The sequence below is a fragment of the Azospirillum sp. FG154 genome (assembly GCF_057809575.1).
The window spans coordinates 223,887-279,976 of sequence record NZ_JBMDKF010000004.1; the positions used below are offsets into that span (position 1 = coordinate 223,887).

At 65.3% G+C, this 56,090-nt stretch carries 52 protein-coding genes and 3 pseudogenes (1 of these 55 only partly in view); 26 read left to right on the forward strand and 29 right to left on the reverse strand.

Features of this window, described 5'->3' with window-relative positions; genetic code table 11:
- The 9 genes from ACODS4_RS06970 to ACODS4_RS07010 all read right to left on the reverse strand — a co-directional run.
- Nucleotides 1-1,414: the 5' portion of a chemotaxis protein CheW gene (locus ACODS4_RS06970; protein WP_488862054.1), read on the reverse strand. The gene continues 1,403 nt to the left of window position 1, outside the view; 1,414 of the gene's 2,817 nt are visible here — the first part of the coding sequence; it begins with the start codon at nucleotides 1,412-1,414; the stop codon falls past the left edge of the window.
- Nucleotides 1,411-2,583: a chemotaxis-specific protein-glutamate methyltransferase CheB gene (gene cheB, locus ACODS4_RS06975; RefSeq protein WP_488862056.1), complete on the reverse strand. Its 1,173-nt coding sequence runs from the start codon at nucleotides 2,581-2,583 to the stop codon at nucleotides 1,411-1,413. The genes ACODS4_RS06970 and cheB overlap by 4 nt, the downstream gene beginning before the upstream one ends.
- Entirely contained in the window at nucleotides 2,583-3,536 is a 954-nt protein-coding gene (locus ACODS4_RS06980; protein ID WP_488862058.1) for a chemotaxis protein CheW, read from the reverse strand. The genes cheB and ACODS4_RS06980 overlap by 1 nt, the downstream gene beginning before the upstream one ends.
- Complete coding sequence (locus ACODS4_RS06985) at nucleotides 3,514-4,359, reverse strand: CheR family methyltransferase (protein WP_488862060.1); 846 nt, start codon at nucleotides 4,357-4,359, stop codon at nucleotides 3,514-3,516. Before ACODS4_RS06985 ends, ACODS4_RS06980 begins: the two co-directional genes overlap by 23 nt.
- Nucleotides 4,359-4,802 (reverse strand): response regulator, encoded by a 444-nt coding sequence (locus ACODS4_RS06990; protein ID WP_488862062.1) that lies wholly within the window; start codon nucleotides 4,800-4,802, stop codon nucleotides 4,359-4,361. Before ACODS4_RS06990 ends, ACODS4_RS06985 begins: the two co-directional genes overlap by 1 nt.
- Nucleotides 4,802-6,454 (reverse strand): methyl-accepting chemotaxis protein, encoded by a 1,653-nt coding sequence (locus ACODS4_RS06995; protein ID WP_488862064.1) that lies wholly within the window; start codon nucleotides 6,452-6,454, stop codon nucleotides 4,802-4,804. The genes ACODS4_RS06990 and ACODS4_RS06995 overlap by 1 nt, the downstream gene beginning before the upstream one ends.
- 19 nt (nucleotides 6,455-6,473) lie before the next feature.
- On the reverse strand, nucleotides 6,474-6,863 hold the full coding sequence (locus ACODS4_RS07000; protein WP_119831108.1) for a response regulator: 390 nt from the start codon (nucleotides 6,861-6,863) through the stop codon (nucleotides 6,474-6,476).
- A gap of 157 nt (nucleotides 6,864-7,020) precedes the next feature.
- A complete protein-coding gene (locus tag ACODS4_RS07005) occupies nucleotides 7,021-7,800 on the reverse strand; it encodes an SPOR domain-containing protein (RefSeq protein WP_488862067.1) in 780 nt (259 codons plus the stop codon).
- Entirely contained in the window at nucleotides 7,801-8,454 is a 654-nt protein-coding gene (locus ACODS4_RS07010) for a hypothetical protein (RefSeq protein WP_488862069.1), read from the reverse strand.
- Between the two features lie 201 nt (nucleotides 8,455-8,655).
- Here ACODS4_RS07010 and ACODS4_RS07015 point away from each other — a divergent pair.
- Both ACODS4_RS07015 and ACODS4_RS07020 read left to right on the forward strand, forming a co-directional pair.
- A pseudogene (locus ACODS4_RS07015) lies at nucleotides 8,656-8,700 on the forward strand (hypothetical protein); the annotation flags it as partial.
- A gap of 158 nt (nucleotides 8,701-8,858) precedes the next feature.
- Nucleotides 8,859-9,101: pseudogene (locus ACODS4_RS07020) on the forward strand (ISAs1 family transposase); the annotation flags it as partial.
- A 24-nt stretch (nucleotides 9,102-9,125) separates the two neighbouring features.
- Here ACODS4_RS07020 and ACODS4_RS07025 read toward each other — a convergent pair.
- The 5 genes from ACODS4_RS07025 to ACODS4_RS07045 form a co-directional block, all read right to left on the reverse strand.
- Nucleotides 9,126-10,535, reverse strand: coding sequence for an ABC transporter ATP-binding protein (locus tag ACODS4_RS07025; RefSeq protein ID WP_488862071.1), 1,410 nt, complete (start codon nucleotides 10,533-10,535; stop codon nucleotides 9,126-9,128).
- Nucleotides 10,532-11,368 carry an ABC transporter permease gene (locus tag ACODS4_RS07030; protein WP_488862073.1) on the reverse strand — a complete coding sequence of 279 codons (837 nt, stop codon included), beginning with the start codon at nucleotides 11,366-11,368 and terminating at the stop codon, nucleotides 10,532-10,534. Before ACODS4_RS07030 ends, ACODS4_RS07025 begins: the two co-directional genes overlap by 4 nt.
- Complete coding sequence (locus ACODS4_RS07035) at nucleotides 11,365-12,309, reverse strand: ABC transporter permease (protein WP_488862075.1); 945 nt, start codon at nucleotides 12,307-12,309, stop codon at nucleotides 11,365-11,367. The genes ACODS4_RS07030 and ACODS4_RS07035 overlap by 4 nt, the downstream gene beginning before the upstream one ends.
- Complete coding sequence (locus tag ACODS4_RS07040; protein ID WP_488862077.1) at nucleotides 12,297-13,835, reverse strand: ABC transporter substrate-binding protein; 1,539 nt, start codon at nucleotides 13,833-13,835, stop codon at nucleotides 12,297-12,299. The genes ACODS4_RS07035 and ACODS4_RS07040 overlap by 13 nt, the downstream gene beginning before the upstream one ends.
- Before the next feature lie 231 nt (nucleotides 13,836-14,066).
- On the reverse strand, nucleotides 14,067-14,402 hold the full coding sequence (locus ACODS4_RS07045) for a hypothetical protein (RefSeq protein ID WP_488862079.1): 336 nt from the start codon (nucleotides 14,400-14,402) through the stop codon (nucleotides 14,067-14,069).
- Here ACODS4_RS07045 and ACODS4_RS07050 point away from each other — a divergent pair.
- From ACODS4_RS07050 to ACODS4_RS07070, 5 genes are read left to right on the forward strand one after another with little or no spacing between them, the layout of a single operon-like run.
- Nucleotides 14,385-15,815: an MATE family efflux transporter gene (locus tag ACODS4_RS07050; protein WP_488862081.1), complete on the forward strand. Its 1,431-nt coding sequence runs from the start codon at nucleotides 14,385-14,387 to the stop codon at nucleotides 15,813-15,815. The two genes, ACODS4_RS07045 and ACODS4_RS07050, sit on opposite strands and share 18 nt — an antisense overlap.
- Nucleotide 15,816: 1 nt before the next feature.
- Nucleotides 15,817-16,785, forward strand: a complete 969-nt coding sequence (locus ACODS4_RS07055) for an ABC transporter substrate-binding protein (protein WP_488862083.1) — start codon at nucleotides 15,817-15,819, stop codon at nucleotides 16,783-16,785.
- A 6-nt stretch (nucleotides 16,786-16,791) separates the two neighbouring features.
- Complete coding sequence (locus ACODS4_RS07060) at nucleotides 16,792-17,844, forward strand: FecCD family ABC transporter permease (RefSeq protein ID WP_488862085.1); 1,053 nt, start codon at nucleotides 16,792-16,794, stop codon at nucleotides 17,842-17,844.
- Between the two features lie 2 nt (nucleotides 17,845-17,846).
- On the forward strand, nucleotides 17,847-18,890 hold the full coding sequence (locus ACODS4_RS07065) for a FecCD family ABC transporter permease (RefSeq protein WP_488862088.1): 1,044 nt from the start codon (nucleotides 17,847-17,849) through the stop codon (nucleotides 18,888-18,890).
- Nucleotides 18,891-18,897: 7 nt separating this feature from the next.
- On the forward strand, nucleotides 18,898-19,704 hold the full coding sequence (locus ACODS4_RS07070; protein WP_488862090.1) for an ABC transporter ATP-binding protein: 807 nt from the start codon (nucleotides 18,898-18,900) through the stop codon (nucleotides 19,702-19,704).
- 217 nt (nucleotides 19,705-19,921) lie between these two features.
- Here ACODS4_RS07070 and ACODS4_RS07075 read toward each other — a convergent pair whose 3' ends face one another.
- Nucleotides 19,922-21,370 (reverse strand): APC family permease, encoded by a 1,449-nt coding sequence (locus ACODS4_RS07075; protein ID WP_488862092.1) that lies wholly within the window; start codon nucleotides 21,368-21,370, stop codon nucleotides 19,922-19,924.
- Between the two features lie 125 nt (nucleotides 21,371-21,495).
- Between ACODS4_RS07075 and ACODS4_RS07080 the strand changes: the two genes are divergently transcribed.
- Nucleotides 21,496-22,587 (forward strand): AraC family transcriptional regulator, encoded by a 1,092-nt coding sequence (locus tag ACODS4_RS07080; protein ID WP_488862094.1) that lies wholly within the window; start codon nucleotides 21,496-21,498, stop codon nucleotides 22,585-22,587.
- Between the two features lie 17 nt (nucleotides 22,588-22,604).
- On the opposite strand, the gene ACODS4_RS07085 is transcribed toward ACODS4_RS07080, so the two are convergent.
- From ACODS4_RS07085 to ACODS4_RS07105, 5 genes are all read right to left on the reverse strand, one after another.
- On the reverse strand, nucleotides 22,605-23,915 hold the full coding sequence (locus tag ACODS4_RS07085; protein WP_488862096.1) for a methyl-accepting chemotaxis protein: 1,311 nt from the start codon (nucleotides 23,913-23,915) through the stop codon (nucleotides 22,605-22,607).
- A 163-nt stretch (nucleotides 23,916-24,078) separates the two neighbouring features.
- Entirely contained in the window at nucleotides 24,079-25,587 is a 1,509-nt protein-coding gene (locus tag ACODS4_RS07090) for an aldehyde dehydrogenase family protein (protein WP_488862098.1), read from the reverse strand.
- A gap of 70 nt (nucleotides 25,588-25,657) precedes the next feature.
- On the reverse strand, nucleotides 25,658-26,503 hold the full coding sequence (locus ACODS4_RS07095) for an intradiol ring-cleavage dioxygenase (RefSeq protein WP_488862100.1): 846 nt from the start codon (nucleotides 26,501-26,503) through the stop codon (nucleotides 25,658-25,660).
- Nucleotides 26,504-26,512: 9 nt separating this feature from the next.
- Entirely contained in the window at nucleotides 26,513-27,580 is a 1,068-nt protein-coding gene (locus ACODS4_RS07100) for a maleylacetate reductase (RefSeq protein WP_488862102.1), read from the reverse strand.
- Nucleotide 27,581: 1 nt separating this feature from the next.
- The gene (locus ACODS4_RS07105; RefSeq protein ID WP_488862104.1) at nucleotides 27,582-27,926 is read right to left on the reverse strand and encodes a Dabb family protein; all 345 of its coding nucleotides are present in this window, start codon (nucleotides 27,924-27,926) and stop codon (nucleotides 27,582-27,584) included.
- Nucleotides 27,927-28,150: 224 nt separating this feature from the next.
- Between ACODS4_RS07105 and ACODS4_RS07110 the strand changes: the two genes are divergently transcribed.
- Nucleotides 28,151-29,071: a LysR family transcriptional regulator gene (locus ACODS4_RS07110; RefSeq protein WP_488862106.1), complete on the forward strand. Its 921-nt coding sequence runs from the start codon at nucleotides 28,151-28,153 to the stop codon at nucleotides 29,069-29,071.
- A gap of 129 nt (nucleotides 29,072-29,200) precedes the next feature.
- Here ACODS4_RS07110 and ACODS4_RS07115 read toward each other — a convergent pair whose 3' ends face one another.
- Nucleotides 29,201-29,767 carry a nuclear transport factor 2 family protein gene (locus ACODS4_RS07115; protein ID WP_488862108.1) on the reverse strand — a complete coding sequence of 189 codons (567 nt, stop codon included), beginning with the start codon at nucleotides 29,765-29,767 and terminating at the stop codon, nucleotides 29,201-29,203.
- A gap of 264 nt (nucleotides 29,768-30,031) precedes the next feature.
- Here ACODS4_RS07115 and ACODS4_RS07120 point away from each other — a divergent pair, with 264 nt between their 5' ends.
- From ACODS4_RS07120 to ACODS4_RS07155, 8 genes are read left to right on the forward strand one after another with little or no spacing between them, the layout of a single operon-like run.
- Nucleotides 30,032-31,444 carry an amidase gene (locus tag ACODS4_RS07120; protein WP_488862110.1) on the forward strand — a complete coding sequence of 471 codons (1,413 nt, stop codon included), beginning with the start codon at nucleotides 30,032-30,034 and terminating at the stop codon, nucleotides 31,442-31,444.
- Nucleotides 31,441-32,580: an acyl-CoA dehydrogenase family protein gene (locus ACODS4_RS07125; RefSeq protein ID WP_488862112.1), complete on the forward strand. Its 1,140-nt coding sequence runs from the start codon at nucleotides 31,441-31,443 to the stop codon at nucleotides 32,578-32,580. The genes ACODS4_RS07120 and ACODS4_RS07125 overlap by 4 nt, the downstream gene beginning before the upstream one ends.
- 54 nt (nucleotides 32,581-32,634) lie before the next feature.
- Nucleotides 32,635-33,000 (forward strand): hypothetical protein, encoded by a 366-nt coding sequence (locus ACODS4_RS07130; protein WP_488862114.1) that lies wholly within the window; start codon nucleotides 32,635-32,637, stop codon nucleotides 32,998-33,000.
- Between the two features lie 30 nt (nucleotides 33,001-33,030).
- Nucleotides 33,031-34,293, forward strand: a complete 1,263-nt coding sequence (locus tag ACODS4_RS07135; protein WP_488862116.1) for an aromatic ring-hydroxylating oxygenase subunit alpha — start codon at nucleotides 33,031-33,033, stop codon at nucleotides 34,291-34,293.
- Complete coding sequence (locus ACODS4_RS07140; protein WP_488862118.1) at nucleotides 34,290-34,784, forward strand: aromatic-ring-hydroxylating dioxygenase subunit beta; 495 nt, start codon at nucleotides 34,290-34,292, stop codon at nucleotides 34,782-34,784. Before ACODS4_RS07135 ends, ACODS4_RS07140 begins: the two co-directional genes overlap by 4 nt.
- Nucleotides 34,784-35,545: an SDR family NAD(P)-dependent oxidoreductase gene (locus ACODS4_RS07145; RefSeq protein WP_488862120.1), complete on the forward strand. Its 762-nt coding sequence runs from the start codon at nucleotides 34,784-34,786 to the stop codon at nucleotides 35,543-35,545. The genes ACODS4_RS07140 and ACODS4_RS07145 overlap by 1 nt, the downstream gene beginning before the upstream one ends.
- On the forward strand, nucleotides 35,542-36,513 hold the full coding sequence (locus ACODS4_RS07150; protein WP_488862122.1) for a PDR/VanB family oxidoreductase: 972 nt from the start codon (nucleotides 35,542-35,544) through the stop codon (nucleotides 36,511-36,513). The genes ACODS4_RS07145 and ACODS4_RS07150 overlap by 4 nt, the downstream gene beginning before the upstream one ends.
- 11 nt (nucleotides 36,514-36,524) lie before the next feature.
- On the forward strand, nucleotides 36,525-37,040 hold the full coding sequence (locus ACODS4_RS07155) for a flavin reductase (RefSeq protein WP_488862124.1): 516 nt from the start codon (nucleotides 36,525-36,527) through the stop codon (nucleotides 37,038-37,040).
- Nucleotides 37,041-37,046: 6 nt separating this feature from the next.
- Here the strand turns inward: ACODS4_RS07155 and ACODS4_RS07160 are convergent, their stop codons facing one another.
- Together ACODS4_RS07160 and ACODS4_RS07165 are read right to left on the reverse strand one after the other, a co-directional pair.
- A complete protein-coding gene (locus tag ACODS4_RS07160) occupies nucleotides 37,047-37,433 on the reverse strand; it encodes a MarR family winged helix-turn-helix transcriptional regulator (protein ID WP_488862126.1) in 387 nt (128 codons plus the stop codon).
- Between the two features lie 104 nt (nucleotides 37,434-37,537).
- A complete protein-coding gene (locus ACODS4_RS07165; RefSeq protein WP_488862128.1) occupies nucleotides 37,538-37,714 on the reverse strand; it encodes a hypothetical protein in 177 nt (58 codons plus the stop codon).
- Between the two features lie 305 nt (nucleotides 37,715-38,019).
- Between ACODS4_RS07165 and ACODS4_RS07170 the strand changes: the two genes are divergently transcribed.
- The 5 genes from ACODS4_RS07170 to ACODS4_RS07190 all read left to right on the forward strand — a co-directional run bounded on the left by ACODS4_RS07170 (nucleotide 38,020) and on the right by ACODS4_RS07190 (nucleotide 43,198).
- Entirely contained in the window at nucleotides 38,020-39,393 is a 1,374-nt protein-coding gene (locus ACODS4_RS07170) for an alginate export family protein (RefSeq protein ID WP_488862130.1), read from the forward strand.
- 248 nt (nucleotides 39,394-39,641) lie between these two features.
- Nucleotides 39,642-40,805, forward strand: coding sequence for a muconate/chloromuconate family cycloisomerase (locus ACODS4_RS07175; RefSeq protein WP_488862132.1), 1,164 nt, complete (start codon nucleotides 39,642-39,644; stop codon nucleotides 40,803-40,805).
- A 4-nt stretch (nucleotides 40,806-40,809) separates the two neighbouring features.
- On the forward strand, nucleotides 40,810-41,100 hold the full coding sequence (gene catC / locus ACODS4_RS07180; protein ID WP_488862134.1) for a muconolactone Delta-isomerase: 291 nt from the start codon (nucleotides 40,810-40,812) through the stop codon (nucleotides 41,098-41,100).
- A gap of 49 nt (nucleotides 41,101-41,149) precedes the next feature.
- Nucleotides 41,150-42,082 carry a dioxygenase family protein gene (locus ACODS4_RS07185; protein ID WP_488862136.1) on the forward strand — a complete coding sequence of 311 codons (933 nt, stop codon included), beginning with the start codon at nucleotides 41,150-41,152 and terminating at the stop codon, nucleotides 42,080-42,082.
- A 243-nt stretch (nucleotides 42,083-42,325) separates the two neighbouring features.
- Nucleotides 42,326-43,198, forward strand: a complete 873-nt coding sequence (locus ACODS4_RS07190; protein ID WP_488862138.1) for a LysR family transcriptional regulator — start codon at nucleotides 42,326-42,328, stop codon at nucleotides 43,196-43,198.
- Between the two features lie 408 nt (nucleotides 43,199-43,606).
- Here ACODS4_RS07190 and ACODS4_RS07195 read toward each other — a convergent pair whose 3' ends face one another.
- From ACODS4_RS07195 to qhpR, 4 genes are all read right to left on the reverse strand, one after another.
- On the reverse strand, nucleotides 43,607-44,923 hold the full coding sequence (locus ACODS4_RS07195) for an NAD(P)/FAD-dependent oxidoreductase (protein ID WP_488862140.1): 1,317 nt from the start codon (nucleotides 44,921-44,923) through the stop codon (nucleotides 43,607-43,609).
- Nucleotides 44,924-44,969: 46 nt separating this feature from the next.
- Nucleotides 44,970-45,392 carry a Rid family hydrolase gene (locus tag ACODS4_RS07200; protein WP_488862142.1) on the reverse strand — a complete coding sequence of 141 codons (423 nt, stop codon included), beginning with the start codon at nucleotides 45,390-45,392 and terminating at the stop codon, nucleotides 44,970-44,972.
- Between the two features lie 75 nt (nucleotides 45,393-45,467).
- A complete protein-coding gene (locus ACODS4_RS07205; protein ID WP_488862144.1) occupies nucleotides 45,468-46,607 on the reverse strand; it encodes an ornithine cyclodeaminase family protein in 1,140 nt (379 codons plus the stop codon).
- A 619-nt stretch (nucleotides 46,608-47,226) separates the two neighbouring features.
- Nucleotides 47,227-48,300, reverse strand: coding sequence for an AraC-like transcriptional regulator QhpR (gene qhpR / locus ACODS4_RS07210; RefSeq protein WP_488862146.1), 1,074 nt, complete (start codon nucleotides 48,298-48,300; stop codon nucleotides 47,227-47,229).
- A 155-nt stretch (nucleotides 48,301-48,455) separates the two neighbouring features.
- Here qhpR and ACODS4_RS07215 point away from each other — a divergent pair.
- Both ACODS4_RS07215 and ACODS4_RS07220 read left to right on the forward strand, forming a co-directional pair.
- Nucleotides 48,456-49,453, forward strand: a pseudogene (locus tag ACODS4_RS07215) (IS3 family transposase); the annotation flags it as partial.
- On the forward strand, nucleotides 49,410-49,649 hold the full coding sequence (locus tag ACODS4_RS07220; protein ID WP_488862159.1) for a hypothetical protein: 240 nt from the start codon (nucleotides 49,410-49,412) through the stop codon (nucleotides 49,647-49,649). The pseudogene ACODS4_RS07215 and the gene ACODS4_RS07220, both read left to right, overlap by 44 nt.
- 83 nt (nucleotides 49,650-49,732) lie before the next feature.
- Here the strand turns inward: ACODS4_RS07220 and ACODS4_RS07225 are convergent, their stop codons facing one another.
- Both ACODS4_RS07225 and ACODS4_RS07230 read right to left on the reverse strand, forming a co-directional pair.
- Nucleotides 49,733-53,053: a DEAD/DEAH box helicase gene (locus ACODS4_RS07225; protein ID WP_488862148.1), complete on the reverse strand. Its 3,321-nt coding sequence runs from the start codon at nucleotides 53,051-53,053 to the stop codon at nucleotides 49,733-49,735.
- Between the two features lie 312 nt (nucleotides 53,054-53,365).
- Nucleotides 53,366-53,491: a hypothetical protein gene (locus tag ACODS4_RS07230; protein WP_488862150.1), complete on the reverse strand. Its 126-nt coding sequence runs from the start codon at nucleotides 53,489-53,491 to the stop codon at nucleotides 53,366-53,368.
- A 126-nt stretch (nucleotides 53,492-53,617) separates the two neighbouring features.
- On the opposite strand from ACODS4_RS07230, the gene ACODS4_RS07235 reads away from it, so the two are divergent.
- Nucleotides 53,618-55,396: an NERD domain-containing protein gene (locus tag ACODS4_RS07235; protein ID WP_488862152.1), complete on the forward strand. Its 1,779-nt coding sequence runs from the start codon at nucleotides 53,618-53,620 to the stop codon at nucleotides 55,394-55,396.
- Nucleotides 55,393-55,884: a hypothetical protein gene (locus tag ACODS4_RS07240; protein WP_488862154.1), complete on the forward strand. Its 492-nt coding sequence runs from the start codon at nucleotides 55,393-55,395 to the stop codon at nucleotides 55,882-55,884. The genes ACODS4_RS07235 and ACODS4_RS07240 overlap by 4 nt, the downstream gene beginning before the upstream one ends.
- The last annotated feature ends 206 nt before the right edge of the window (nucleotides 55,885-56,090 follow it).

Genomic DNA, 56,090 nt, shown 5'->3' on the forward strand with positions numbered 1-56,090 from the left:
CGTCGCCCGGCGCGGCGTTGGCGTTGGTTCGGTGGATGGAGCGCAGGCAGGCGCGACCCGGATCGAGATCCGCCAGTTCGCGGGCGAAGCCGGTCGGATCGCCGCGAACCGCCACCACATACTCGAACATCCCGCCGCGCAGATCCAGGCGTGAACGGTTGTAGAGGCAGCGTTCCAGCCGCAACCGTTCGGTCACGGCCTCGGCCGCCGCCGGGTCATGCTCCAGATCCAGCAGAACCAGCAGCAGCGCGTCGCCGTCGGTCTCGGCGACCGCCATCCGCATCAGGATGTCGGCGGGCCAGGCGTGAGCGTGCTCCACCGGCGAGGCCACCGGGGCGTCTTCAGCGACCGCCCCCTCGGCCCCCAGCCAGCGGTCGCGCAGCGCGGTGATCTCGTCGCGCGGAATCTCCATGCCGGAGCTGACCGAAATGCCGGTCAAGGCGCAGAGATCAGCCAGATCATCGACGTCCGGCGTTTCCTCCCCACGCAACAGGCGGGCGGCGATCAGATCGGCCAGCTCCGCCCCGGCCTCGACCTCCAGCCCGACGAACAGGCGGGCGGCGTGCAGCCAGACGGCGGGGTTTTCGGGAGTGGATTTCAGCGCGCCCGCATGCTCCAGCAGCAGGTCGGCGAACAGCGACTCCAGCGCCGCCGACAGGGCGAAGGCCCCGACGCTCTGGCCGCTGGCGCTTTCCGCCCCGCGCAGCCGCAGCACCAAATCCAACCAGCCCCAGCGCCCGGCGGCCCCACCGGCCAGCCGCAAGGCGGCGCCGACGATTCCATGCAGTTCGGCGGGTTCCGCCGCCTCGGCCAGCGCCAGCGCCGCGTCGCCCGGATCCTCGGCGTCAATCGCGCCGATCAAGCCCAGAACCGCGTCCTGAATCGCTTCCAACACCGAAGGATCAACCGTCAACGCCGGAGCGGCGGGCGGGCGTTCCGGGGCGGCGACCGGGTTCGGGACGGGAAGCGACGCCGACGCGACCGATGCGACCGGAGCGGCGGGAGCCGTCGGTGCGGCGGCGGGCGCGCCGCCGGTCAAATGGCTTTTCAGCCGGGCGACGATGGCGCCGTTCACCGGCTGGTCGGTGCGCGTCGCCATGGCGGTGTCTTGCAGGCGGCGCATCTCGTCCACCGCCTCCAGCAGGGCGCTGACCAGATCGGTGCTGAGCGTCGTCTTGCCCGCGCGGACCAGATGCAGCACGTCTTCCGCCGCGTGCGCCACCGTTTCGATGCAGCGCAGCGCCAGCGCCGCCGAACCGCCCTTGACCGAATGGAAGGCGCGAAACAATTCGTCCACCCGCGCCGGATCGACCGGGCTGGCGGCCAAAATGCTTTCGATGGCGGCGAGATACTCGTCAAGCTCCGCGCCGAACAGCGACCAGAATTCCTCAATGGGATCGTCCAGGTCGCTCATCCCTCTCTCCCCGCCAGGGCGGCCAGCCGTCGACCAAGCGCCGCCGGTTCGGCCACCTCGCTCGCCAGCCCGGCCTCGATGGCCGAACGCGGCATTCCCCAGATCACGGCGGTGGTCGGATCCTGGACCAGCACCGGCGCGCCGCGTTGGGCCAGCGCGCGGGCGCCGTCGCAACCGTCGCTGCCCATCCCGGTCAGGATCACCCCCACCGGACGCCGCGCCGTCAAGGCGGCGGAGCGGAACAAAATATCGGCGTTCGGGCGGTAGACCGCGCTGCCGCCATCCAACAGCCGCAAGGCGAAGACGTTGGGGCGCACGCGCGCCACCTCGCCGTTGCGCCCGCCGGGCAGCAGATAGACGGTGTTGGCGGTCAACTCCTTGCCGTCTTCCGCCTCGACCACCGCGACGCCCAGCGTCGAGGCCAGCGAATCGGCCAAGCTGCGGCTGAACACCGCCGGAATGTGCTGAGCGATGACGATGGGAGCGGAAAAGGGGCAAAGCGGGCGCAGGAAATTCGGCAAGGTTTGCGGTCCGCCGGTTGAGGCCGCCACCACCACCAGATCAGGGGCGCCAACCACGGTGACGTTGCGAAGCGGCGACGGCGCAGTCTGCGCCGGGGCGGCGATCCTGCCGTCGCTGACCGGCGGCGACGCGGACGCGCGCGGACGCGCCGCCGTCCCGCCAACCGTCGGAGCCGTTGGCTCCGCTGGGCGCGGCTTGGACGGCGGGCGGTCGCGGCCCGTCAGAATGGCGGCGGCCACCGCCAGCTTGCTGCGCAGCAGTTCGCCGACCTGGGCCAGATCGGTTTTGAAATGCTCCGACGCCTTCGGCACAAAATCGATGGCCCCAGCGCTGAGCGCCGACAGGGTCAAGGCGGCGCCCTGGGTGGTGAAGGCGCTGACCATGATGACCACCGGGGCGCCGCCGGGTGGCGGCCGCACCCGCTTCAGCACGCCGATGCCGTCCAGGCCGGGCATGTCGAGATCCAGCGTCACCACGTCGGGCCGCAGGTTGCGGATCGCCTCGACCCCGGCCAAGCCGTCATTGGCCTCGCCCACCACGGTGAAGCCCGGCGTGTGGCCGACGATGTGGCGCAGCGAGGCCCGCATGAAAGCGGAATCGTCGATGATGAGAACGCGCAAAGCTTTCGGATTTGGCGGCGTCAGCATCAGGCCCCCGTCCGCCGCGCCGTGTCGGCGTTGACCAGATCGCGCAACAGCGCCTCGCCGGTGATGACGGAATAGGCTTGATCGTCCCGGCGGCCAATCCCGTCAACGCCGGGCGACGGGAACCATTCCGGTTCCGTCACATCCCGGCGCAACGGCAGGGGGCGGAGGATTTCATCCACCCGCAAGGCCAACGACCCGACCGACGACGACAGAACGACGAAATCGGCGCGTTCGGGCAGGTTCTCCGGCTCCGCCAGATCCAGCACGGGCACCACCGCGCCGATCACCTCGACCGCGCAGCGGATGCGGCCCAGCGCGCCCGGCACCCGGAACAGGCGCTGGCGGTAGAGAATGCGGCGGACGTCGGCGTAGCTGGCGGCGAAGGAGCGCCCGGCGATGGTGAAGATCAGATGCATCGGCCCGACGGACTCGTCGTTCGCCTCGGTCGCCACGCCGTTGGACGGCCCGCCGCTCGCGGCGGAAGGCGGCGCGACCGGGGCCGACGGCACGTCGCCGATTCCATCGGCGCCCAGCACGAAGGCCCGCCCGATTCCGTCGATCACGGCGGCGGAGCGGCATATCCGACCCGGCGGAATCCAGGGCGCCGGCCCGAAGGCCGTCGGGTTGCGGAATCCCAGAACGCTGTCGGCCAGCAGACCGACGGTTCCCGCCGGACCATGCAGCAAAATCACGTCGCCCCGACGTTCCGGCGGTTGATCGAACAGATTGGCCGGATCGACCACCGGGATGAAACAGCCATTGTGCAGCAGCACCGCCGCCACCAGCGGCGTCGGATAACCAGGTTGATCGAGCGCAGGCTCCTCGACGATCTCCAGCACGTCGGCGGTTGGGCAGCAATAGGTCTGCCCGCGCCGGTCGAACACCAGGACCGGCGTCAGCGCGGGGCCGTCTTGTCCGGTTGCGTCCATGTCAGCGGCCTGCCGGACGGTCATCGGCGTTCCCCTTGACGAACAGCCCGGTTCCGTTGCGGAACAGGGGGTGAAAGCCAAACTGTTGCGGGTCGGCGGGCGGCGCGCTGTCTCCTGGCCCCAGCAGCAGCAGCCCACCCGGACGCACCGCCGCGCTCAACGCGGCGAAAGCGGTTTGGCGCGCGGCGTCATCCATATAAATCAGCACGTTGCGGCAGACCACCGCGTCGAAGAACAGCGGCGCGGGCGGCATCTTGAGGATGTTGTGCTCGGCGAAGCGGACCACGGCGCGGATCGGGTCGGCGACGCGGCGGCGGCCATCCTCCATCAGCGGCAAATCGGCCTCGTCCTCCGCTCCCACCTGACGGCAGGGCGACATCGGGCCGGTGCGGTACACGCCCTCGCGCGCCACCGCCAAGGCTGAACGGGAAATGTCGGTGCCCAGCACGCTGACGCTTTGGCCCAGACGGCGCAGCGTGATCGCCAACGAATAGGCCTCTTCCCCGGTGGCGCAGCCCGCCGACCACAGGGCGAGCGTCGCGTCGGACCGCGCGCCGCCGCTGGCGTCGCACAGCAGGGTTCCCATCAACGCCAGTTGGCGGTGGTCGCGGAAGAAATAGGTTTCCCGGTTGGTCGCGCCGTCGATCAACCGGGCGACCAGCGCGTCGCGCTCCACCCCGTTGGCGAGCGCCGCGCCCGGCGGCAGATGGTCGCAAGCGTCAATCAAACGGGCGCCGACCGGCCCGGCGGGGTTGGCGCCGATCAGACGACAGGTGTCGAGCGCCAAGGACGAGGCGACGTTGGAAGGACGCGCGGGCGGTGGATCCAGCGGCGGCAGAGCGGCCATCAGCCCTCCTCGGGCGGGGCCAGAGCCGCCCGCATCGCGGACAGGATGGCCCGCCCGCTGACCTCGACCAGATCGGCGCTGACCGCGCCCGACGGTTTGGCGACGACGGCGGCGGCCCCGGCCATCAGGCAGGCGCGGCGTTCCGCCGATCCCGGCCCGGCGATGGACGACACCACCACCACCATCGCGTCGCTGACCGCGCGGATGGCGGGCAACGCCTCCAACCCGCCCATCACCGGCATTTCCAAATCCAGCAGACACAGATCGGGCCGCAATTCCCGCGCCTGTTCAATCGCCGCGCGCCCATCCGCCGCCGTGCCGACCACCTGCCAACGCGCCGCCCCGTCGGCGGCTCGATCACCGTCCAACAGGCGGGACAGCAGGCTGCGCATCATCGACGAATCGTCGGCGATCAGCACGCTTGGCGCGACGGTCCCCGGCATCACGCCGCCTTGTCCGAATCGTCGTCGGCCGCGTCGTCGTCCACATCAGTGACCACCCCGCCGTCGGTCGCCGCCGGATCCGACGCCTTGCGCCGCCGCCCGGATTCGGCCATTCGCCGCGTGCTGTCGGCCAGCCGCGTCAACTCCACCATGGTGGCGGAGATTTCTTCGCAGGCGGTGGCGTTGGCGTTGGCGGTTTCGGTCAGGCGCTGCAAGCTCGCCTCGATCTGCTGGAGCACCGCGCCCTGCTCCTCCATCGATTTGGCGATGTCTTCGGACAGGCTGTCGGTCTCGTTGATCGAACCGGCGACGCTGTTCATCACCCCGCCGACCTCGGTGGCGATGCTGACGCCGTTTTGGATGCGCTCGCCGCTGTCGGCGGCCAACAAGGCGATCTCCTGGGCCAGATCGGCGGTTTGCTGGGCCAGATTGCCGACCTCTTCGGCGACCACGGAAAAGCCGCGCCCATGCTCGCCCGCCCGCGCCGCCTCGATGGCGGCGTTCAGCGACAGGATGTTGGAGCGGGTGGCCAGTTCGCTGATGCTCTGGGTGATGGCGTTGATGCGGGCGCTGGTGACGGCGATTTCCTGAACCGCGCCGGTCATCGCCGTCATCTGGGTCAGCCCCCCGGCAAGCTGGGTCGCCGCCTTGCGCGAGCAATGCTTGGCCGACAGGCTGACCGAGGCGATGGTGCCGATGATCGCCGTGGTGCGCGACACCGAATTGGTGATCGCCTCGACCGACTGCATCTGGCGCTGGGAGCCGCCGGACACCTGCTCGACCGCCGCCGCCGCCTGGCTGGTCGCGGCGGCCACCTGTTCGGCGGTGGATTGGGTGCGGCGGGCCAACTCGTCCGATCCGCGCAGCGTGTCCTTCAAAAGCTGAACGGCCCGCGCGATCTCGCCGATCTCGTCGCGCCGATCCAGCCCGCGCACCCGGCGGTCAAGGTTGCCGCCCAACAGCGCCTTGGCGGTGCCGATCAATGTGTGCAGCGGTCGCACCACCGTCAGCCGCAGCAACAGAAACGCGAAGAGGAAGGCCCCGGCCAGCGCCAAACCGACAACCCGCACCACCATGCCGCTGGCGGCGTCGGAATTGGCCGACGTCGCGCGGGCTTGATTCCGGGCCTGTTCCTGCGCCTGTTCGATCAGCCGGGTCATCATGCCGTCGAACTCTTCGACCGAAGAGGTCACGGCGCGGCCAAGGTCGCGCAGCGAGTCGGGCGGCGCTCCGGCGGTCTGAGCGAATTTTGCGGCGACCAGAATGTCGATGCGCTGACTCAATCGGTCAAACCCCTCGCGCGCCACCTTCAATTCCCGCGACAGGCTGGGCAGGTTGCGTTCAGCCTCCGTCATCTGGGTGATGAAGGCGATGGCCTCCTCCTTCAAACGTCCGGTGGTCTGGCGGGCGCGCAGGCCGCTCGGCTCGCTCAGCGTCTCGAAGGTCAGGCGGACGGCGTTCATCGCGGTCGCCCGCGCCCGCGCCATCCAGACGATGCCAACCGCGTCGTGGTCGATCAGGCTGATGAGTTCGCTTTCGGTTTCGTCCTGGATCTTGTTGATCCGGTCAATCCCGACGAACACGACCACCGCCAGCACGGTGAGGATCAGCAGAACCTTGCCGATCAGCGGCACAGACAGGGCCGGTTTCATCGCCATCCCCCCAATAAAATCAGGTCAGTTTGCCAAGGGCCGCTTCGACCCGAACCTTCAGATCCTTGACCGCCACCGGCTTGCGCAGGAACAGCCGGACCCCGGCGGCGATCGCCGTCTTGACCGAGCTTTCCTCGGCGTTGCCCGTCACCATGATGATCGGCAGCTTGGCGGTTTTCGGGTTGCCGCGCAGCATCTTGAACAGCGTCAGGCCATCGGTGCCGGGCATGTTCCAATCCAGCGTCATCAGATCAAATTCCGTGGTCAACACGGCGTCGATCGCCGCCACCGCCGACGTGCATTCGGTGACGTTGCGCACGCCCAGTTGCGAAAACGCGTAGCGATGCAGGCGGAGCATGCTGTCCTGGTCATCGACGCAGATGACCTTGAGTTGATCGGCCCGAGGCATTCCTTGCCCTTTCGGTGCGAAGATTGGCGAGATGGCGCAATGTCTCTAAAGACACGGGAAATCTTAATAAAATGCGAAACACTTGGCGCCAGGACTGCGGTAAATTCATACAGAATGTGACATGACATGATGTTGCGCGCGCCGGGCAAGATCCCGATCACGGCGGCAACCAACTGACCATCCAGGTGTCGAACCCCTGCGCCTCGGCCTCTTTGGCCAAGCGTTTTGCGTGCGTCGCGTCCTCTTGCGGCCCCAGCGTCACCGTCATCCAGCCCGTCGCGTCGGGCGGATCGGTGACGACGACAACGGGAGTGAAGCCTTTGGCCGACACCGCGCTGGACAAGGCTCCGGCGCGGGATTCAACCAAGAAGCGCCCAACTGCCACCGAATAAACCATCGGCGGGACCGGTTCTTTGACGGCGGCGGGGACGGGCGGCGGCGGAACGGCGGCGGCGGCCTGCCCTGAATCGGCGGGCGCAAGGATCGGCGCGGCGGGCGGCGCGTTGGCGGCTTGCTCCAACAACGGCCCGCGCAGTTCCGAGTTGGGCGGAGCGGATGGCGGCTCGCCAAAACCGAACCCTTTGACCTTCACCAGCTTGATCGCGGGCTCCGCCGCGCCGCTGGAACTCGGGGCGCTGGAACTGGGTGCGCTGGGGCTTGATGGGGCGGCAGGCGCGGCGGAGGAAGGGACCGCCGCCGGAGCGACGGGGACTGGCGCGGGCGTGGCGGCGGGAGCCGGGGACGTTGGCGCCGGAGCCGGAGCCGCCGCTGGCGGTACGGTGACGGGCGGCGACGCGAGAGACGGCTTGGTCGCGAGCGGCGCATCTGGGACGCCCACCAGATTGGCGCCGACCACCAGACCGAACAGGAAGGTCAGCAGGCCAAACAGCAACACGGCCCCGACGAGGAGCGGCAGAGAACTGCGCAGCGCCGCCATTCATCGCCCCTTCGCGGCGGTGGTGGGCGTCGGAGCCACTGACGGCGCGACCGGCGCCGATGCGGGCGCAGCCGACTCGGCGCGTGATGGGCGAACCAATGGCGCTACGGGTTTGGCGGCCAACGCCGCGTCCGCTGAAGCGGTTTTTCCCGCTTCCCTGTCGCCCGTTGCGGGCGACGGCGGTTGCAGTCGGGCCGCCTGCGGCTTCTCCGGCGCGACCGAGGCGCGCTGGTCGCTGAACATGCCGCGCTGCAAGCCAACCCCGCCCATCTGCAACTTCTGCCAGGGAATGAAGCGCTCGTCGGGCAATTGCGCCTGCTGGCGGAAGGCGGCCATCGGCTGATAGGTGCCGGAATAATTGCTCCACCAATCAAGCTTGCCGCCGTCGAATCGCACGGTCCCGGCGTAGAGCACCGGACGCCCAGCCGCCAAACCGGCGTGACCGCTGCGGGCGGACACATAGGTGTGTTGGTCGTTCCGGGTGTTGCCCTGCACCCGAACGAAATTGTAGGTGCCGTTGGGCCGGGTGCGCAGATTGCGTTCGGCGCTGCTCAACAAAAACTCGTCGCCCTGACTCCGCAGCAACTCATCCCCGACGCTCGCCCGCTCGCTCTTGCCCGCGCGCAGCGGCGTGAAGGTGGCCATCCGCTGCACGGTCGCGCCCCCCCCAGAGGCGGGCCAGCGCGTTGGCGGCGGGGCGAAGCGTTTGGGTGGACTGGACATGCGGAACCCAGCGATGGGAAACTCACCCCAGTATAGCGAAACCCCCTTCCACTGCAACTTGGAGAGAGAACCCGCCTACGGGCGTTGCTTGAGCATTTTTCGGAGATCGAAGACCGGCGCGAAGCGTGGAGGGTGGCGCATCCATTGCCGGAGGTGTTGTTGCTGGTGGCGTGCGGCATGATCGCCGATTGCGACGGCTATGAGCACGTCGCGGCCTGGGGAGACGCGCATCTCAACCGACCCTGCGCGCCAAAATCGAAGCCTGTTTCACCGCCGCCCCAGCCGGGATCGTCGATACCGTCACAGAGTGGGACAAGGGGCATGGCCGCATCGAGGATGCGCGCCGTAACCATTGGGGCATCGAAAACCGCCCGCATTGGATTCTCGACGTGCTCTTCAACGAAGACCAAGCCCGCCTGCGCGCCGGACATGGAGCCAAAAACATGGTCGTCGTCAGGCGCTTCGCCATCAACCTCGTCCGCGCCGTCGCCGACAAGAAATCGCTCAAACTCAGGCGAAAGGCCGCAGGATGGGACCTCCGACACATGAAGGCGATCCTCGGCCTACAACCCCGTTAACCTGACTTCGTTGCCCCAAGCACCTCACCCCGCCGCGCCGACGGGCGGCGCCAGAGTCAAGCGGTGGTCGGCCATACCCGCCGCCAAGGCGGGATCGTGCGTCACCATCAGCATGGCCAGCCCCTGATCGCGAACCAGCCCGCGCAGCAGCCCCATCACGTCGGCCTGAGTCAGGGGATCCAGGCGGGACGTCGCCTCGTCGGCGAACAGGAAACAGGGATCGAGCAGCAAGGCCCGCGCCAGGGCGACCCGTTGCAACTCGCCGCCGGACACGGCGGCGGGGCGACGATCCAACAACGCCTCGTCCAGCCCCATCCGCTCCAGCAGCGCCCGCGCCGCCGCCCAGTTCAGCCGGTGACGGCGGCACAGGTCGGTCAGGCCGACGCGCAGGCTGACCGAGGGGGCGAAAGCGGCGATGGGATCCTGATGAAGCTTTTGATAGCGCAACGGGTTGGGGTCGCTGCGGCGAACCCGCCCGGCGCCGGGCGGCGGCAGCCCGAGCAAAAGATTGCCCAAACTGGTCTTGCCGCAGCCGCTGGGACCGGACACCGCCACCACGCGGCCCGGCGACAGAGTCAGATCGACGCCCGAAAACAGAGTGCGCCCGCCCCGCGTCAGCGCCACCCCCTCGGCCTCCAGCACCGGCGGCGCGGCGGTTTGGCCGTTGGCCGCGGCCGGTCGCCAACGGGCGGGGTCCGCCGCCATGAGCCGCCGTGTGTAGGCGTGCGTCGGCGCGTCGAGCAGGGCCGCCGTTTCGCCCTCCTCCACCACCGCGCCGCGCAGCATCACCATCATCCGCCCGCCCAGCCGCCGGGCGAGGGCGACGTCGTGGGTGATGACCATCACCGCCGCCCCCTGCGCCGCCGCGCCGAGAAGCTGCGCGGCGATGGAGTCGCGCCGGTCGGCGTCCAGCCCCTTGGTCGGTTCGTCGGCGATCAGCGCCGCTGGGCCGGTGATGGTGGCCGCCGCGAAGGCCACGCGCTGGGCCATGCCGCCCGACAGTTGGAACGGATAGCGCCGCTCCGCCCCGGCCAGCCCGAGCCGATCCAGCAACCCGCCCGCCTGCCGCGACGCCGCGCGCCAGCCGCTCCGCCCCAGCAGGACCGGAGCCAAGGCCACCTGTTTGCCGACGCGCATCGTCGGATCCAGGGCGTTCCATGGCTCTTGCGGCAGCAAGGCGAGATGGCGGCCCCACAGACCCTTCCGCTCCTCCACCGTCCGCCGTCCCGCCACCGTGATCCGCCCGCTTGCCGACAATCCGCTTGGCAGGCAGCCCATCACCGCCTGAGCGACCAGCGATTTGCCGGACCCGGTTTCGCCCATCATCACCAGGACGCTTCCCGACGGCAGAGTGAACCCAACCTCGCGGACCAGAATCTGCGAACCGGCGTCGATCCGCAGGCCGTCCACAATGATCGCCGCGTCGCCGCTCATGCCCCTTCTCCGTCCGTCACCAGCGCCAGCCCGAACACCGACGCGAACAGCAAAATCGCCGGCATCAGCACGTGCAGCGGGGCTTCGTCGTAGTAGGGCAAAAGCTCTGTCATCATGTTTCCCCATTCCGGCGTCGGCGGGCGAACGCCGATGTTGACGAAGCTGAGCGTCGAGATGGCCAACACCACCGTGGCCAGCCCGAACGCCAGCAACGTCGACAACGGTCGCCGAAGATCGGGCAGGATGTGGCGGCGGATGATGTGCAGGCGGCCAAAACCCAGCAGGCGCGCCGCCTCGACGTCGGGCAGTTGCAACCGGGCGCGGGCGGCGGCGCGCGTCAGCCGGAAATACTCCACCCACAAGGCGACCGCCAAACCCAGATACAGCGGCAGGAAGCCGCCCGGAGAAAAGGCGGTTATCATCACCACCAGAAGCAAACCGGGCAGCGCCATCACCGCGTCGCACAGCCCCGACAGCAGCCGGTCGGTCCAGCCCCCGGCCCAGGCGGCCAGCAGACCCAGCGCGACGCCGGGCAAGGCCGCCGACGCCACCGTCAGCAGGCCCAGCCACAGCGACAGGCGCGTGGCCTGCGCCAGCCGGGCCAGCATCGACCGTCCCAGATGGTCGGTTCCCAGCCACGCTTGGGAACCGGGCGACAGCAGAACGGCGCGCAGATTCTGCCGCAGCGGATCGGCCTCAATCAGCCACGGCCCCAAAAGACCGAAGGCGACGACCGCCGCCAGCAGGCTCCAGCCCAGCCAGCGCCGCCAGCGTCCGGGCCGAACCTCCTCCCGCGCGGGCGCGGTCACGCCGTCAACGGCAAAATCGGTCATGACGCGCGCCCCCGTGGGTCGATGGCCAGACACAACGCGTCCACCACCATGTTGAGTCCGACGAACAGCAATCCCATCACCAGCGCCGTTCCCTGCACCATCGGAATGTCGCGGGCGACCACCGCGTGCACCAGCGCGTGGCCGATGCCCGGCCAGGAGAACAGCGATTCGATGACCACCACGCCCTCCACCAGCACCACCAGTTGAACGCCGAGATAGGTGACGACCGGAACCAGCGCGTTGCGCAGCGCGTGATGACGCGCCGCCTGCCACAGGGTAAAGCCGCGCGTGACGGCGAAGGACATCGGCGGCGCCCGCAACGCCGCCAGCGCGGCGTCGCGCGTCACCCGGCTGGACATGGCCGCCAGCCCAAGGGCCAGCGACCCGGCGGGCAACAGCCAGCCCAGCGGCTCGTCGCCGCCCGCCGTCGGCAGCAGCGGCAGCCACACGGAAAAGCACAGCATCAGCAGGATCCCCACGACGAAGCTGGGGGCGGCGCGCAGCATGGCGGCCAGCAGCAACCCGGTGAAATCGACCGCGCCGCCCGCCCGCCACGCCATCAGCACCCCCAACGGCGGGCCGACCAGCATCGACAGCCCAAGCGCCAGAAGCGCCAGAAGCAGGGTGTGGCCCAACTGGTGCGCCACCTCCTCCACCACCGGGTCGCCGGACACCAGCGAGCGGCCCAGATCGCCCTGCGCCAGATCGCCGCCCCAGCTTGCCAGCCGCCGCCACCAGGGGCGATCCAGCCCCAGATCCAGCCGCACCGTTTCCGCCGCCTGGACCGACACCAGATCAATGCCGTACCGGCCTGCCGCGACGCGGAACGCCTGATCCCCCGGCAGGGTTTCGGCCATCAGGAAACACAGCGCGCCGACCACCGCCGCGACCAGCGCGGCCTGGATCAGTCGGCGCGACACCGCCAGAGTCAATCGGCCCATCGCATCCGCTCAATGTTGTAGGACAGTTCCAAGGGATCGACCTCGACGCCCGCCACCCGTTTGTTGGCGGCGACCACATAGTCGTACCAAGCGACCGGAATCACCGGCAGTTCGGATTGAAGCGTTTCGGCCACCCGCAAGCGCAGCGCGGCGCGCGCCGCCGGATCGGCTTCGCGGCTCAGGGCGTTCAGCGCCTCGATCAAGCCGTCGTTTTTCCAGCCCATCGCGCCCCAATCGCCGCCCTCGGGACCAAAATCCTGCAACAGGGTTCCCAACGGATCCGGGACAAGGCTGAAGTTGCGCGCCGCCAAGGCCATGTGAAGCGTGCCGTCGCGGTGCCCGGCGGGGATCTCCCCACTGCTGGTGATGGCGATCGTCACGTCCAACCCAACCCGGCGGAACTGGTCTTGCAGCGCGGTCGCCAGCGGCGGAAGCTCCGGTCGATCCGAAAAGGTGCGCAGCGTGACACGGAACGGCTCGCCGTCCTTGACGCGGATCCCATCCGGGCCGGGAACCCAGCCCGCCGCCGACAACAGCGCCGCCGCCTTGACCGGATCATGCTGGAGCGGCGGCAAGCCGCCCTGATGCCAGTCGGCCAAGGTTGGCGGGAAGAGCTGGCTGGCCGCCGAGGTCGGGCTGCGCAGCAGACCGGCGGCGACGCCCTCGCGGTCGATGGCGAGGCTGACCGCCTGACGCACCGCAAGGTCGCGGAAATAGGGCGATCCGGCGTTCAGCTTCAGCATGCGGACGCGCGGGATGGGGTGGACCGTCACCGACAGGTTGGCGTTGCGCTTCAGCCGCGCCGCCGTTTCCGGGGCCAGGGTGAAAACCAGATCGGCCTGCCCGCTTTCGGCCATCGCCGCCCGCGTTTCGCCCCGGCTCACCGACAGGAACGACACCCGCTCGATGGCGGGCTGCGGCCCCCACCATTGGGGAAAACGCTCGGCGTCCAGGCTGAGCGGGGCGTTGACGGCGGTCAGACGGTAGGGGCCGCTGCCGACCATCGTCGTCACCGCGCCGTTCGCGTCATAGGCCCCCGCCCCCAGGATGATGGCCGAATAATGGGCCAGGAAGGCCAACAGCGAGCGGAACGGCGTGGCGGTGACGATCGTCACCTCATGGTCGCCGTCCGCCGTGATCGCCGTGATGGGAACGACGCTGAGAATGCCGGGCGCCGTGCGCGCGCGCTCCAGCGACCGGATGACCAGCGCGCCCGTCAGCGGGCCGCCGTCGTGAAAAACCGCGTTGCGCCGCAAGGAGAAGCGCCAGGTCAGGCCATCGTCCGACACCCGCCAGCTCTCCGCCAGCGCGGGCAAGGGGCGACCCCGGGCGTCGGCCCCGACCAGCGTTTCCGCGACGCCCATGCGGGTGAAGATGTAGCCGCTGCGCGCCGGGTCGACGCCGCCGATCTCCAACGGCGACACGACGCGCAGGGCGCGGCTGGCGGCATCCTTGGCGGACGCGGCGGGGGCGAGGGCGAGGGCCAGCGCAAGGCAGGCGATCAGACAGGGTAAGAATCGACGCATCGCGTGTCTCGAATCCGGGGATTTTGGAAGGACAGCTCGATATGTTATAACATATCATTTGTCAAGCCACTGTCCTCATCGCCTGAGGCTTCCTGGTTGAAGCGAGCCATGGCAGAGGCCTGTCGGCTCTTCGCCAAGGCGCGCACCAGCCTCAGAAACGGCAGGATACCGATGATCGCCCGTTTGGAGTCGGTGGAAATTTATGATATTAATAATTATTCTCATTGACGGTCATTTCCAATCTCTGTATGGAATGTCGCCGCGTCTGAAAAATACCTGCGCGCTGTTATCACTGAACCCATGACGCAACAGCATCCATCCGGCGATTCCAGTTTCCCGCAAATTTTGCTTCGCATTTTTATTTGCAAATTTTGTTTTATTTTTGTTGGCGATGGTTCTGAACACTTGAGTTTCTCGGAAATACGCTGATCGATCATAGGACGATGGTGTCGGCATGAAGAAATCCTCCAACCCCGCCCCCGCGCTCCGCGTCTTGCCCCGAACGGATCGCGCCGACATCAGGCGTCTGCCGGACGGCGTGACCCGGCCATGATCGCGCGTCTTCATCCCTATCGGGACCTTGTCGCGCTGTCGGCCCCCATCGCCGGAATCCAGTTCGCCCAAGTGGCCCTGACCAGCACCGATCTGTTGATGATGGGGCTTCTCGGCGTTTCGGCGGTGGCCGCCGGCGGGTTGGTCATGCTGCTCTACAACCAATTGCGGACGATGTGCGTCGGCATGGTGACGGGGGTCGGCAACCTCGTCGCCGCCGCCGTCGGGCGCGGAGAAAAACGAACCGGCGTCAAGGAGCCGGACGAAACCGCCCGCGCGGAGGTGCGCGGCCTGCTGCGCGCCTCCCTGCTGGTCGCCACCCTGACCGCCGTCGCCGCCGCCGCCGTCCTGGCGCTGGCGAGTCTCCTTCTGCCCGTCCTGGGACAAGCGCCGGAGGTCGCCGCGCAGGCGCAGGGAATCATGCTGACGCTGGCCCCCGGCCTGCTGCCGATGCTGTGGCTGAACGTGCTGCGGCAATTCGCGGTGGGCATGCGCCGGGCCGGATCGCTGCTGCGGGTGACGGTGATCTCCATCGCCGTCAACGCTCTGCTGAACGCTGTGTTCATCTATGGCTGGCTGGGCCTGCCGCAGCTTGGTCTGGCGGGCGTCGGCCTGTCCACCACGCTGGTGCAGCTTTGGACCTGTCTGGTCTATTTGCGCACGGTCGGGCGCGACCCGCTGCTGGGTCCCTTGCTGACGCTGGACGCCTGGCGGGCCGATTGGGGGATCGTGAAGACGATCACCGGCCTGGGAACACCCATCGCCCTGACCTACGGGTCGGAGGCCGCCATCACCTCCCTCGCCACCCTGTTCATGGGCAGCTTCGGCGCGGTCACGCTCGCCGCCTCCAACATCGTCAACCAATTGGCCTACATCGTCTATCAGGTGAACATCGGCCTGTCGCAAGGCTCCTCCATACTGGTCAGCCGCGCCATCGGCAAGGGGCGGACGCACGAGGTGGCCGACATCGCCCGCCGCGCCATGACCATCGGCCTGTCGATCATGACGGCGGTCGGGCTGCTCTACGCCGTCGTCCCGGCCGTCGTGCTGCGCCCCTTCCTTGGCGCGCACGCCGACCCCGCCGTCGTCACGACGGCGACGACCCTGCTGTGGTTCGCCATCGCGCATCAGTATTTCAAGGGATCGCAGAACATCTGCGTCGGGCTGCTGCGCGGATTGGGAAACGCCAAGGCGGGTCTGACCAACACGTTGATCGGCTATTGGCTGATCGGCGTCCCCGCCATGGCGCTCTGCGCCTACCCGCTCGGGCTGGGCGGCCTGGGCGTCTGGTTCGGCCTTTGCCTGGGCTTCGGCGCGACCAGCCTGCTGCTGTGGCGGCGCTTTCTGTCCGATCTTGGGCGGCTGACCGGCGCGTCGTCGGCGTCCAAGGCCCCAAACACCACCCTCATTTCAAAGGAAGCGCGTTGACATGACCTGGAGCCTCCCGAATGTCTGCCTGACCATCGGCATGGTCGCCGCCCTGGCGGTCGGATCGGCGCGCGCGGACGACGCGACGACCCGCAGCGTGATCGACGCCCGTGGCGTGTCCGTGCAGGTTCCCGCCAAGCCGCAGCGCGTCGCGTCCATCTCCTACCTCGCCACCGACGTCGCGCTGGCGGTGGGCGTGACGCCGGTCGCCACCACCTACATGACCGCCGGTCGCGAGCCGGACTATCTGCTGGGCCTGACGGCGGGCATGAAGAAGATCGGCCAGCGGGCCAAACCCAATCTGGAGCTGCTGGCGGAGGCCAAACCCGACCTGATCGTCGCCATGCGGCGCTACACCCAGGGCAACGCCGCCCAAATCGAGAAAATCGCCCCCTACGTCGCCTACAACATGGAGCTGCACAGCGAAAGCGTCAAAGAGGTGGCGGAGCTGGCGGCCCTGCTGGGCCAGCCCCAACGCGGCCAGGAGCTGAACGACGCCTTCCAGAAGCGCCTGGACGATTACGCCGCCAAAGCGCCGAAGGACAAACACCCGCGCTTTCAGATCATGTGGGCCGGAAACACCCCCTTCACCTTCCACACCGAGACCATGGCCGCCTGGATCGCGACCAAGCTTGGCGGCGAGAACATCGCCGGTCCCATGGTCCAAGGCGGACGCTTTGGCCTGGAGATGAGCCTGGAATCCATGCTGGAAAAGGATCCCGAGGTGATCTTCGTCTATGATTCCGGCCCGGAACGCCCGCATCAGGCCAACCCGATCTGGAGCCGCCTGTCGGCGGTGAAGAATGGCCGCGTCCATTATGTCGGGGACGAGTGGGTGGAGGCGAACGGCCCCATCGCGCGCGAACTCGTGTTGCGCGAGGCCGCCCATTTCCTCCACCCCGACCATTTCCCGGCGATCAACGTCAAGGCCGAAGCCGCCACGCTGATCCCCGCCGCCCTTCAGAAGTGACGGCTCGTGAAAAGCCGCCTGTCATCCGCCGCCCTGTCGGAATTGGGTGAGCGTTGGCCGCCGAACGGATCCGTCCGTTCCGGCGCGCTGACGGTCGCCCTGCTGCTGGCGTCCGCGCTGATGTGCGCCGGGGGGCTGCTGCTGGGCAGCCGCCCCTTGCGCCTCGACATGTTGCTGTCGGTTCTGCTGCACCCGAACGACGCCATCGAGTCCATCCTGGTGTGGACGCTGCGCTTGCCGCGCAGCCTGTGCGCCTTCGTCGGCGGGGTCGGGCTGGCGGTGTCCGGCCTGCTGTTGCAAATTCTGACGCGCAATCCGCTGGCGGGGCCGGGCCTGACCGGCGTCACCTCCGGCGCGGTGACGGCCATCCTGCTGTGCTTCGTCCTGCTTCCCGGCTTTTCGTCGGCCTATTACCCGCTGGTCGGCTTGCTGGGCGGTCTGTCCGCCGCCCTGACCACGGCCTGGATCGCAAAAGGCGGCGGCCCGATGCGGCTGGCGCTGGGCGGCGTCAGCGTGGCGCTGTTTCTCGGGGCCGTCACCACCTATCTGATTTTGCTGAGCGGCCCGCAATCGACGGCGCTGTTCTTCTGGTTGTCGGGCGGATTCCAGAGCGGTTCCTGGCCGCAACTGCTGGCGATGACGCCCTGGGTCCTCATCGGTCTGGGCGGCGCGCTGGCCTGCCTGCGCGTCATCACCCTGTTCGGGTTGAGCGAGCAGGCCGCCGCCGGAATGGGGGTGAACATGGCCCTGTGGAAGCCGGTTTTGCTGCTGTTGGCGGCCCTGCCGGTCGCGGGGGTCGCCCCGGTCGCCGGGCATGTCGCTTTCGTCGGGCTGGCCTCCCCGCACATCGCCCGGCTGCTGAATCCCCCCGGCCCCGGCTGGCTGATCGGGCTGACCGCCGCGCTGGGCGGGACCATGCTGGTGGCCGCCGATCTGGCGGCGCGCACCATCGTTCTGCCGCGCGAGATCCCCGTAAGCATCGTCGCGGCGCTGATCGGCGGCCCGGTCTTCCTCCATCTGGTCCGCCGCCACCGCTTTTCCTCCCAGGCCGAGGCGTGAGGATGGACAGCGCCATAGCATCCCCCCCTCCCCGCGCCCGCTCGGGCTGGCTTCTGTTGTCGGGCTGCCTGCTGGCCGTCGCCCTGTCGCTGCCCATGGCGGTTCTGCTGGGGGTCGCCGACATTCCGCTGTCCGACAGCCTCGCCGCGCTGACCGGCGGCGGCAGCGCGATGGCCCGCTCCATCCTGCTCGATTTCCGGCTGCCGCGCGTCGCCACCGGCGTGCTGGCGGGGATCAATTTCGCCATCGCCGGTCTGCTGTTGCAGCGGATCACCCGCAACCCGCTGGCCGACCCGTCGATTCTCGGGATTTCGCAGGGGGCCACCTTGGCGGTCGCCGTCTTCCTGCTGTTCAGCGTCTACAGCCACGCGCCGGGCGGCAACACCCTGCCGGAACTGCCCATCGCCTGGTTGCCGACGGTCGGCACGCTGGGGGGATTGGGCGCCGCCGGGCTGGTCCATCTTTTGGCGCTTCGCCACGATCTCGGCCCGCTGCGCGTCACCCTGTGCGGCGTCGCCATCGGCGCGCTGCTGCACGCGCTGGCGATGGGCGTCATCGCCGGATGGGGATCCACCCGGATCGAGATCCTGCTGGAATGGCTGGCGGGCAGCCTCTACGCCCGCCGTTGGGAGCACGCCGCGTTTCTCGCCCCCTTCACGCTCGCCGGACTGGCGGCGCTGCCGCTGATCCTGCGCCCGCTGGATTTGCTGAGCCTGGAGGCGTCGGTCGCCCGATCTTTCGGGCTGTCCTATCAGCGGCATTTCACGCTGGTTCTGTGCCTGGCCTCCGGCCTTGCCGCCAGCGCGGTGGGGGCCGTCGGGCCAATCGCCTTCGTCGGCCTGCTGACGCCGCATCTGGCGCGTTTCGTCGTCGGGCGGCGCCGTCGCCGTCTGCTGCCGGTGACGATCACGCTGGGCGCGGTCGTGGTGACGGCGGGGGATTTGGCCGGGCGGTTGCTGGGCGGCGCCGAGGAAATCCCCATCGGCGTGGTCACGGCCCTGTTTGGCGTTCCTGTTCTGATTGTCTTGCTTCGGAAAACTCCGTGAGGGCGCGATGCCGGTTCTCTGTTCCCACCTGTCCGTCGCCTATGGCCGCCGCCCGGCGTTGACCGACTTTCGCCTGTCGCTCCAGCCCGGCGAGATTCGCGGCCTGATCGGGCCGAACGGCTCAGGCAAAAGCACGGCGCTGCAAAGCATCGCCGGTCTGATCCAACCGACCGGCGGGCGGGTGGAGATCGACGGGCGCCCCGTCCACGCGCTGCCCCGCCGCGCGCTGGCGCAAAAGCTGGCCTATCTGCCGCAACAGCCCGCCGCGCCGGAGGACATGACGGTCGAGCAGTTGGTCCGCCAGGGCCGCTTCGCCCATGTCGGGCTGTTCCGCCGCTATGGGCCGGAGGACGAGGACGCCATCGGCTGGGCGCTGGACAACACCGGACTGACCGCATTGGCCGAACGCAGCCTGCGCGAATTGTCGGGCGGCGAGCGTCAACGCGCCTGGATCGCGGCGGCGCTGGCCCAGCGGGCGCAGGTTCTGTTGTTGGACGAGCCGACCTCCTTCCTCGACATCGGCCATCAGGTGGAGGTGCTCGACCTTGTCCACCGTTTGAGCCGGGAGCGGGGCGTCGCCGTCATCATGGCGATTCACGACATCAATCAGGCGATGGCGGTGTGCGACGCCATTTCCCTGCTGCAAAAGGGCGTCTTGATGTTCGACGGCCCTCCGGCGGCCTTGGCCGACAGCGGTCTGATCGAAACAGTGTTCCGGGTGACGGGGCGCTTCATCCGCGTCGCCGACGGCGCCGCCCCGCATTTCGACGTCAGCCTCGCCCAGCGCCGATCGGATCGCCGGGCGCGGCGCTGACGCCAGCACTTCTGGGCCGGGTCTTCGGGGTTGAGGCCATCGTCGCCACCGCCCCGTCCGGCGCGCGCTTGCCCGCCATCCCGTCGGGGTCACGCCGCCGCCTGCTCCAGTTCCCGGCTCTCCCGCTCCTGCGCCTTCCGTTGCTCCTGCGCATCCGTCGCCGAACAGGAGGATCTGCGGTGGAGGAGGCTGGGAAATCAGCCCCGCTCATCGCCTGTCACTCGAAAACCTTGCCAAGATTTTCGTACAGGTCCGGCTTGCGCAGACGGATCACGCGGGCGAGCGCAAGCCCGCCCAAACCAAAGGCCAGAACCACCAGAGGGAAAGCTTGCACGATGTGGCTGTCGCTGCCGGTCAACAGTTCGAGATTCGCCGTGACCAGACAGAAAGCGCCCGCAAGACCAACCAGCGAGACGAAGGGCAGGATCAACGTCACCAGCAGGCTGTGCTCATGGGCGTGGTGACGACGGAAATATTTGATGATCGCCAAAGACACCAACGCCTGCACCGCCAGAATGCCCAGAACCGCCAGCGCCGACATCCAGGAGAAGACGATCGCGAAACCATCCGCGCCGCACAGAATGAAGACCAACAGAATGAGCGCCGCCGACAGGGATTGGATGTTTCCGGCGACCCAGGGCGAACCGTGGACCGGGTGGATCTTGGCGAGCTTGTGCCAAGCCACGCCTTCACGGCCCAGCGCGAAGAAATAGCGGTTCAACGTGTTGTGGAAAGACAGGACGCAGGCGAAAAAGGACAAAGCCAGCAGACCGTTCATCAGCGCGACGGACCAGCCGCCCAGAACCCTCTCCGCCGCGACGAAATAGAGGGTTTCCTTGTTGTTCATGGCCTCCTGCTGAATCTGCGAGAAGCCGTAATATTGCGCGATCGCCCAGGTCGAGAACGCGTAGAAAACGGTGATGAGCAGCACCGCGACATAGGTCGCCCGGGGAATGGTGACGGTGGGATCGCGCGCCTCTTCCCCGAAGATCGCCGTCGATTCAAAACCAATGAAGGAACCAACCACAAAGACCAGCGCGATGCCAAGGCCCGGCCCGAACACGACGGACGGCGCGAAATTGTTCAAGGTCAACCCTTCGGGTCCACCGCCCTGGAACAGGATTCCCAGATCCAGCAACAGCAGGACGACGAATTCCAAGACCATCGCGACGCCGAGGATCTTTCCAGAGAAGGAGATGTTGCGTTGCCCGGCGAAATGAACCAGCAGAAGCTGGACGAACGACCAGACATACCACGGCGCGGCATACCCGAAACTCTCCATGGTCCCCGACAGGAAAACGCCGGACAGCGCGTAGACCGCGATTTGGACCGAGCTGTAGGTGAGCAGCGAAATCAGCGCCCCGGCCACCGCCAACTGCCGACCAAGCCCTTGGGCGATGTACACGTAAAAGGCCCCGGTGCCGCCGACATGATGGCTCATCGCGGTGAAGCCCGCCGAGAACATGATGTACAGAAGCCCCGCCAGAACAAAGGCGCCGGGCACGCCGGCGCCGTTGCCGAACGCGAAGGCGGCGGGCGAGGCCCCAACCACGGCGGTCAGCGGCGCCGCCGCCGCGACGACGAAGAACACAATGTGGAGAAGCCCGATGGAATTTCGTGAAAGGCGTTCACCCTCGGGCGCGCGCGCGGTTGCGTCAAACGACATGAAACCAACCCCCTGTGTAGGATTTTTTTGTTCCTGAAATATGACGGGATTTTCAGACTCACCCATTGTATTCCGCGCCATTATTCCGATAAATTACGCCATCGCATCCGATGGAGCGTTGCCGCATGGTTTCCTCCCCTCCCACGCCGTCGCTCCAGAGAGGGGCTGTGATTCGCGCGTCCGCGCTCACGCCACTCTTTGAACATCTTGCTCAATCCGAAGGCGATGTGGCTGATTTTTTGAGCAGGCATGGGTTGGCGCGAACGATCCTTTCGGACCCCTATTCCGTGCTTCCTTTGGCGCACTATGTCAGGTTGTTTGAAAAAGCGGCGCAGGAGCTGAACGAACCAAATCTCGGCGTCCGACTCGGCCTGAAGATCCGCCCGGCGGATATGGGGCCGATGGGCGTTCTGTTTTCCCTATCTCCTACCGTCAAAGTGGGATTTGATCGCCTGTCCAGCAACGCGAAGGCGTTGCAAGGCGGCACCCAGTCATCGCTTTTTGAGGTGGGCGAGGATCTGATCTGGAGTTACCGGATCAGCGACCTGTCGCTCTGGCCGCGTCGTCAGGACGCCGAATACACCCTGGTGTCCAATTGCCAATTGGTCCGATCCTGTTTCGCGGCGGATTGGCGGCCCGTCGAGGTGCATTTCGAGCATGGGGAAGAGGCGGACCCGGCCCTGTTGCAGCGAATCTTCCGGGCGCCCGTCCTGTTCCGACAATCGGGAAACCGCTTCATCATGCGCCGTGACGACAGCGACCGTGTTTTTCGCACCGAAAATCGCGGCCTCACCAACATTCTTGAACACCACATCGCCGATTTGATCGGCGAAGCGAACGACGATGAGACGATCACCGATCAAGTCCGCGCCTTGATCGGCCTGTATCTTGGTCAAAAGCCGGTCACGCTGCCCGTCCTTGCCCGCGATTTGCGGATGTCCCCGCGCAATCTGCAACGCCGCCTGACCGAAGAAGGGGCCAGCCTTCGCGATCTTCTGGCGCAGCACCGCCAGCAAATGGCCAAAGTCTACCTGTCCCAAAAAGGCGCGCGCGTGTCAGAGGTCGCAAGAGCGCTGGGCTACGCCGACGAGACCGCGTTTTGGCGCGCGTTCCGAAACTGGACCGGCGAGGAGCCGAGCGCCTTTCGGCGAAACGCCTGCCTCGCGGGAGAGCGTACGGCCCCCACCTTGGACGGCGACCCGACAGAGCCGGATTGAGTCACGCGACGCGCCCCTCAAACCCGCACACCGGCGGTCAACGAGCGCATGAAGTCATCGGTGTGGCAACCCAAGGCGTCCGCCTTTCCCTTAACCTCGTTCACATCGCGCATGAGATCTCCCACGGCGTCCCGCGTCGATCCCACCAGCGTCGCGCAAGAGCCGATCCGGTCGGCGGCGTCGCCCGTCTGGTCGGCGACATGCTGAATGCCACGGGATATCTCTTCGGTCGCGGCGCGTTGCTGCTCAATGGCGGCGGAGATGGCGGCCATCACCTGCGTCAACGACGCAATGGATTTGGCCAAGCCCCCGGTCGATGACGAGGCGTCGCGCGCCACCTCCTGAATGCGGGTGACTTCGGCGCTGATTTCTTCCGTGGCGCGGGCGGTTTGCCCCGCCAACGCCTTGACCTCCGTCGCCACGACGGCGAAGCCGCGCCCCGCCTCGCCCGCGCGCGCGGCCTCGATGGTGGCGTTCAACGCCAGAAGATTCGTTTGACCGGCGATGCTGCGGATCAGGTGGACGATGCCCTCAATGCGCTGCGCGGTCGCGTCCAAGCGCGCCATGATCCGTTCCGCGTGCTCCGCCTGCCCGACGGATTGCTCGGTGACGCTCAGTCCCGACGACAATTGTCGGCTGATTTCCGTGATCGAGGCGGACAGCTCGCCCGCCGCCGCCGCCACCCCACCCGCCGCGTCGTTCGCCAAGCGCACCGCCTCGGCTCCATCCTGCGCCATCTGGCTGACCTTCACCGCCATGTCGCGCACCTGGGCCGCTTCGGTCGCCGCCCCGCCCACGGTTTTTTGCAAGGCCGATTCAACGCTGCGGATGTTGGCGCTGAAGGCGCTGGACAGGTCGCGCAGATAGTCGGTCAACGCCTGTTGGCCGCGCCGCTCCGCCTCGCGCGCGGCGACCAGCGCGTCGATGTCCTGATAGAACACCAGCCACACCGGATAACCGGCGATCTCGAACGCCATCAAGGTGACGGACACATTCAGCAACGAACCGTCCTTGCGCGTGTGCCGCCATTCAAAGCGATCATGACCGTTGCGCCGCACACGCTCGACTACAGCGGCGCTGAGATCGGTTGATCGTTCGCCATTGGCTTGGAATTCGGGATCAAACGCGTCGGGCGGCAAGCCGATCAGGTCGCCGGGATCGTCATAGCCCAGCATCCGCGCCGCCGCGTTGTTGCAATCCACGATGACGTCCCGATGCATCAGCATGTAACCATCGGGCGACGCTTCAAAAATGCGCCGAAACAGACGCCGTCGAAACCGCCATCCTCCCGGCCCTCCCCCACTCACTTTGTCCAGCATGTCCGCCATTCCTGCGATGAACCGATTGCCTGAAAACCACAAAACACATCGGATGGCGGAAGCCAGAACTTCCCCCCTTGCCAGTGGAGCGATAAGAAATTTCTTCGGATTTCGCTAAAATAGGGTCGATCTGAATAAAAATGGGCAAGCCCGAAGGCTTGCCCAGTCACGATCAACGGTAGGCGACGCAAACGGATTTGGTTTCGAGATAATTGTCGAGGGCGCCGCGCCCATGCTCCCGACCAACGCCCGACTGCTTGAAACCACCGAAGGGCATGTTCTGGTCGGGAAGATTGTGGCTGTTCACCCAAACCGTTCCGGCCTGAATCTGCGGCACGCAGCGCATCATCGTGTTGACGTTGGTCGTCCAGATCGACGCGCCCAAGCCAAAGCGGGTGTCGTTGGCAAGCCGGATCGCTTCGTCCTGGTCGCTGAAGGGGGCGATGGTGATGACGGGGCCGAACACCTCCTCCTGCATCAGCGCCATGTCCTGGCGCACGTCGGTGAACAGTTCGGGGGCCACGTAATAGCCCTCGCCCGGCGCGCTGGCGCCGATGACCGGACGGGCGCCGTCGGCGACGCCGCGCGCGACGCAGGCCTGGACATGGGCCTTGTGACGGGCCGACACCAGCGGGTTGATCTGGTTGCGCGGATCAAGCCCCGAACCGATGGACAACTGACGGGTCACGCCGGAGATGGTGTCCAACACCCGGTCATAGATGCCCTTTTGCGCGTAGATGCGGACGCCCGCGCAACAGGTCTGCCCGGTGTTGAAGAAAGAGCCGACGCCCGCCGCGACGCCCAAAAGATCGAGGTCCATGTCGTCGAACATCAGCATCGGAGCCTTGCCGCCCAGCTCCAGCGTCACCCGCTTCATGTCGCGCATCGCCTGGACGCCAATCAGCTTCCCGGTTTCGGTTGATCCGGTGAAGCTGATCTTCGACACGTCGCGGTGAGCGACCAGCGGCGCTCCGGCCTCTTCGCCCAGACCGGTGACGACGTTGACCACCCCCTCCGGAATCCCCGCCTCCAGGCAGAGCTGCGCCAGCCGGATGGAGGTCAGGGGCGTTTCCTCCGCCGGCTTCAACACCACCGTGCAACCGGCGGCCAGCGCCGGGGCCACCTTCCAACTCGCCATCGTCAGCGGGAAATTCCACGGAGTGATCGCGGCGACGACGCCCACAGGCTCCTTCCGGGTGAAGGCTTGATAGCTCATCCCCGGCGGGATCGGAATTGAAACGTCCAGCGTGGCGCCTTCGATCTTCGTCGCCCAACCGGCCATGTAGCGGAAATACTCAGCCGAAGACTGAACCTCGACCAGCCGCGACAGCATGATCGACTTGCCGTTGTTCAGCGTTTCAAGCTGCGCCAGCTCCTCGCCGTTCTCTTCGATCAGATCGGCCAGCCTCAGCATGACCGCCTGACGCTGGACCGGCGGCATGCGCGCCCAGGGGCCTTCAAACGCCGCCCGCGCCGCTTTGACCGCGCGGTCCACGTCCTCGGCGGAGCCAGCGGGGATCTGCGACAGCGGCTTGCCGGTCGCCGGGTTGTAAACGGTGTAGGTCTTTCCGCTCTTCGCCGAAACAAAGTCGCGGCCAATCACCATCAACGGCGCCGTCAGGAACGCCTCGACCGAGGGCAAAATCCGCTCCACAACACTGTCTGGCCGTGCGATTTTCATGATGTCTCCCTGTTCCGTGTCAGCGGCGACGCCGCGTTGTGTGTGCGCTCCCGTTCGACCGCGCGCCGCGTCAGTCCGCCGGGCGAGTCAAAACGAAATCATGTTCGGCCAACCAGCGTTCGTTCGGACCATCCACCGCATGGAAATCCACGATCAGGGATTCCTTCACCCCAAACACCGCGTCCGATTGCAGATAGCGGTCGCCCGCCACGAAGATGTGCGTGATAAGACGATCAAAACCGGAAGCGGCGATGAGGAAATGCATGTGCGCCGGACGCCAGGGATGGCGGCCCAAGGCGGCCAGCATCCGCCCAACCGGCCCATCGGCGGGAATGGGATAAGACACCGGCTTGATGCCGCGAAAGGCGTAACGACCGTCCGCGTCGGTTCGGAAAACGCCCCGATTGTTGAAGGCTGGCTGAAGGTCCGGTTGCTGGACGTCGTAGAAGCCGTCGGCGTTGTCGGACCAGACGTCGATCAAAGCGTTTTTGATCGGCGCGCCGTCCAGGTCAAGCACGCGGCCCTGGAACAGGCAGACCTCGCCCTTTCCGTCGAGACTGATGGAATCGCCCATGGCGCGCTCCGGCGCGCCATCGACGTGGAAGGGGCCGAAGACGGTGCTTTCGCTGGCGCCGTTGGGCGCGCGGTGATTGATCGCGTCAACCAGCATCGACGCGCCCAAGGCGTCCGACAGCAGGATGAACTCTTGCCGGGTGTCGCCGCACATCTGGCCCGTCCGCGTCAGGAAGGCGATGGCGTGTTCCCACTCCGCCTCGGTCAACCCGACATCCTTGATAAAGCCATGCAGATGCGCGACGAGCGACGTCATGACGCGCCGCAAGCGCGGATCCGTCTCATCGCCAATCCGGGCGTTGACCGCCTCGACGGAGCGGGCTTCCGTGAAATAGCTGGACATCGCTCCTCCTTACGCCGCGCGCGGCGCGGCGCCGTCCCAGGCGCGGGCGATCAGGCCGCGAAGGCCCGCGCGATCCAGGGGTTGCGGGTTCCAATAGGGATTCGACAGGGCCAGATCGACCACGCGGTCCACGCCATCCTGCGGCATGCCCAACGCCGCCAACCCGGCGGGCGCGCCAACGGCGCGGCCAAGCGCGAACAGCGCCGCCGCCGGATCGGGGCCAAGGACGCGGGACAGCTTCGCCATCACGTCGGGAATCGCGGGCGCGTTGTAGGCCAGCGCGTGCGGCAGGATGACCGTGTGCGTTTCCGCATGGGGCAGGTTGAAGCTGCCGCCCAGCGTGTGGCACAGCTTGTGGTGCAGGGACATGCCGACCGACCCCAAACAAATCCCGCACAGCCACGCGCCATACAGCGCCTCGCTGCGGGCGGCCCGATCCTGGGGGGCGGCGGCGATCTGGGGCAAGGCCCGCGCCAGCGCGGCAATCGCCTCGATCGCCAGCGCGTCAATCACCGGATTGCGGTCACGGGCGTAAAGGGCTTCAACCGCGTGGGCGATGGCGTTGACGCCGCTGGTCCCCGACAGGCCGACCGGAAGGCCCAACGTCAAATCCACGTCGTAGATCACCACCTCGGGCAGGACCTTCGGCGTCGATTGCGTGCGCTTCTGGCCGTCGCTGGTTTCGCCCAGGATCGGCGTCATTTCCGATCCGGCGTAGGTCGTCGGCAGAATGATTTGCGGCAGATCGGTGCGCAGCGCGATGGCCTTGGCAAGCCCCGTGGTCGATCCCCCGCCAAGCGCGACCACCACATCGGCCCGCAGGGCGCGCGCCCGGTCCGTCGCAAATTCGCTGACGTCCACCGGCGTGTGCATGACGGCGCCGGGAAAGATCCCGGCCACGCGAGACCCGAGGCGATCCGCCAAGGCTTCGGCGTCGCCCTGTTGAGCCGCCGTGGAGAGGATCAGCGCCCGTTTCGCGTTCAGGCGGTCCACCTCGTCCGGCAATTGGCCCAGCGTCCCCGACCCGAAAATCACCCGAGCCGGGTGGCTCACATAGGTAAAGTTGCGCGGCTCCATCTCATTGTCCCTTGGCTTGGAAAGGCGTGTAATCCACTTGGTGGCGCTCGACGCGCAGCCCTTCGAGCGCGTCGCGGACGCGTAGATGGTCGGGATGGGTCGCGTAGCGCTTCAGCGCGTCCAGGCTCTCGAACTCGGTGACGAGAACCACGTCGCACGCATAAGAAACGCGGCTCTCGTCGATGCCGATGTCCAGGCTGGTCATTCCAGGAACGCGACCGCGCAACGATTCAAAGCTGCGCCTGACCGTTTCCATGCTCCCGCGCTTTTCATCCTCGGTCGCGCCCGCGACGCGCCACATCACGATGTGGCGGACAGGACGTTGAGCGATGGTGTGATCGGTCATGGAAGGCTCCTTTGAGCCTCGTTCGCCGCGACTGCGGCGGGCGGAAACAGAGGCGTGAACGGATGATCTGAGGATCGCACCGAATTATTGCGGTATAAATCACGCAATGTGGGAAACAGCCTTGCGTGTTTCGCAACAATCTCGCCGCCTTTTCGCGGAAACGCCTCTTGCAAAACGCGCAAGAAAGATGAATGTTACCGTATTATCTCGCTGGAGACGCAAAAATGGACCGTCTCACCGAACTTGAGGTGTTCACCAGAATCGCGGATGAAGCCAACCTGACGCGGGCGGCGGACGCGCTTGGCATGTCGGTGTCCGGCGTCAGTCGGCATCTGACCAGCTTGGAAAACCGTCTGGGCGTCCGGCTGGTGCAGCGCACGACCCGGCAACTCTATTTGACGCCCGAGGGAGAGAGCTTCGCCGCCAACGCCCGTGACATCCTGGTCAATCTTCGCGAGGCCGAGGCCAGCGTCAGCGTGGTCGTGGCGCAGCCGCGCGGCACGCTGCGCGTCGGGGCCTCGCTGTCCTTTTCAAAACTGCACCTGATGCCCGTCATCCGTGAGTTCAGGGCGCAATATCCGTTGGTCCGCATCGACCTTCAAATTTCAAACCGCTACTATGATCTTGTTGAAAACGGCCTTGACCTCGCCATTCGGACCCGACGCTCCGAAGTGGACAGCAGCGTCACCATCCGCAAACTCGCTGAAACCCGACGCCTGATCGCCGCGTCTCCAGACTATCTGGAACGCCGAGGCGTCCCGACGGAGCCGAAGGATCTGCTGAAGCATGACATGCTGCTCTATTCCCTGGCGAACGACCCGGATCATCTGAACCTGGCGCGCGACGGCGAAATGATCCGCATCCCCCTCACCGGCGAGATGGTGTGCAACGATGGGCAAATCCTGCGGCAAGCGGCCCTGGATGGGTTGGGAATAATCGTTCAACCGGCCTACATCCTGCACGCGGATCTCAAAGCCGGGCGGTTGGTCCGCGTCTTGCCGGATTGGGAATTGCCCCGCCTGGTCATGAATCTCGCCTTCCCCTCCCGCACCCATCTCCCCGCCCGCACCCGGTTGTTCATCAACGCCCTGGTCGAGTATTTTTCCCGGAATGACTTTGAATCCGAATGGGATTCGTTGACGTAGCCGCGCGGCGCGGCTTCCATTCCGCTTGCTCCCCGGCCCGGCGCAGACGCCTCCCCCATCCGTTCACCAAAGAGTCGGAGGCCAGCGCTTGGCCTCCCCCGTCTCTTTGGTCGAACGGTCGCCGGGCGGTTACGGCTGCATCAGAACCGACTTCGAGGGGTAGTCGGACGCCCAGGTGGCCGGCAGCGGGGCGACGAACACATTCTCCGTCCGCGTGCGGGTGAGCCGCCATTTGCCATCCGGCTCCTTGCGGAATCCGTTGTTCAGACGCGACGAGCGCAGCAGCGCCTTGCCGTCGGAAAACAACCAGGGTTGCATGTGAACCCATTGGGCATCCGCCGTCCGCCCATCCTCATGAACATGAATCTGTTCCGACGTCAGATAGTGACAGTTGAGGATGAGGGCGGGATCGCGGCGGCTGCCCCAGAAATTTTCAAAATGCTTGCGCAGCGCCGGCTTGCCTTCAACCCGGCCAAACTGGTTGGTGTAATACTCGCCGACGCCTTCCCAAACCGCGTCCTCCGTATACAGTTCCAGGATCAGCTCAATGCGGGCTTGATCGTCGGCGACGCCGAATTCGGGGTTGGGCGTGTCGCACAAGAACATGTAGCGGGCTTCCAACCGACGGATGTCGGCTTCGGCCTCCAGAAGCTCGACGCGCCGAACCAGGGCCGCAATATCGGTGGCGTTTGTCATGGCTGTGTTCTCACCTTATCCGGGGGGAATGATTCCCGGCACGGCGCCAGCGGCGCCAGCGCAACCTTCGGGACCGCGTCCACGGTACTGGCAAACCTCCGACGGTCAAGCGGTAATATTCACGTAAATACCGCTCGTGTCGATGGTTTTGGCAAAAATCCCCGCGTTTCCTGAGACTTCACGCCGCCCCGCCGCCTTGGCGGCTTCTGAAAATCACTTTTGCGATGATTGCAAAAATATTGCGTGAAAAATCATGTTATGGTCATGGTTGACAAGGGTGACAATAAGCTCTGCGCACAAAGCCGTGAATCACGCCCAGCCCGCCCCTCCAAGGCGGCGGCGCGCGCTCGTGTATGTCGTTTTAACACATTGATATCAAATGAATATTTTCTTCCCTGCCCCACAAACCATATTGACGGACCACCGAATTACGGTAACTTTCATGCAATCGGGGAGCGAGACAGACCCTGTCTCCGATCAACAGAAAAGACAGCCATGACACAGCAGAACGACACTCATGGGTCGATCTTCACGGAAACCCTGGATCTGGGTTCCGCGCAGGGATTGACGGTCGCGGTCAAGGATTGCATCGACATCGCGGGGCATCCCACCCGCTGCGGTTCCGCCGCCTTCGACAACGCCCCTCCGGCGCGCAAGAACGCCGCCGTCATCACGCGGTTGCTCGCGTCGGGTTGCCGCGTCATCGGCAAAACCACCATGCACGAGCTTGCCTATGGAATGACGGGCGTGAACGCCCACGCTGGAACCCCCGTCAACCCGCGCTGGCCATATCTTATTCCCGGAGGCTCCTCCTCGGGATCGGCGGTCGCCGTGGCGGCTGGCCTTGTTGATTTTGCGATCGGCACCGACACCGGCGGCTCGATCCGCCAACCGGCCATCTGCTGCGGGGTGATCGGCATGAAGCCGACCTTCGGGCGCGTCGACCGTTCCGGCGCCACGCCCGCCGCCAGCTCGCTGGACTGCGTCGGCCCCCTGGCGCGCCGGATGGACACGCTGGAACGCGCAATGGCGGCCATCGACCCGAGCTTCGTCGCGGCCCCGCGCCTGGACGCGCCCCCCCGCGTCGCCCGACTGCGCTTGGCCGACGGCGACGCGGCGACGGCGTGGAGCGCCCCGCTCCTTGGAGCGGATCTGACCGTGACCGACGTTGAGTCGCCGTTGCTGAACGACGCCTTCCGGGCCGGAATGATCGTCATCGCGCGCGAAACCCACGGGGCCTTTGGGCATTTGCTGGCTGAACACGCGCCTTTGGGCGAGGACGTGCTGGCCCGCCTTCGCGCCGCCGCCGCCGTGACGGACGAAGAGCTGGCTTGGGCCGAAGACGTCCGCGTCCGCTTCACCGCCGAGGTGGACGCCATTCTGTCCGACCACGACGTTCTCATCACCCCGGCGCTTCCAATCCCCCCGCCCAGACTGGACGAGGCGCAGGACCCGCAACGGGTTCTGCCGCTGACCCGCTATCTGCGCCCCTTCAACCTGTCGGGGCATCCCGCCATCGTTCTGCCGGCGACCGACGACGCCGGTCTTCCGACCGGACTTCAGATCGTCGGACGCGCGTTTGACGATCCTCAGCTTTGCGCCATCGCAAGCTGGTTCAGCGCGGCGGCTCCCAAACTTCAGGCGCCCCACACTTCAGCCGAAGGACAAAATCCATGAGCGCACCCAACACGGCCGCCGCCGCGACGACTCTCGAAAGCCTCAAGGCCGACATTCGCGCGCGTCGAAATGATTTCCAGACGCTCCGTCACATCCCCTTGGACATCGTCCGCAAGTTCCAGGAGATCGGCGTCTATCGCGCCTTCGTTCCCGCCCGCTTCGGCGGCGACGCCCGTTCGCCTGCGGATTTTTGCCGCCTGATCGAAGAGATTTCCACGGCGGACGCGTCCGCCGGTTGGGTGGCCAGCTTCGGCGTCTCCACCACCTACCTCGCCGCGTTGCCGAAGGAAACCTACGCCGCGATCTATGGGGCGGATCCGAACACGGTCTTCTCCGGGGCGATGTACCCGCCGCAACCCACCCGCAAGGTGGCGGGCGGGCTGGAGCTGTCGGGCCGCTGGCCCTGGTGTTCGGGCGTGATGGGGTCGTCGTTGGTTGGCATGGGCATCAAAATTGACGGGGAAACCAGCCCGCTGCCCCGCACCGCCGTCACGCCGCGCGCGAACGTGACGGTTCACGAGACCTGGGACACCATCGGCCTGCGCGGCACCGGCAGCCACGAGGTGACGGCGGAGCGCGTGGTGGTCCCCGAAGACTGGATCTTCATCCGTGGCGGAACGCCGTCGATGGACGACGCCATTTTCCGCTACCCCGCCATGGCGCTGGCCGCCCAGGTTCTCGCCGTGGTCGCGCTTGGCGCGGCGCGGGCGGCGCTGGACTGGCTGCGGGAGGATGCGGTGGGCCGCGCCTCGATCACCGGCGCGCCAAGCCCCGCCGCGCGCGGCTATGTCCAGACCGGCGTCGCCCGCGCCGAAGGTCTGCTGCTCGGCGCCCGCGCGGCCTTCTATGACGCCATCGAACAGGGGTGGGAGCAGATGCTGACCAAGGGCGAGGTGGATCGGGCCACGTTGATCCGCCTGCGCCAGGTCGCCTCGAAAGCCGCCGAGGATGGCGCCGAGGCGGCCCGGATCGCCTTCGTGCTCGGCGGGTCGGACTCGATGAACAGCAGCCATCCGCTGGGCCGTTGCATGATCGACGCCGCCTGCGTCGCCCAGCACGCCTTCCTCGGGGCCGGAAGCTGGCAGATGGCCGGAGCCGTCCTGTTGAACCAGCCCGCCGCCCCCGGCTTCCCCTAAGCCCCCTGGCGCAATCGACAATCACGCCAAAATCAAGACAGGTGGATGACGACGATGACCGAACAAAAGCCGATCCGCACCCTGCTGTGCATCGCCGTGCAGCAGAATTTTTTCGACCTGCCGTTCGATCAGATCGGCATGGTTTGGGCCGGAATGAAGCAGTTCCTCGCCACCGTTCACAAGATGCCGGGCGTCACCGTTCTCGGCACGTTCGACGATGACGAAACGATGGTCGGCACATCGCCCACCGGCTTCCCCTGGACCTGCTATCTGATGGCCGATTTCCCCAACCGCGAGTCGGTCGTCGCCGCCTGCAACCTGTTCCGCACGATCGAGGTTGGCGATCAGGGCCACCGCCTGTGGCGGTATCAGCGCATCGAGGCCCGCATGGGCCGCCCGCTGCCCGCCCCTGAACTCTGATTCCTCGTGAGAAGCTCGAAAGGAAGAGCCATGTCCGTCGCCCACGCTCCGGTTCGACCGGAAGATCTTGTTGAGCATGATCGGGTGCAAACCCCCTTGTACGAAGATCCGGCCCTTTTTGAAGAGGAGATGGAGAAGATCTTCGGACACACCTGGGTGTTTGTCGCCCATGGTTCGGAAGTGCCGGAAAAAGGCTCCTTCATCCTGTCCTGGGTTGGCCGCCAGCCGGTGATCGTCGTGCGCGACCGCAAGGGCGACATCAACGTCCTGGTCAACCGCTGCCGTCACCGCGCCGCCACGGTGTGCGAGGTGAAGAAGGGCAAGACCTCGTCGTTCCAATGCCCGTATCATGGCTGGGGCTATGGGCTGGATGGCTCCCTGCGCGCCGTTCCCTACCCCGAACAATATGGCGCGGATTTCGACAAGGCGACGCTGGGGATGAAGGCCCTGCGCGCCGAATCCTACCAGAACATGATCTTCGCCACGCTCGACAACGACATCGAACCGCTGGTCGATCACCTTGGCGCGGCGAAAAAATGGATCGACCTGTTCATGAAGCAGGGCGGCGGCTATCCGGTCAAGGTTCTGGGCGAACATCAATTCACCGTGCCGATGAACTGGAAGATCCAGCTCGAAAACACGACGGACGCCTACCACTTCCCGGTGGTCCACAAATCCTTCATCCAAACGCTGGACGCGGAAGCCACCAACACCTTCTCCTTCTTTGACAAGGCGGGCTTCGTCGAGGATCTGGGCAACGGCCATTCCGTGGCGGTCATGATCCCCGAACTGATCGACCTTGAGGAAAACCTCGACGAGCCGATCCCCGAACGGTACCAGGAGCTGGCGCAGGCCCTGCGCGACGAGGGATTGAGCGACGACAAGGTGCGCCGGATCGTGCGCGCCACCGGCGGGGCTGGCTTCAATCTGAACCTGTTTCCAAACGTCTCGCTGTCACTGTCCTTCTTCCGCGTCCTGCGGCCGCTCAGCGTCCGGGACACCGCGATCCGCCATGTCTGCCTGGGCATGGACGGCGGCCCCGTCGCCGCCAACCGGATGCGAATGCGCTTGCAGGAGCATTTCCAAGGTCCGATGGGCTTCGGCACCCCGGACGACTCCGAGGTTTGGGAGCGCGTTCAGCGCGGCACGCTGGGCGGCAAGGAACTGCCGATTTTGGTGAACCGTGGATTGGTGGACGAAGTGCCGGGCGTCGATGGCCCGCGCGGGCATCTCAGCGCGGAAACCGGCATGCGCGCCGCCTACCAAATGTGGAAGAGGATGATGAGCCAATGAGCGCGATGACCACAAACACCACAAGCGTCAGCCTGCAAGAGTTGGCTGAGTTCGTCTGGCGCGAAGCCGACATTCTGGACCGTTGCGAGTACGACGCCTGGCTGGCGCTGTGGACCACCGACGGCCGCTACGTCGTCCCGATAGCCCCCGGCGAGAATTACGAGGACCAGGTGAACGTCTGTTACGACGACGCCAAGATGCGCAAGCTGCGGATCGAGCGTTTCCAACAGGGCTTCTCCATCTCCTCCGCGCCCCCCGCCGACACCGTCCGCACCGTTTCGCGCTTTGTCCTGCACAGCGTGACGGAGGAGGAGATCGTCCTGCGCTGCGCCGAACATGTCGTGGAAAGCAAGTTCGGTCGTCAACGCGTCTACGCGGCGAATCTCACCTACACGCTGGCGCGGGTCGACGGCGCTCTGCGCATCCGCCACAAGGTGGCGCGTCTGCTGAATTCGGATGGGGAGCTGACGGCGTTCAGCTATCTGTTCTGATGGCCGCCCCGCGTCCTGAAACCCTTCAGACGGCTGTGGTGACGGGCGGGGCGAGCGGCCTGGGCGCGCTCACCGTCCGGGCGCTGCACCGCGCGGGCTTCCGCGTCGTCATCACCGATCTGGCGTCCGGCCCCGCCGAACAGTTGGCGCAGGAACTGGATCTGGCCGGGGAGACCGCCACGGCGGCCACGCTGGACGTGTCCAAGTCCGAGGATTTTCAACGAGTCCTGGATCGCTGCGTCGAACGCTGGGGAAGCGTCGAGGTTCTCGTCAACAACGCCGCCCGCACCGTGGTGAAGCCGGTGTTGGACATCGGGCTTGACGAGTTCAACGCCGTGATGGCGACCAACGTCGGGGGAACCTTCGCCGGGTGCCAGATCTTTGGCCGCCATTTCAAACAGCGCGGCTATGGCCGCCTCATCAACATGGCGTCCTTGGCCGGACAGAATGGCGGCACCGCCACCGGCGCGCATTACGCCGCCTCGAAGGGGGCCATTCTGACCCTGACCAAGGTCTTCGCCCGCGATCTGGCCCCGTTCGGCGTCACCTGCAACGCCATCGCGCCGGGACCGATGGACACCCCGGCGGTTCGCGCGGTGCTCACCCCCGACCGGCTGCCGACGGCGTTGGCCGGAATCCCGGTTGGAACGCTGGGCAACCCTGACTTCGTCGCCGATCTCGTCACGCTTCTGGCCAAGCCGGACTCCGGCTTCGTCACCGGGGCCTGCTGGGACGTCAATGGGGGGATCTACATGCGATGAACGACACGCCCAAGCAAACCCTGACTGTCACCGAACGGATCGAAGAGCCGGGCAACGTCCTGCGGGTGACGCTCGCCGCGTCGGATGGCGCGCGCCTGCCCGCCTTCACGGCGGGCGCGCACATCGACCTGCGGCTGCAAGACGGCGATCTGGATCTGTGGCGGCAATATTCGCTCTGCTCCGATCCGGCCCGCGACGATCATTATGAAATCGGCGTCTTGCGCGCGCCGCAAAGCCGGGGCGGGTCCGAAGCGGTCCATCGGCTGGCCGTCGTCGGCGCGCGGTTCACCATCGATGGCCCGCGCAACCATTTCGCCCTGGTTGAGGAGGCCCGCAAAACCGTCCTGTTCGGCGGCGGCATCGGGATCACCCCGATGCTCGCCATGGCGCAGCGGCTGCACCGCTTGCGCCGTGACTTCGTGGTGCATTACTGCACGCGATCGGAAGGGGCGACCGCGTTCCGCGACGTGATCGCCGTCGCCCCCTGGGCGGATCGGGTGGTGTTCCACCACGACGATCAGGATCCGGCGCAACGGCTTGATCTTGCCCGCGACCTGCCGCCGCCGGACGCCGACACCCATCTCTACGTGTGCGGCCCACAAGGCTTCATGGATTGGGTGATCGGAACGGCGACCACGGCGGGCCACGCGCCCGCCAACGTGCACCGCGAGTATTTCTCCGCCGAGGTCGATGTTTCGGGCGACAGCTTCGAGGTCACGGCGCGGCGCTCCGGCGTCACCGTGACCGTCGGCCCGCAGGAGACCATCGCCAAGGCGTTGGCCCGCGTCGGCGTGTCCATCACGGTCAAGTGTGAAGAGGGCGTGTGCGGCACCTGCGTGACCGACATTCTGGAAGGAACGCCGGACCACCGCGACCAGTTCCTGACGGACGACGAACGCAAGGAAGGCTCGATGCTGTGCGTCTGCTGCTCGCGCGCCCAATCAAAGACGCTGATTCTGGACATTTGAAAGGAGACGCCATGACCACCCCCGCCGCTCCCCAACCCCTGCCGCCCGAAGCGTTGGCCTTTCGCAGCGGCATGAGCCGTCTGGGCGCCGCCGTGAATCTCGTCACCACCGACGGCCCCGCCGGTCGCCACGGGTTGACCGTGTCCGCCGTGTGTTCGGTGACGGACAGCCCGCCCACCCTGCTCGTCTGCGTCAACAGCAACGCCTTTTCCCACGACGCGTTTTTGCAAAACGGCGTCCTGTGCGTCAACGTGCTGAACAGCAACCACGCGGACTTGTCCCGCGCCTTCGCCCGCTGGACCGGCGAGGATCGTTTCGCCAAGGGGAACTGGGTTCGGGGCGGCACCGGCGCCCCGGCGCTGTCCGACGCGTCGGCGTCCTTCGACTGCCAGATCGTCGATCATCAGCGCAAAGGCACCCACACCGTCCTGTTTTGCGAGGTTCAATCCACCGCGCTCAGCGACGGCCCCAGCGAAGGCTTGATCTGGTTTGGGCGCGATTTCCACACGCTGAAGGCGACGGGATGATCCCCGTCATATCTCCCCCAGTTGGTTGAAAACCTTCTGGAGCAGGCCGTTGAGGGTGGCGATGTCGTTCGGCGCGATGTCGAGAAAGGAACCGGCCAGGATGCTGTCCGCCTCCGCCATGGCGAGTTGACGCATCCGGTCGCCATAGGGCGTCAGGCTGACCTCGGTCGCGCGCGCGTCAGCCGGACTGGTCCGCGTGACGACCAACCCGTCGGCCAGCATTCTTTGCACGATCTTCGTGGCCGTGTTCAGCTTCAAAACGCTGAACTCGGCGATTTGCGACACGCTCAGATGCTCATCCTCGTGCAAGGACATCAAGACCCGCCAGCGCGGCATGTCCAGATTGATCGGCTTCAACCGTTGCTCCAGCACCTGCACGTACCGCGCGTTCACGCGCGAAATCCAATAGAAGGGCCAGTCGCGCCGCATGCGCTTTCGGGAAAATCTGTCCGTGTCGGCGTCGAGGGCTTCGGGTGTCAGCCGTGGATCAGAACTGGTCATGCGATGCCCTTTGTCAGAAAAAGCGCCTTCAACGGCAAGGCCTCCAGCGCGCTGTCAGACCGCGCGCGGCGCGACCACGCGCAATGGTTGGCTGAATAAACGAAAAGGAGCGCGGTCACAAGACCGCTGGCTCCGGCATTGCCCAGCAAAATTAACAGGAGATTCCGCTTCATTCTGTGAACAAACCCGTCAATTGAACAATCAAGATTATTTTTTCGCCGCGTGATAAATTGTTTTTCAGAATTTAAAAAGAAATATCACCGATTAGCAAAAGAACTATCGGAATTATTATTATATCATCGTCCATAATGTTTGGTGATCTGAAGATAGATTCCCAGATGGCGCGCCTTTCCCGCGAAACTGAGATGGGCCAAGCCGAATCAGCCCCCGTCCAGTTCCGTCACATCGGCCTGGGAAAAAACGATCAATCGCTGGCATCGCACAGACCCTACGACGACATCACAACGGAGAACGCCTTATGTGCAACGCTCAGCGCGGAGCGCCGCAGACTCGCGCGCGCCTGTTCACGTCCCTCGCCCTCACCGGAACCGCGCTGCTCGCCATGACGGCGGCGGCCCACGCCGACGTCACGCTCCATGATGAGAATGGCGTTAAGTTTGAAGGCGGGCTGGTTGCCGGGATTGGCGCGGTCAGCGTGTCAAACGCCAATCTTGGCGCCGGGGTGGTCAAGCCCGACGGCACGACGCAGAAAGACCGCAATTGGGCGGAGGGCTACATCGCGCCCAGCGCCAAGCTCACCGTCACCACGGACGCCGTTGGCGCTTTCTACTCCGGCGTCCGGGTCATCAGCAGCGGCACCGCTGGCGACGGCGACGCCGCCGGCTTTGTCCAGGGCCGTCAGGCCCGCACGGACTTCGACACTCTCTATGTCGGCTGGAAGTCGGCCAATCTGTTTCCCAGCTTGGGCGAAAACGCCATCGACGTCAGCTATGGCCGCCAGAATTTCGTGATTGGCGATGGCTTCATCATCGGCGACGGCACGTTTGACTCCAACCGGCTTGGCGCGTCCTGGCTTGGTCCGCGCCGGGGATGGAACACCGGCACAGCGGTGGCCCGCTTTGACGTCGAACCGATCCACGCCGATTTTTTTCGCCTGAAAAGCGACAAGAACAGCAACACCGACGTGATTTACGGCGCCAATCTGGAGTGGCGCGGCGGACCGGAGGGCAAAACTTCGATCGGCGCCGCCTACATGCGGATCAACGAGTCCAAGTTGGCCACGCGCAAGGGCATGGACATTTACAACGCGCGCGCCATCGGCGTCGCCATTCCGCAGGTTCCGAACCTGACCTTGTCGGCGGAGTATGTGAACGAGCGCAACACCCGCGCCGCGACCAAACTGGACGCCTCGGCCTGGTACGGCGAGGTGGGCTACACCCTGGCCGATCTTCCGTGGACGCCGCGCCTTGGCTATCGCTACAGCCAATTCAGCGGCGACAAAGCCTCCACGAGCAAAAGCGAGGCGTTCGATTCGCTGCACTTGGCCTTCCCGCGTTGGGGCGCCTGGTTGCAGGGGGAAATCAACGGTGAATATTTCCCCACCTCCAACAGCAACGTGAAGGTCAACACCATCCAACTCGCGGCGCAGCCAACGGAAGAGGTGACGCTGACCGCCCTGCTCTATGATTTCCGCTTTGACCAAAAGCCGGTTGGCGTCACCAACAGCCATGTCGGCAACGAGATCAACCTGATCGTCGATTGGGCCGCGACCCCAAATCTGCTTATCAGCGGCGTGGGCGGGCGCTTCTTCGCTGGCGACGGCGGCAAGCAGTTCCTGGGCGGCAACAAGGACAGCGCCGTGTTCGAGGTGATGGCGACCCTCACCTACTGATCCTGTCCTGATCCTTCCATCCTTCTGGCTCCATCCAGATCCCTCCACTGTGGAGACCTCGCCAATCGGTTGGGTCTCCACTTTTTTTGACCCGGTTTCCAGACAGAGGCCGCGTCGGCCTCGCCGCGCCGTCATCACCCAACCATGATACCCATTAGGTATGAAGTTTTGATCCAATCGGTCTTGGACCGAAATCATTGTTTTCAGCGATCATCCGGCAACACAATGATGTGATCGGGGATGTTCGCGTGACGAAAATCGAGCGGGTCGAGACCTTCATTTTGGATCTGCCGACCATCCGACAGCATGTCCTGGCGATGGCGACGATGAAAATGCAATCGATGGTGATCGTCCGCGTCACCGCGTCCGACGGCGTCGTCGGCTGGGGCGAAGGGGCGACCATCGGCGGTCTGAGCTATGGCGAGGAATCCGTCGAGGGCATGGCGCTGGCCATTGACGCCTACATGACGCCGCTGCTGATCGGGCTGGACGCCGACCGGGTTGGCGCGGCGATGGCGCGGATCGGGGCCTTCGTCCAGGGCAACAACACGGCCAAATGCGCGGTGGAAACCGCGCTTCAGGACGCGGCGGCCCGGCGGCTGGGCGTGCCGTTGGCCCACCTGTTCGGCGGGCGGCTGCGCGATCGGCTGCCCTGCGCCTGGACGCTGGCCAGCGGGCAATCCGATCTCGACGTCGCCGAGGCCGAACAACTGCTCGACGTCCGCCGCCACAACATCTTCAAGCTGAAGATCGGCAAGCGCGCGCTGGCCGACGACATCGCCCACATCGCGGCGATCAAGCGCGCGTTGGGCGACCGCGCCAGCGTCCGGGTGGACGTCAACCAAGCCTGGAGCGTCACCGAGGCTCGGCGCGGTTTGGCGGCGTTGGCCGACGTGGGCGCCGATCTGGTGGAACAGCCGGTGCGCCGCCAGCATCTGGCGGCGTTGGCCCAACTGACGCAGGATTTTCCAATCGCCGTGATGGCCGACGAGATTCTGCGCGGCCCGGACGACGCGTTCCGCGTCGCGGCGGCGGCGGGGGCCGACGTGTTTTCGGTCAAGCTCTCCCAGTCGGGCGGCGTCGGTCCGGCGGCGAAGGTCGCGGCCATCGCCGAAGCCGCCGGGATCGGCCTTTACGGCGGCACCATGATCGAAACCGGGGTCGGCACGGCGGCGGCGGCCCAACTCTTCGCCACCCTGCCCCGGCTCGACTGGGGAACCGAACTCTTCGGCCCTCTGCTGTTCACCGACGAGATCCTGACCACGCCCCTGCGCTACGAGGATTTCGCGCTGGTCGTGCCGGATGGGCCGGGCATCGGCGTGGACATCGACCCCGACCACCTCGACGCCCTGCGCCGCGACCGTCCGCGCAGCGTCCACACCACGCGCGCCATCACCCAAACGGGAGACTGATCCCATGCTGTTCCATGTGACGATGACCGTGCGCCTGCCCGCCGACATGCCGGTGGACGCCGCCACGGATCTGAAGGCGCGCGAAAAGGCCATCGCCGCCGACCTGCAACGCAGCGGCAAATGGCGCCATCTGTGGCGCGTCGCCGGGGCCTACGCCAACGTCAGCGTCTTCGACGTCGCCGACAACGCCGAACTGCACGAGCTTCTGCTCGGCCTGCCGCTGTTCCCCTACATGGACATCGCGGTGACGCCGCTGTGCCGTCATCCATCCTCAGTGCGCGACGGCGACGTCTGATCCTTCACACCGCCACACAACGAACAACCAAATCACCAGGGAGACTCCCATGCAGGCCAAAGACATCGACGCGCTGTTGACGCGCTTCGCCCAGACCACGCCCGGCAAGACGCCGAACCCCCGCGTCAAGGCGATCGTCGACCGCATCGTGCGCGATCTTTTCCACACCATGAGCGCGTTCGACGTCACCCCCGACGAGTTTTGGGCGGCGTGCAACTATCTGACCGAACTGGGCAAAAGCAACGAAGCGGGCTTGCTGGCGCCGGGTCTGGGCTTTGAGCATTTCCTTGACCTGCTGATCGAGGAGCGCGAAGCCGCCGCCGGTCTGAACGAACACGGCACGCCGCGCACCATCGAAGGCCCGCTGCATGTGGTCGGCGCCCCCGTATATGACGGCGCGCATGAGGGCGAGGCCCGGATCGACGACGGCCTGGACGTCGAATCCGAACCGCTGTTCATGTCCGGCGTCGTGCGCGACGGAACCGGCAAGCCGATCCCCCACGCGGTGGTCGAGGTCTGGCACGCGGATTCCAAGGGGAATTACTCGATCTTCGACAGCGCGCAGACCCCCTTCAACAACCGAGGCACGATCCACACCGGCGCGGACGGGCGTTACGCCTTCCGCTCGATCATGCCGTCGGGCTACGCCTGCCCGCCGGGCAGCCGCACGCTGCTGCTGCTGGATCTGTTGGGCCGTCATGGCGCGCGCCCCGCGCACATCCATTTCTTCGTCAGCGCGCCGGGCTACCGCAAACTGACGACGCAGATCAACATCCAGGGCGATCCGCTGATCGACGATGATTTCGCCTTCGCCACCCGCGACGGCTTGGTTCCCGACGTCCGCCATGTCAGCGATCCGGCGGCGTTGGAGGCCCGTGGGGTGGATCGCCCCTTCGCCGAAATCACCTTCGATTTCCGCCTCGTCGAAGCCCGCGACGGCTTGCCGACCGATCTGGTCGAACGCCCCCGCGTTTCCGCCTGACCCGTTTCAACTGACCTCCGCGCGGAAGCCGTCGAATACGCCACCCTCGCGTCGGGCGACGGATCCAACGACAGACGCTGGCTCGAACCCATCGGAAATGTTCCACCAGCGCAGGCCAAGCAACGTTATCATGCCGACCGTGAGGCCATGCGCGTCGCCGCGTGGCCTCACGAACTACAGCCGCCAACAAACCCGGCGCCGTTCACCATGCAACCCTCCCCGCCGCCCAGGAGCATGCGAGCCATGGAATTGCGCCATCTGCGTTACTTCCGAATGGTGGCGACGGAGCGCAACTTCACCCGCGCCGCCGACCGCCTGCACATCGCCCAACCACCGCTGAGCCGCCAAATCCGCCAGCTTGAGGAAGAACTCGGCGCGGAGCTGCTGGTGCGGGGATCTCGCCCCTTGGAGTTGACCGAAGCGGGCCGATTGCTGTTTGAACACGCGGTGCAGGTGCTCGACCGGGTCGATGAAATTCATGTGGGGCTGCGGACGCTGGGCGGCTCGCGCCGCACCTCCTACCCCATCGGCTTCGTCGGCTCGACCATCTACGGCTCCTTGCCTCGGGCGGTGCGCCGGTTCCGCGCGACGCGGCCCGATCTGGACGTGCGGCTGATTGAAATGACCACGCTGGAGCAATTGCCGGCGCTGCACGACCGCCGCATCGCCGTCGGTTTCGGTCGGCTGTCCTTTCAGGAACCCGGCATCCAACAGCGCGTGCTGCGCCACGAACCGTTGGTCGTCGCGGTGTCCTGCGATTCCCCCCTGGCGCAAGAGATTGGGCCGGTGTCCATGGCCGCCCTGACCCGGGAACCCCTGTTGATCTACCCGCGCAAGCCAAGGCCCAGCTACGCCGATCAAGTGCTGGCGATGTTCCGCGACCTTGATCTGCTGCCAAGCGCCGTGATCGAAGCGGGGGAGTTGCAAACCGCGCTGGGGTTGGTCGCCTGCGGCGTCGGCCTGTGCCTTGTGCCGAAACCGGCGTCCGGTTCGCGCGCCGACCTGATCTATCGCCCCATCGCCGAACCGCAAGTCACCTCGCCGATGATCGTCAGCACCCGCGCCGGGGACGACAACGAAGCGACCAACGCCCTGCTCGCCATGCTGACCGAGTAGAGCCACAAGCGCTCCGCCGCGAGCGCGTCGGCCAAGATCAAGCGCTCTGTCTGATGTTTGGGCAGACTGCCTGTTTTATAAACTTGCGGCCGACGCAAACCGTCTTTGAAATTCCCGATTGCTTTCACCGCCACACGCCACGGAAGATTGGTTGCAACGTAGCCTTTTTGCGAAAACAGAAAAATGGCATCTATATTTGAAAAACTAGAAATATTTACAGATCATTCCGTAGAAATGAATAATGCATAGTCTTCTGAATTGGGTCAGAGATTTAACATTCATCCAGTTTACTAATAATACGCCGACGAACCTTCACGTTCAAGGCTTCGGGCAAACTTCCAGACAAGGCAAGCCTGGAAGTCCGCCGAAAAACAGCCGCTTGGGATGACGACCACTTGCGAAAAGCCATCACTCAGGCGGACAACGGAATTTCAAGCGATTGCCCTGCCGGTAGGGAGACGGCTCCACAATGGGTTTGCCCCCGGTCACGAGGTCAGCGGCGAGCTGGCCGGCGGCGGGGGCGGTGCCGAAGCCATGGCCTGAGAAGCCGCTGGCCACGATCAGGCCGGGAATCGTCGGAACATGATCGATCACCGGCAGGGAATCCGGGGTGATGTCCATCGTGCCGCCCCAGACCTGTTCGATCTTGGCGGCGGCGAAGACGGGCCAGGCGGCCCGGACATTGTCCATCGCTTCAGCGTTGACGCCATGGTTCACGCGCGGATCCATGGTCCGCACCTTTTCAAAGGGGGTCGCGCTGGAAGCGCTCCATCGGCGCGCCAAGCTCAAATCCTCAAAGAACTCTTTGCCGAAGCTGATGCGCAACTGACTCCGCCCTTCCCGGAACATCGGCAGATACCGCATGCCCAGCAGCGCGTGATCGAGGACCAGAGGAGAACCGACGGCCCCGCGCTGGCAGATGGTGAAGCCGCCGTCCGCGCGCTTGCGGAAGGAGAAATCCGGCCCGCCGACCGCGATCTCCGTCGGGCCGTCCATCGGCGCGGTGCGGATCGCGTAGCATTCCAGCGGCAGGGTGGGAAGGAAGACGCCCAGGTTGCCGAGAAAGCGGCGCGACCACAGGCCGCCCGCGAGCACCACCTGCTCGCAAGCGATTTCCCCCTTTTCCGTCACCACGCCGCTCACCGTGCCGCCGGACAGGGACAGCGTGCGGACGGCGCAGTTTTCCAGGATGACGGCCCCCTTCGCCATGGCGGCCCGGGCGATGGCGCTGGAGGCGAGGGTGGGTTCGGCGCGACCGTCGGACGGGGTGTAAACGCCCCCCACCCAGCGCCCGGCTCCGCCCGGAACGAGCTGGTCGATCTCTTTGGGCGTGACGAGCCGGGAGTCCAGCGACAGGGCTTGCGTCGCTTTCATCCAGCGGCGGTGAACGTCAAGCTCGGCTTCGGTTCTGGAGAGGAACATGATCCCCGCCTGCCGATAGCCCACATCCTCTCCGACGCGCGCGGCCATGCCGCTCCAGAGGCGATCCGATTCCAGGGCCATCGGCAGATCGGCGGGGGAGCGGGACGTCTTGCGCACCCAGCCGAGATTGCGGGACGATTGTTCCCCCGCCAACCGCCCCTTTTCCAGCACCACAACCGGAACGCCGCGTTCGATCAGGCTGAGCGCCGTCATCAGGCCGACGATGCCGCCGCCAATCACGACGACGGTCGTGGATTTGGGCATGACCTGGGATGTCTGAACGGGGGAGATGACCGGGGCCATGGCGTGTGTCCTTGATGAGGGTGGGGCGGGAGGCGGGGGAGAGCGGTCAAAGCGACAGGGTGACGCGCTCCACGTCCGCTTGGCCGCCGCCTCGGTAGGCCGTGACCTCGATCTCCACCTTGTAGACGGTGGATCCCAGGGGCGGGCATGTGACCGTCGTGGTGGGATCGACGTTGCGGAATTTTTCACCGAAGATGCCCATGACCGTCGGCGTGTCTTCGGGATTCTGAATGAACACCCGGGTCGAAATCACGTCGGCCAGGCTGGAGTTCACCGCCTTGAGCGCGCGTTCGATGTTGTCGAACACCTGGTGGGTTTGCGCAATCGTGTCTGCGGGGATCTCCTTGGTTTCCGGGTTGCGACCGGCCGTGTTGGACACGAAGATCCACTCGTCAACCATGACGATGCGCGAGTAGCTGCTGATCTCTTCCAGCTTCGCGCCGGTTTTAAGCTTGACGATTTTCGCCATTTTGACTGTCTTTCCATGACCAGGGACAGACGGGTTGGGCCGTCTGGGAACGGGAAGGGCGCGCGCCTTCGGGGATCAGCGCAGAACCGGGGTGTCCCAAAGATTCAATGTGACGCCAATGCCTTTGGCGACGGCGTTCCGATAAACAACCGTGCCCCACGCCACATCTTCGACGGGCATGCCCCCGACGGACAGGATGATGATCTCCGCGTCATTCCGGCGTCCCGGCTTGTCGCCAGCGCAGATCGCGCCAAGGTCTTCCAGGTCGTCACGGGTCATTTTGCCTTCATGGATCATGTCCATGAAGCGTACGCCAATCACCGGAACATGGACGTGCGCGGGCTTGGGCAGCTCCTCGAACCACGCCTCATAGAGGCCGATGTTGTCCATCACCTTGCGGACGTCGGCCTGTTCCATGCCCGCGTCGATCTCGCAGGAGGCTGGCATCGACAGGAAGGCGCCGGGCTTGACCCAGGCCCGTTTCACGACCGGGTATTTGGAGACGTCGCCCGTCTCGCCGGACGCGCAGTAGGTCACGATGTCGGAATCGCGGACGATCTGTTCGATGTCATGGACGATCTCGATCGTGGTGATCTGCGGGTAGGTTTCCTTCGTCCAGTTGATGAAGCTGTCGAGGCTCTTTTGCCCGCGTCCCTGAACCTTCACCGTGTCGATCTTTGGACAGGTCGCCATGAAGGCGGCCAGAGAGGTTTTGGCCATGACGCCGGGACCATAAATCCCGACCACCTTGGAGTCCCTGCGGGCCAGATGCCGCGCGCCGACGCCGGGGACCGCGCCCGTCCGGTAGGCGGAGAGCAGGTTCGCCGACATGTGGGCCAGAGGCGCGCCGGTGTCGGCGTCGTTCAGCGTGAACATCAGGATCGAGCGCGGCAGGCCTTTTTCGCGGTTCGCGATGTTGGAGCCGTACCATTTCATGCCCGCAGTGCCGTATTTGCCCCCCAGATAGGCGGGCATCGCCATGAAGCGCCGGTCCGCCGTGGGCTTCGGCATGGTCGGAAACGGCGAGTTTTCCGGGAACACGACCATGGCGCCATGGGAATCGTTGTTCGCGCCCGCCATCCGGTAATCGCCGGTGTGAAGCAGGACAAACATATCCTCCATCGTGTCCACGCAGGCGGCCATGTCGGTCACGCCCGCTTTGACCATGTCCTGTTCCGAGAGATAGAGGAAATCGATCTTGGGCAGCTCACTCATCGCGATTGTCTTTCCTGATGGGATGGAATTGAGCGGAACCGCCGCGCCGAAAAGCGACGGGAGCGGGGACTCAAGAGGGTGCGCATTTCAGAAAATTGCCAAACACTGAAAACAGTTTTATTAATAACTCGCCTTTTCACCATTCATATCTTTAATAAAATACCCAACAATGTTCAGTAATTTTTAAATATTATATGGATAATTACATAGCGTAATCTGAGAGTGCTATGGTTTATCGATCTTTTTTCATGGCCTCGCGCCCATCGTTCTTCCTGGCGATCTGTTCAGCGTGGGTTCATTGCTGCCCTTGCCGACAGAGGAACCACCCAATCAACATTTGCGAAATGGCCTTAAACTGCTTGATCGAATCGGTCAAATTTTTGATATTTCAAGTCACATGCTGATTTTGTGTCGGTTTGCGGTCAATCGACGCCGCATCCTGCCTGTGGGGTGGGAACTCAGCGTTGTGGCGCCGCGCAGGACCGCAATCGGCGCGCCGTGACGGGGCGTTTGGGAGTTTCGGCTGGCCGCTGGCGTTCGACCGTCATGGCTGGGAGAACGCGCTTTGGATCGACCGTCGTCGTTTTGGCGCGGCGTGCGGAACGGGCCTGCGCGCCGCTCAAGAGGCTGCTGTCGGCTCTACGTCGTCCGTCGGCGGCGCGTTTTTCCGCTGCTTGCGGTACATTGACGGGGTCATGCCAAACCAACGGCGGCAGGCGCGGGTGAAGCAGGCGCCGTCCGCGTACCCAAGGACATGGGCGATTTCGGTTATCGAAAGATCGGAATCGACCAGATAATTTTCCGTCAGCGCGCGCCGCTTGTCCTGCTTGATGGATGAGAAACTGCCGCCGGACTTGCGCAGCGAGCGCTGCAACGTGCTCGCTGACAAACCCAGCGATTGCGCCGTCGCCATCATGTTGAAACAGCCGTCGCCGGGAAAATGGTCGGAGGCCATGCGGCGAACCTTGTCGTCCAGCGACCGCGTGGGGGCCGACCGTTCGCGGAGCATTCCCAGATAATGTTCGACAATGCCGTAGACCCGATGATCGCCCCCGTTGCCGGACAGCGCCAGATCGCCGACCGGAAAGATCAACTCGTTGGCCGGTTGGTTGAAATACAGCGGGGCTTTGAAAAAGGCGTTGTGGGTTTGCAGGTTGGCGGGCGCCGCATGCTCGAAATGCACCTCCAGCGGACGCCAGGCGGCGCCAGCCCGCGTGCGCATCATCTCCACCACGATGGCCAACGAGAATTCCGCATCGTGACGTCGGGGAAAAATCCTCTTGTCTTCAATGCGATAGCGGAAAACGGACGTGTCGCCGTCGCGCGTCATGCGGCAGGTCGTGCCCTGTTGCACCAACCAATTGTGGTCGATGAACCCCTTGAGCGCCGCGCCCAATGTGGGGGCGCTGGTGAACAGCAGACCGACCGGACCAAGGGTCAGGGGCGACAGATTGCGCGCGATGGACAAACCAAAATTGCTGTCCCCGACCGAGGCCGCCGCCGCCTCGAAAGCCGCCACATAGTGGCGCAGGGGAATGTCGCGGTAAGGGTCTCGCGGCGTCGCCTCCGACATGCCAAAACGGTCGAGCACCGTGTCAGGCGCGCAGCCGCGAGCCTTCAACGCGTCGATCAGGCTTTGCGTCACCATCGCCCAAATCTTGGGTTCCTCGCCAAGAGGCGCGTTCTTCGGCATCGTTCGGGTCCAGCGGAAGGCGTTGGACCTTGATTATCAAATTCAGAGACCCCGGCGTCACGGAAAACCTGCAAAACAGAGGGTCCGCAGGTTTTGGAGTTGCCCTGGAAAAGTGGAGAGCCTTCTGAGACGACAAGGCGGATCAGGAGGCCTCCATGAGCACACCCAAACAGCGGAAAGTTACGGAAGAGTTCAAGCGTGAGGCGGTGCGGTTGACCGAGACGAGCGGTCGGACTGTGGCGCAGGTGGCTGGTGATCTGGGGATCGGCAAGTCGACGCTGACGCGGTGAAAAACCCAATTCAAAGAGGCCGATGTTCTGTCTGGTCCTCATGATGACGTGCAAAAGGAACTGACGTGGCTTCGGCTTAAGAATAAAATTCTCCGTCAGGAACGGTATTTCTTAAAAAACGCGGCAGGCTTCTTCATTAAGGAAACAAGTCGATGATTTATGAAGCCATCGACGCGAAGAAGGCTGAAACACCCGAACATCGCGGCTGCCGTCTTCTAGGGTCAGCATGAGTGGATATTATGCTTGGAAGCGTCGCCAGCCCAGTCGTCGTTAGTATGACGGCATGATCTTGCTCGCTCATGTCCGAAACCATTTTTCTCTATCGCATGAAACCTACGGCTCCCCCCGAATACATGCTGAGTTGAAGGCTGACGGTGTGAGCGGCGGTCGCCATCGGATCGCCTGCCTGATGCGGGACAACGGCATGAAAGCGCTGCAAAAACGACGATACAAGAAGACGACCGACAGCGACCATGGCGGCCCGGTCGCGCCGAATGTTCTGGATCAGGATTTCAGCGCCGCCGCGCCAAATCAAAAATGGGGAGCCGACATTTCCTACATCTGGACCGCCGAAGGCTGGCTGTATCTCGCCATCGTGGTGGATCTGCATTCGCGCCGCATCATCGGTTGGGCCACGAGCGACCGAATGAAGAAAGATTTGGCGATAAGCGCGCTGCAAAGAGCCATCGCCTTGCGCCGTCCCCCGAAAGACGTTGTTCATCACTCGGATCGTGGGAGCCAATATTGCTCTGCGGATTATCAGAAAGTACTGAAGGATGGCGGCTTTGTCATATCAATGAGCGGAAAGGGAAATCGCCATTGGACGTTACATCGACGGGTTCTATAATCCTGTGCGGCGACATCCTCTTCGCCCACAACGACACCGGCAGCGACAACCCCTGGAACGAAAGCGTCTCGGTAGACGCAGACAGCCAGAGCCTCCACCTCAGGCCGACGGCAATGGCTTCGTGCGTGGGAGCCAACCGCGATGCGAAGCTCACCGTCGAAGGCGCCGCAGAGTTGTTCTGGGGAATGCTGATCCAATCCCTGCAAGGGTGATGTCAACCTCCCGACAGAAGGCGCGGCCACCATGCCGCATTCCCATCATCGGCACACCTCTACGTTGGCCGCAGGCGAGCACCTCATTCCGCCAATGACAAGGCGCCTTCCTCCTCGCCGGAAACGCCTTCCAATTCAATGGACAGCTCATCGCCTTCACCGGGAGGTTCACTCAGGTCGAACGGCCAAGACACGACGGGGAGTGCTGCGGCCGCGACGGCGAACACCCCAGTGCTGGCCCAGGCGGCGTGAGAGCCGACGACGTACATCACCTTTTTCGCCCGTGTGGCGGCGACATTCAGGATGTTCGGCGTCCCGCCCGCCCAGGTCCGCGATCCGCGGCTGGTCTCCGCCGAGGCCCCCAGGACCAGCAGCACGGCCTCCGCCTCCTTGCCCTGGAAGGTGTGGACCGTCCCGATGTGCGCCCTCCCCCAATCCTCCTTCGGCTTCTTTCCCTCGATGCCCAACTCGTCGAGGACGCCGCTCTTCAGCACGAAGCTCCTGAGCTTGTCCGCCACGGCCCGGAAGGGGGAAATGATGTACAGGCTGGGCTTCCGGATGCCCCGGACGCTCAACTTCCGCAGGAGATCGACGATTGCGTCGCCTTCCGCCTTGCTCCATTTCTCGGCGTTGGAGCGGACGTCGATCCAGGCGCTGCCGGCAAGCCACGGCGACAGGGCGTCGACGAGGGGGGACGCCGGATCTCCCGCCGCATGCACCATCAATCCGCCATAGGCGATCTCGTTCGAGATCGAGAACATCGGGTCCTGGCAGCGGCGGTGCACGAGAAGCGGAAGGCCGATCTCCCGGATATCGGCGCCAGCGCCCATGCGGGCCATCAGCGGACTGACGGCATCGGCGAGAGTCTGGGCCGACGCCCGCGGCGCCGCCCACAGGTCGGGGTGCGCCCCGTAGCTGGCGCAGACCGCCCGGACGAGCCCCGTGGGAACCTTCGACACTGGTTCGATCTGCAGCGGATCACCGATGATGAGCGCGCATTGCGACCGCCACACGGCGCCAACCGCCGCCTGCGGTGTCGCCTGACCGGCTTCGTCGACGATAAGCCAGCCAATCGCTCCCTCACCCACCCCGTCCATCAGCCGGTCTAACGAAGCGAAGGTCGTCGACACGAGCGGGACCATCAGGAAGAAGCTGTCCCACAGATCGCCAAGATGGGCATCGGCGCCGGACGGCGTGCGTTTGCCCTTGAGGTGATCCATCATCAGCCCGAGGTTCGACTTCATCGGTCCGGCGGCGGCGTCGATGAACGCGCGGTGCAGCCGCATCGCAGCGGCGAACATCTCATCCCGCGCTGCGGTAAAATCAGGGTCCGCCCAAGCGCTGGCGGTGTGAATGGCCTTGTGGGAACCGCTCCAGAACGACGGCCCGAGATGGGTGCCGGCGCAGACCTCCGGACAGCGGGCCTCCAGGTCACGCAACTGCGCCCATCGTTCCCGGCTGGCCGTCAGTACGGCCTCGGCCGCTCTTGCCCGCGCGTCCGCCGTCTCCATCCGGGTCCCAGCGGCAAACAGTTCGGTTCGGGCCGTCTCCTGGTCGGCCAGCATGCGCCGCAGAAGGTCCATCGCCCCCTCCTGCCGTTGCCGCCAGCGGGCATCCAGGCCCAGCCAGCGAAAAACAGGAACCGGCTGGAGGGCGGTGTTGCCGTCAAGCAGACGGCGCGCATCGGCGACGGCGGCGTCGAGCCGCGCCAGCGCCAGTTCCGCAGCGCGGCGGGTTTCCCGTGCCTTGTCCGCATCCTCGGCCGCGGCACGGTGCGCCGCATGGGCATCGTCCATGGCCTGCTGGACCGAGGCCGCCGTCCACAGCGCCGTGCGGATCTGCTCGCGCAACGCCTGCATGCCGGCGGCCAACGCCCGCTTCTCCCGGTAGTCAAGGCAAGCCTGCCGCCAGCGCTCCATGGCCGCCGCCTTGCTCTGCGGCGGCGCTTCGACCTCGACGATCGTCGGGGGCGGATCGCCCGCACGGTCGCGCTTCATCCGCCCGGTCACTGCGGCGAGATACTTTTCCAACCCCCAATCCGGATGCCACCAAGCATCCTCGACGAATTCCGTGCGGTTGGCCATGTTGCCGAGCACTGCGGCAATGAGCCCCCAGCAACTCCCCGCCTTGCCGTGAACGGCATCGGCGGTGCCGGGGAAATGGCGCACGGCGACATCCGGAGACACCGTTCCGGCGAGAGGCAATTCGGCGCTGACGTTCCGCACGGCGGCGTTGTTCGAGGAGGCGACCACGATGCCGCGCCTCCGCAACCCGGCGTCCAGCCTGTAAAGCGTCTGTCGGCGGCCACCTTCGGCGACAAGGTCGGCAGGCGAAAAGGCGGACGCCGGGTCTTTGAACCCGAGCAGCGCGTCGGCGCGGTCGAGGATCACGGCGGCGACGACGTCGCGCAGCAGCGTCGTCTTGCCCGTGCCGGGCGGCCCATTGATGGAGAGCATCCCGCCATCCGCCAGATCGCGCATGGCGGCGTTCACCGCCGCCTGCTGCAACGTCACCAGCTTGGCGGGTTTGGGAGTCGGCCAGCGGGCCAAGGGCAGCCGGCGCGGCGCCAGCAGATCCTCCAGCAGCGCCTTGTCGGCCAGCACGTCGCGGCGGTGCGGCGGCGGTCGGCTCCCGAGATAGGTTTTCAGCATCGGCCCACCTCCACCGGCCTGCACGACGGTGCGGATGCGATGCAGGTCGCGGAGGAAGAAGCTGTTGATGATGTCGACCGGTTCCTTCTCGCCGTCCCCGATGACGCGGATGGCGACCCGGGGTCGCTCGAGCACCTCCTTCGGCAGGTTCAGGCACCGCTCCAGCGCGGTCATACCGAGGACGAACCCGCGCCTGGTCGTCGGAATCTGGCAGCCGTCCTCGGCGCGTTCGATCAGCGCGTCACCGATCTCCCGGCACAGGTCGTCCTGGACGTCCAGATACCGGTGCAAGCCGGATATCCGACCGGCCAGAACCTCGCCGCAGGCCCAACCGAAACTGGACAGCAGCACCTTGGACGACGGGAAGCCCCGTTCATCGAAGGAAGCCAACGCCAGCACGGCGACCCCCGACGCCTGCTCCCGCTCCGGACCATCCGGCTCGACGTTCCTGACCAGCAGTTCGACCGCCGGCTTCACCTTGGCAAAGGCCACCGGCAGGTACCAGCGGATGGTCTCCTCGTCGGAGAGCTTCAACCCCACCCGGTCACCCGCCGGGCTGTCCCAGGGCATCTGGCCGGAGCTGACGTCGAACGGCAGCAGCAGGCGGGGCGGCGTCTTGCGGGGCTCGCCACGCTTCCGGCGCGGCGGCTCGTCGCTGATCAGGTCGTCCTGCTCCGGGAATGTCTGTGGCTGCAGCGCCTCCAGCGCCAGCCAGGCATTCAGCAGAGCAACCGGATTGGGCGTGGATGGCATGGAACAGAACCCAGTGTGACCCTATGACTGTCGGTGAACAGTATACGGCGTGGACGCTTGGCGATGCAGAACATCGCCGCGTGTTCGGGATGTTCACCGTGTCCGGCAGACTGCACTAGGGTCTCTAGGAATACAACTCCGGCCGCCTCCAGCGCCACGCCAACTCACGCAAACCGATCTGCTGTGGCCGGTCAGGCGTGAAGGCCTCATGCGCGGCGGACTGCACCGCGCCGCCGACCACGAAAATACAGTCAGCGCATGGCGTGGGGTCGGCATCAGCGCGTGGTGCTGCTATGTGTCGGTCGCCGGGTCTTAGCTCTTCATCTGCCCGAACACATTGGCCTGACGCGGCACGCCGCCGACCAGGATGCCGCTTTCGCCCCCCATGGCGAACAGCCGGTCACAGTAGACGACAAGGCCATGCCCCGAGCGCATCATGATTTCCACTCATCGGCGACGTGGAATGGACGGACGAGCAACCTAAAATCTCTGGTGGGCGCCACACTGGCCCTTGGCGCATAATCGGACCAAACCCGAAGCCCCCATGGCGTTCCGGAGCCCAGATTGGCCTCCATCAATATATTCATTGGTGCGCCTATAGAGCACGCATCCGAACGAGCGACCCTGGCACGCGCCGTTGAGTTCCTTTCAGCACAAGATATCCCGGCGGTTGTCCTGGCCAATGTGAATCTCAGCGGTCGGCAGATTGATCTCGTGATCGGTCTCAACCAAGGCGTCTTGGTCGTCGAATCGAAGGCACTCTCGTCGACCGTGCGCGGGAGCGAGAACGGCGACTGGCAGGTCCGTCTCACGTCCGGCCGGTGGAAAGATATTCCCAACGCCTATGCCCAGGCCCTGAATGAAAAGCTGGCGCTTCGGGATGCAATGGTGGCGTTTGCCGGAATCGATACTCCATATCCCGATGCCGCCCTGATATTTGTCCCGGCTATTCCGGCCTCTTCAGAAATTCCGACGGGTGACTTCAAGGTTTCTGTGGGCGGTCTTGATGATTTATCGGATCGGATTGCTTCCGTGAAGCGCTGCGGCTGGTCCATAGACCGGTGGCGTTGCTTTGCGGCTCATCATCGCTTTATCGCTGTTCCTTCAATCGATGCAGCCTTGATCCCTAAGTTACTTGACGCCGAACGGCTGCTCACGGCTTACGCCAAGGCGTTTACGCGCACTTATGGGCCGCCCGCTTCGGCGATGATCCCGCTGTCATGCGTGTGTGATGGCGAAACACTTTCCTCGGATACTGTGCTGGAACAAGCGGCGCGGGACGGCAATGCCTTGCTGACCGGCGAGTCAGGCTGCGGAAAGAGTCTTCTGTCTTATGCAATCGCCCTCGCTGCATTGGGCCATGGGGACGTGCCGATCGTCGTTCCGGCAAAGGACTTCGAGGGAAATTTGCGCGATGTGGCCAATCGCGAGGTGACGCTGCTCGACGCGCGATCGGCGGAGGCGGTGATATCCGCTGCGCGGCAGCTCGGTCGCGGCCTCGTACTCGTGATCGACGGATACAACGAGTGTACACCATCGGAGCGGCAGCGCCTCACACGAAGCATCGCAGCGGCGGTATGGCGATATGACGCCACTGCGGTGATATCGAGCAGGATAATGCTTGAACGCGATGACCTTTTGCCCGCACGTACCTACGCCGTGCAGGTGCCGGACATGAGAACTAAACGGGCAATTGCTCAGCAGGCCGCCGTCGGCGTGTCTATCGATGCGCTCTCGGAACTGCTCGGCAGTGTGGGCAGCGGCCTTGAAGCCCGCATGATCGGGCAGCTCGGGCGGCACCTGCCGGTCGGAACCAGTAAGTACGGCCTTTTCGATGCATATGTGCGCGAGCGGCTCGGCACAGTCGCCTCCGACGGCATCCGAGTCTTATCGCGGATCGCCAGGATGATGACAGAGCGCATTAGTTTCAGCCTGTCGGTTCGGGAGCTTGACCGGTTGTTGGATCGCGAGGGCATATCGGGCGTCCTGTTAAGCGCGCTTCAGAGCGCGAACATCCTGGACACGCGCGCTGACCGGGTGAGCTTCAGTCACGAGATGTTCCTGAACATATTTGCCGCCGAAGCCATCATCCGGCGTGCGGGCGACGATCCCGATGCAGTGGTCGCCGCGTTGCGCCTGCCGCAGCATCTCGAGATGAAGCCGTTCGTCCTGGGAGCGATCGACGACGATAGCTTTCGGCGCAGGGTGCTCTCCAATCTATCGGATGCACGGGTTATTCGAGCCTGCCTTGCCGGTCAGTGCGGACCTGACGCGCAGCTCTGGGCGAATATGCGGCGATTCCACACGAACTTGTGGCGGGGCGGCGCCTTGATGACGTGTTGAGCCTGATCGGCAAAATGGATGAACGGCTCGACGAAGAACGTAACAGATTGTTTGGTGAAGCGAGAGAAAAGAAGGTAGCCCTGCGCAGCGGCCTCTATGCAGTGAGTTACATATGGTGCGGAGAACCTAAGATCGCTCTCAGCCAGATCAGCAGCCCTCTTCATAGCGGTCACCTCTATAATGGGCCGAAGGTAGCGGCGAGCGCGAACCTGCTTGGGCGCTTGTGTTCTGAAACCCTGAGCCCGGGCCAAGTCGGTTTACTGGTCGAGTTGAACAAGTATTCCGACCGCGATGCTCACTCGCTCGGAACCGTATTGCCGAGCATCCTCAACCGCCTCTGGCAAAGAGCAGCACATCATTTGCGGCTAGGACTGATGCATGCGGCGGGCATGAGCGCCCACGCGCTCAACAAAGAAGAGCGTCGCGCGCGGACCTCAGACGAGGGTCGGCGCTGGTCGAAGCTGTGTGACTGGCTGGCGAGTCGCTGATCCAGACCCGCCGCTCTCCCCTCTCCGAAGCGGATTCCCCCGTCCACGCCTCGGCACTCTACGCCAGAGCCCTACGCCAAAGCGCGCGGGACTTTCCGCCCAAATGATTCCGATTTGATTCCGGCAGCGACCGGGATGAGGCCGATTCCGAACAGCAAAAAGCCCCTGAAAGCGGTTTGCTTTCAGGGGCTTTATGATTTGGTTGC

Bases quoted from the DNA above. Each gene is read 5' to 3' on its own strand.
- ACODS4_RS07080 (WP_488862094.1), top strand. From the start codon at position 21,496: ATGGTTTCCTCCCCTCCCACGCCGTCGCTCCAGAGAGGGGCTGTGATT.
- ACODS4_RS06990 (WP_488862062.1), bottom strand. From the start codon at position 4,802: ATGCCGGGGACCGTCGCGCCAAGCGTGCTGATCGCCGACGATTCGTCG.
- ACODS4_RS07065 (WP_488862088.1), top strand. From the start codon at position 17,847: ATGGACAGCGCCATAGCATCCCCCCCTCCCCGCGCCCGCTCGGGCTGG.
- ACODS4_RS07145 (WP_488862120.1), top strand. From the start codon at position 34,784: ATGGCCGCCCCGCGTCCTGAAACCCTTCAGACGGCTGTGGTGACGGGC.
- ACODS4_RS07070 (WP_488862090.1), top strand. From the start codon at position 18,898: ATGCCGGTTCTCTGTTCCCACCTGTCCGTCGCCTATGGCCGCCGCCCG.
- ACODS4_RS07150 (WP_488862122.1), top strand. From the start codon at position 35,542: ATGAACGACACGCCCAAGCAAACCCTGACTGTCACCGAACGGATCGAA.
- ACODS4_RS07095 (WP_488862100.1), bottom strand. From the start codon at position 26,503: ATGTCCAGCTATTTCACGGAAGCCCGCTCCGTCGAGGCGGTCAACGCC.
- ACODS4_RS07000 (WP_119831108.1), bottom strand. From the start codon at position 6,863: ATGCCTCGGGCCGATCAACTCAAGGTCATCTGCGTCGATGACCAGGAC.
- ACODS4_RS07090 (WP_488862098.1), bottom strand. From the start codon at position 25,587: ATGAAAATCGCACGGCCAGACAGTGTTGTGGAGCGGATTTTGCCCTCG.
- ACODS4_RS07105 (WP_488862104.1), bottom strand. From the start codon at position 27,926: ATGACCGATCACACCATCGCTCAACGTCCTGTCCGCCACATCGTGATG.
- ACODS4_RS06985 (WP_488862060.1), bottom strand. From the start codon at position 4,359: ATGGCCGCTCTGCCGCCGCTGGATCCACCGCCCGCGCGTCCTTCCAAC.
- ACODS4_RS06995 (WP_488862064.1), bottom strand. From the start codon at position 6,454: ATGAAACCGGCCCTGTCTGTGCCGCTGATCGGCAAGGTTCTGCTGATC.
- ACODS4_RS07140 (WP_488862118.1), top strand. From the start codon at position 34,290: ATGAGCGCGATGACCACAAACACCACAAGCGTCAGCCTGCAAGAGTTG.
- ACODS4_RS07050 (WP_488862081.1), top strand. From the start codon at position 14,385: ATGATCGCGCGTCTTCATCCCTATCGGGACCTTGTCGCGCTGTCGGCC.
- ACODS4_RS07075 (WP_488862092.1), bottom strand. From the start codon at position 21,370: ATGTCGTTTGACGCAACCGCGCGCGCGCCCGAGGGTGAACGCCTTTCA.
- ACODS4_RS07040 (WP_488862077.1), bottom strand. From the start codon at position 13,835: ATGCGTCGATTCTTACCCTGTCTGATCGCCTGCCTTGCGCTGGCCCTC.
- ACODS4_RS07170 (WP_488862130.1), top strand. From the start codon at position 38,020: ATGTGCAACGCTCAGCGCGGAGCGCCGCAGACTCGCGCGCGCCTGTTC.
- ACODS4_RS07190 (WP_488862138.1), top strand. From the start codon at position 42,326: ATGGAATTGCGCCATCTGCGTTACTTCCGAATGGTGGCGACGGAGCGC.
- ACODS4_RS06980 (WP_488862058.1), bottom strand. From the start codon at position 3,536: ATGACCGTCCGGCAGGCCGCTGACATGGACGCAACCGGACAAGACGGC.
- ACODS4_RS07185 (WP_488862136.1), top strand. From the start codon at position 41,150: ATGCAGGCCAAAGACATCGACGCGCTGTTGACGCGCTTCGCCCAGACC.
- ACODS4_RS07110 (WP_488862106.1), top strand. From the start codon at position 28,151: ATGGACCGTCTCACCGAACTTGAGGTGTTCACCAGAATCGCGGATGAA.
- ACODS4_RS07030 (WP_488862073.1), bottom strand. From the start codon at position 11,368: ATGACCGATTTTGCCGTTGACGGCGTGACCGCGCCCGCGCGGGAGGAG.
- ACODS4_RS07025 (WP_488862071.1), bottom strand. From the start codon at position 10,535: ATGAGCGGCGACGCGGCGATCATTGTGGACGGCCTGCGGATCGACGCC.
- ACODS4_RS07085 (WP_488862096.1), bottom strand. From the start codon at position 23,915: ATGGCGGACATGCTGGACAAAGTGAGTGGGGGAGGGCCGGGAGGATGG.
- ACODS4_RS07115 (WP_488862108.1), bottom strand. From the start codon at position 29,767: ATGACAAACGCCACCGATATTGCGGCCCTGGTTCGGCGCGTCGAGCTT.
- ACODS4_RS07130 (WP_488862114.1), top strand. From the start codon at position 32,635: ATGACCGAACAAAAGCCGATCCGCACCCTGCTGTGCATCGCCGTGCAG.
- ACODS4_RS07155 (WP_488862124.1), top strand. From the start codon at position 36,525: ATGACCACCCCCGCCGCTCCCCAACCCCTGCCGCCCGAAGCGTTGGCC.
- ACODS4_RS07035 (WP_488862075.1), bottom strand. From the start codon at position 12,309: ATGGGCCGATTGACTCTGGCGGTGTCGCGCCGACTGATCCAGGCCGCG.
- ACODS4_RS07135 (WP_488862116.1), top strand. From the start codon at position 33,031: ATGTCCGTCGCCCACGCTCCGGTTCGACCGGAAGATCTTGTTGAGCAT.
- ACODS4_RS07230 (WP_488862150.1), bottom strand. From the start codon at position 53,491: ATGATGCGCTCGGGGCATGGCCTTGTCGTCTACTGTGACCGGCTGTTC.
- catC (WP_488862134.1), top strand. From the start codon at position 40,810: ATGCTGTTCCATGTGACGATGACCGTGCGCCTGCCCGCCGACATGCCG.
- ACODS4_RS07205 (WP_488862144.1), bottom strand. From the start codon at position 46,607: ATGAGTGAGCTGCCCAAGATCGATTTCCTCTATCTCTCGGAACAGGAC.
- ACODS4_RS07120 (WP_488862110.1), top strand. From the start codon at position 30,032: ATGGTTGACAAGGGTGACAATAAGCTCTGCGCACAAAGCCGTGAATCA.
- ACODS4_RS07005 (WP_488862067.1), bottom strand. From the start codon at position 7,800: ATGGCGGCGCTGCGCAGTTCTCTGCCGCTCCTCGTCGGGGCCGTGTTG.
- ACODS4_RS07165 (WP_488862128.1), bottom strand. From the start codon at position 37,714: ATGAAGCGGAATCTCCTGTTAATTTTGCTGGGCAATGCCGGAGCCAGC.
- cheB (WP_488862056.1), bottom strand. From the start codon at position 2,583: ATGCTGACGCCGCCAAATCCGAAAGCTTTGCGCGTTCTCATCATCGAC.
- ACODS4_RS07195 (WP_488862140.1), bottom strand. From the start codon at position 44,923: ATGGCCCCGGTCATCTCCCCCGTTCAGACATCCCAGGTCATGCCCAAA.
- qhpR (WP_488862146.1), bottom strand. From the start codon at position 48,300: ATGCCGAAGAACGCGCCTCTTGGCGAGGAACCCAAGATTTGGGCGATG.
- ACODS4_RS07100 (WP_488862102.1), bottom strand. From the start codon at position 27,580: ATGGAGCCGCGCAACTTTACCTATGTGAGCCACCCGGCTCGGGTGATT.
- ACODS4_RS07125 (WP_488862112.1), top strand. From the start codon at position 31,441: ATGAGCGCACCCAACACGGCCGCCGCCGCGACGACTCTCGAAAGCCTC.
- ACODS4_RS07200 (WP_488862142.1), bottom strand. From the start codon at position 45,392: ATGGCGAAAATCGTCAAGCTTAAAACCGGCGCGAAGCTGGAAGAGATC.
- ACODS4_RS07225 (WP_488862148.1), bottom strand. From the start codon at position 53,053: ATGCCATCCACGCCCAATCCGGTTGCTCTGCTGAATGCCTGGCTGGCG.
- ACODS4_RS07055 (WP_488862083.1), top strand. From the start codon at position 15,817: ATGACCTGGAGCCTCCCGAATGTCTGCCTGACCATCGGCATGGTCGCC.
- ACODS4_RS07045 (WP_488862079.1), bottom strand. From the start codon at position 14,402: ATGAAGACGCGCGATCATGGCCGGGTCACGCCGTCCGGCAGACGCCTG.